Annotated in this window: 68 protein-coding genes (2 of these 68 running past the window's edge); 38 read left to right on the forward strand and 30 right to left on the reverse strand. The window is 39.6% G+C overall.

Translation table 11 applies throughout. The features are described 5' to 3' along the window. A protein-coding gene (locus tag G532_RS0112015) for a hypothetical protein (protein ID WP_156882590.1) crosses the window boundary here: on the forward strand, positions 1–295 show its 3' portion. 179 nt of this gene lie to the left of the window's left edge; 295 of the gene's 474 nt are visible here — the last part of the coding sequence; the start codon falls outside the window, past its left edge; it ends in the stop codon at positions 293–295. A gap of 100 nt (positions 296–395) precedes the next feature. After that, complete coding sequence (locus tag G532_RS0112020) at positions 396–857, forward strand: hypothetical protein (protein WP_027965012.1); 462 nt, start codon at positions 396–398, stop codon at positions 855–857. On the opposite strand, the gene G532_RS0112025 is transcribed toward G532_RS0112020, so the two are convergent. The 3 genes from G532_RS0112025 to G532_RS0112035 are packed head-to-tail and all read right to left on the reverse strand — an operon-like array spanning position 854 to position 1,853. Continuing rightward, the gene (locus G532_RS0112025) at positions 854–1,240 is read right to left on the reverse strand and encodes a hypothetical protein (protein ID WP_027965013.1); all 387 of its coding nucleotides are present in this window, start codon (positions 1,238–1,240) and stop codon (positions 854–856) included. The two genes, G532_RS0112020 and G532_RS0112025, sit on opposite strands and share 4 nt — an antisense overlap. An 18-nt stretch (positions 1,241–1,258) precedes the next feature. Next, the gene (locus G532_RS0112030) at positions 1,259–1,462 is read right to left on the reverse strand and encodes a helix-turn-helix transcriptional regulator (protein WP_027965014.1); all 204 of its coding nucleotides are present in this window, start codon (positions 1,460–1,462) and stop codon (positions 1,259–1,261) included. Positions 1,463–1,475: 13 nt separating this feature from the next. Further along, a complete protein-coding gene (locus G532_RS0112035) occupies positions 1,476–1,853 on the reverse strand; it encodes a DUF2178 domain-containing protein (protein ID WP_027965015.1) in 378 nt (125 codons plus the stop codon). A gap of 218 nt (positions 1,854–2,071) precedes the next feature. Here G532_RS0112035 and adh point away from each other — a divergent pair, with 218 nt between their 5' ends. Next, entirely contained in the window at positions 2,072–3,592 is a 1,521-nt protein-coding gene (gene adh / locus G532_RS0112040; protein ID WP_027965016.1) for an aldehyde dehydrogenase, read from the forward strand. A gap of 33 nt (positions 3,593–3,625) precedes the next feature. Beyond that, positions 3,626–3,988 carry a DUF779 domain-containing protein gene (locus tag G532_RS0112045; RefSeq protein WP_027965017.1) on the forward strand — a complete coding sequence of 121 codons (363 nt, stop codon included), beginning with the start codon at positions 3,626–3,628 and terminating at the stop codon, positions 3,986–3,988. A 44-nt stretch (positions 3,989–4,032) separates the two neighbouring features. On the opposite strand, the gene G532_RS0112050 is transcribed toward G532_RS0112045, so the two are convergent. Next, positions 4,033–4,593, reverse strand: coding sequence for a cysteine hydrolase family protein (locus G532_RS0112050; RefSeq protein ID WP_027965018.1), 561 nt, complete (start codon positions 4,591–4,593; stop codon positions 4,033–4,035). A gap of 6 nt (positions 4,594–4,599) precedes the next feature. Beyond that, positions 4,600–5,340, reverse strand: coding sequence for an NAD(+) synthase (gene nadE, locus G532_RS0112055; protein WP_027965019.1), 741 nt, complete (start codon positions 5,338–5,340; stop codon positions 4,600–4,602). Positions 5,341–5,497: 157 nt separating this feature from the next. Here nadE and G532_RS0112060 point away from each other — a divergent pair, with 157 nt between their 5' ends. Then, positions 5,498–6,211: a DsbA family oxidoreductase gene (locus G532_RS0112060; RefSeq protein WP_027965020.1), complete on the forward strand. Its 714-nt coding sequence runs from the start codon at positions 5,498–5,500 to the stop codon at positions 6,209–6,211. A 466-nt stretch (positions 6,212–6,677) separates the two neighbouring features. Here the strand turns inward: G532_RS0112060 and G532_RS0112065 are convergent, their stop codons facing one another. The 3 genes from G532_RS0112065 to G532_RS15675 form a co-directional block, all read right to left on the reverse strand. Next, positions 6,678–7,160, reverse strand: a complete 483-nt coding sequence (locus tag G532_RS0112065; RefSeq protein WP_027965021.1) for a nucleoside deaminase — start codon at positions 7,158–7,160, stop codon at positions 6,678–6,680. A gap of 522 nt (positions 7,161–7,682) precedes the next feature. Next, positions 7,683–8,303, reverse strand: coding sequence for a GDSL-type esterase/lipase family protein (locus tag G532_RS0112070; protein WP_169513910.1), 621 nt, complete (start codon positions 8,301–8,303; stop codon positions 7,683–7,685). An 84-nt stretch (positions 8,304–8,387) separates the two neighbouring features. Further along, the gene (locus tag G532_RS15675) at positions 8,388–8,948 is read right to left on the reverse strand and encodes a hypothetical protein (RefSeq protein ID WP_051189167.1); all 561 of its coding nucleotides are present in this window, start codon (positions 8,946–8,948) and stop codon (positions 8,388–8,390) included. Positions 8,949–9,077: 129 nt separating this feature from the next. Between G532_RS15675 and G532_RS0112080 the strand changes: the two genes are divergently transcribed. From G532_RS0112080 to G532_RS16200, 7 genes are all read left to right on the forward strand, one after another. Next, a complete protein-coding gene (locus G532_RS0112080) occupies positions 9,078–10,364 on the forward strand; it encodes an MFS transporter (RefSeq protein ID WP_035512998.1) in 1,287 nt (428 codons plus the stop codon). Positions 10,365–10,472: 108 nt separating this feature from the next. Then, positions 10,473–10,829 carry a hypothetical protein gene (locus tag G532_RS15680; RefSeq protein ID WP_027965024.1) on the forward strand — a complete coding sequence of 119 codons (357 nt, stop codon included), beginning with the start codon at positions 10,473–10,475 and terminating at the stop codon, positions 10,827–10,829. A gap of 152 nt (positions 10,830–10,981) precedes the next feature. Further along, complete coding sequence (locus G532_RS0112090; protein WP_035513002.1) at positions 10,982–12,655, forward strand: BCCT family transporter; 1,674 nt, start codon at positions 10,982–10,984, stop codon at positions 12,653–12,655. A 135-nt stretch (positions 12,656–12,790) separates the two neighbouring features. Then, a complete protein-coding gene (locus G532_RS0112095) occupies positions 12,791–13,315 on the forward strand; it encodes a GrpB family protein (RefSeq protein WP_027965026.1) in 525 nt (174 codons plus the stop codon). A gap of 51 nt (positions 13,316–13,366) precedes the next feature. Further along, a complete protein-coding gene (locus G532_RS0112100; protein WP_027965027.1) occupies positions 13,367–13,957 on the forward strand; it encodes a class I SAM-dependent methyltransferase in 591 nt (196 codons plus the stop codon). A gap of 237 nt (positions 13,958–14,194) precedes the next feature. Then, complete coding sequence (locus G532_RS0112110) at positions 14,195–15,142, forward strand: MBL fold metallo-hydrolase (protein ID WP_027965028.1); 948 nt, start codon at positions 14,195–14,197, stop codon at positions 15,140–15,142. Positions 15,143–15,157: 15 nt separating this feature from the next. After that, positions 15,158–15,331 (forward strand): hypothetical protein, encoded by a 174-nt coding sequence (locus tag G532_RS16200; RefSeq protein ID WP_169513911.1) that lies wholly within the window; start codon positions 15,158–15,160, stop codon positions 15,329–15,331. Positions 15,332–15,348: 17 nt separating this feature from the next. Here the strand turns inward: G532_RS16200 and G532_RS0112120 are convergent, their stop codons facing one another. Further along, positions 15,349–15,558, reverse strand: a complete 210-nt coding sequence (locus tag G532_RS0112120) for a hypothetical protein (protein ID WP_027965029.1) — start codon at positions 15,556–15,558, stop codon at positions 15,349–15,351. Positions 15,559–15,700: 142 nt separating this feature from the next. Here G532_RS0112120 and G532_RS0112125 point away from each other — a divergent pair, with 142 nt between their 5' ends. Then, the gene (locus G532_RS0112125) at positions 15,701–16,954 is read left to right on the forward strand and encodes a YeeE/YedE family protein (RefSeq protein ID WP_027965030.1); all 1,254 of its coding nucleotides are present in this window, start codon (positions 15,701–15,703) and stop codon (positions 16,952–16,954) included. A 340-nt stretch (positions 16,955–17,294) separates the two neighbouring features. Here the strand turns inward: G532_RS0112125 and G532_RS0112130 are convergent, their stop codons facing one another. From G532_RS0112130 to G532_RS15285, 5 genes are read right to left on the reverse strand one after another with little or no spacing between them, the layout of a single operon-like run. Beyond that, positions 17,295–18,380: a sensor histidine kinase gene (locus G532_RS0112130; protein WP_027965031.1), complete on the reverse strand. Its 1,086-nt coding sequence runs from the start codon at positions 18,378–18,380 to the stop codon at positions 17,295–17,297. After that, a complete protein-coding gene (locus G532_RS0112135) occupies positions 18,355–19,047 on the reverse strand; it encodes a response regulator transcription factor (RefSeq protein ID WP_027965032.1) in 693 nt (230 codons plus the stop codon). Before G532_RS0112135 ends, G532_RS0112130 begins: the two co-directional genes overlap by 26 nt. 44 nt (positions 19,048–19,091) lie before the next feature. Next, a complete protein-coding gene (locus tag G532_RS0112140) occupies positions 19,092–19,676 on the reverse strand; it encodes a redoxin domain-containing protein (RefSeq protein WP_027965033.1) in 585 nt (194 codons plus the stop codon). A 16-nt stretch (positions 19,677–19,692) separates the two neighbouring features. Further along, entirely contained in the window at positions 19,693–20,436 is a 744-nt protein-coding gene (locus G532_RS0112145) for a cytochrome c biogenesis CcdA family protein (protein ID WP_027965034.1), read from the reverse strand. Continuing rightward, positions 20,429–21,082 carry a hypothetical protein gene (locus tag G532_RS15285; RefSeq protein ID WP_035513006.1) on the reverse strand — a complete coding sequence of 218 codons (654 nt, stop codon included), beginning with the start codon at positions 21,080–21,082 and terminating at the stop codon, positions 20,429–20,431. Before G532_RS15285 ends, G532_RS0112145 begins: the two co-directional genes overlap by 8 nt. Before the next feature lie 359 nt (positions 21,083–21,441). Here G532_RS15285 and G532_RS0112155 point away from each other — a divergent pair, with 359 nt between their 5' ends. From G532_RS0112155 to G532_RS0112175, 5 genes are all read left to right on the forward strand, one after another. Beyond that, positions 21,442–23,019: an ABC transporter substrate-binding protein gene (locus G532_RS0112155; protein ID WP_027965035.1), complete on the forward strand. Its 1,578-nt coding sequence runs from the start codon at positions 21,442–21,444 to the stop codon at positions 23,017–23,019. 69 nt (positions 23,020–23,088) lie between these two features. Then, positions 23,089–24,045: an ABC transporter permease gene (locus G532_RS0112160; protein ID WP_027965036.1), complete on the forward strand. Its 957-nt coding sequence runs from the start codon at positions 23,089–23,091 to the stop codon at positions 24,043–24,045. Then, positions 24,045–24,938 (forward strand): ABC transporter permease, encoded by an 894-nt coding sequence (locus G532_RS0112165; RefSeq protein ID WP_084500752.1) that lies wholly within the window; start codon positions 24,045–24,047, stop codon positions 24,936–24,938. The genes G532_RS0112160 and G532_RS0112165 overlap by 1 nt, the downstream gene beginning before the upstream one ends. Positions 24,939–24,962: 24 nt before the next feature. Beyond that, positions 24,963–26,003, forward strand: coding sequence for an ABC transporter ATP-binding protein (locus G532_RS15290; protein ID WP_035513090.1), 1,041 nt, complete (start codon positions 24,963–24,965; stop codon positions 26,001–26,003). Next, positions 25,963–26,940, forward strand: a complete 978-nt coding sequence (locus tag G532_RS0112175) for an ABC transporter ATP-binding protein (RefSeq protein ID WP_084500755.1) — start codon at positions 25,963–25,965, stop codon at positions 26,938–26,940. Before G532_RS15290 ends, G532_RS0112175 begins: the two co-directional genes overlap by 41 nt. A 1-nt stretch (position 26,941) precedes the next feature. On the opposite strand, the gene G532_RS0112180 is transcribed toward G532_RS0112175, so the two are convergent. Then, positions 26,942–27,253, reverse strand: coding sequence for a TIGR04104 family putative zinc finger protein (locus tag G532_RS0112180; protein ID WP_027965039.1), 312 nt, complete (start codon positions 27,251–27,253; stop codon positions 26,942–26,944). A gap of 169 nt (positions 27,254–27,422) precedes the next feature. Here G532_RS0112180 and G532_RS0112185 point away from each other — a divergent pair, with 169 nt between their 5' ends. Then, the gene (locus G532_RS0112185) at positions 27,423–28,358 is read left to right on the forward strand and encodes an acetamidase/formamidase family protein (RefSeq protein WP_027965040.1); all 936 of its coding nucleotides are present in this window, start codon (positions 27,423–27,425) and stop codon (positions 28,356–28,358) included. A gap of 62 nt (positions 28,359–28,420) precedes the next feature. On the opposite strand, the gene G532_RS0112190 is transcribed toward G532_RS0112185, so the two are convergent. Beyond that, positions 28,421–29,323 carry a diacylglycerol/lipid kinase family protein gene (locus G532_RS0112190; protein WP_027965041.1) on the reverse strand — a complete coding sequence of 301 codons (903 nt, stop codon included), beginning with the start codon at positions 29,321–29,323 and terminating at the stop codon, positions 28,421–28,423. A gap of 121 nt (positions 29,324–29,444) precedes the next feature. On the opposite strand from G532_RS0112190, the gene G532_RS0112195 reads away from it, so the two are divergent. The 3 genes from G532_RS0112195 to ggt all read left to right on the forward strand — a co-directional run bounded on the left by G532_RS0112195 (position 29,445) and on the right by ggt (position 33,477). Then, positions 29,445–29,687: a GlsB/YeaQ/YmgE family stress response membrane protein gene (locus G532_RS0112195; protein WP_027965042.1), complete on the forward strand. Its 243-nt coding sequence runs from the start codon at positions 29,445–29,447 to the stop codon at positions 29,685–29,687. Between the two features lie 188 nt (positions 29,688–29,875). Continuing rightward, on the forward strand, positions 29,876–31,411 hold the full coding sequence (locus G532_RS0112200; protein ID WP_027965043.1) for a BCCT family transporter: 1,536 nt from the start codon (positions 29,876–29,878) through the stop codon (positions 31,409–31,411). Between the two features lie 452 nt (positions 31,412–31,863). Beyond that, the gene (gene ggt / locus G532_RS0112205) at positions 31,864–33,477 is read left to right on the forward strand and encodes a gamma-glutamyltransferase (RefSeq protein WP_027965044.1); all 1,614 of its coding nucleotides are present in this window, start codon (positions 31,864–31,866) and stop codon (positions 33,475–33,477) included. Between the two features lie 61 nt (positions 33,478–33,538). On the opposite strand, the gene G532_RS0112210 is transcribed toward ggt, so the two are convergent. Continuing rightward, complete coding sequence (locus G532_RS0112210) at positions 33,539–33,988, reverse strand: Lrp/AsnC family transcriptional regulator (RefSeq protein ID WP_027965045.1); 450 nt, start codon at positions 33,986–33,988, stop codon at positions 33,539–33,541. Between the two features lie 103 nt (positions 33,989–34,091). On the opposite strand from G532_RS0112210, the gene G532_RS0112215 reads away from it, so the two are divergent. Genes G532_RS0112215 through G532_RS0112225 form a run of 3 tightly spaced genes read left to right on the forward strand, consistent with a single transcriptional unit; the run spans position 34,092 to position 35,780 of the window. Beyond that, on the forward strand, positions 34,092–34,661 hold the full coding sequence (locus G532_RS0112215) for a chromate transporter (protein WP_027965046.1): 570 nt from the start codon (positions 34,092–34,094) through the stop codon (positions 34,659–34,661). Continuing rightward, positions 34,658–35,191, forward strand: coding sequence for a chromate transporter (locus G532_RS0112220; protein ID WP_027965047.1), 534 nt, complete (start codon positions 34,658–34,660; stop codon positions 35,189–35,191). Before G532_RS0112215 ends, G532_RS0112220 begins: the two co-directional genes overlap by 4 nt. Before the next feature lie 25 nt (positions 35,192–35,216). Further along, positions 35,217–35,780: a GNAT family N-acetyltransferase gene (locus tag G532_RS0112225; protein ID WP_027965048.1), complete on the forward strand. Its 564-nt coding sequence runs from the start codon at positions 35,217–35,219 to the stop codon at positions 35,778–35,780. Positions 35,781–36,004: 224 nt separating this feature from the next. Here G532_RS0112225 and G532_RS0112230 read toward each other — a convergent pair whose 3' ends face one another. Together G532_RS0112230 and G532_RS0112235 are read right to left on the reverse strand one after the other, a co-directional pair. After that, positions 36,005–36,610, reverse strand: a complete 606-nt coding sequence (locus tag G532_RS0112230) for a lysozyme inhibitor LprI family protein (protein ID WP_027965049.1) — start codon at positions 36,608–36,610, stop codon at positions 36,005–36,007. 18 nt (positions 36,611–36,628) lie between these two features. After that, positions 36,629–36,949, reverse strand: coding sequence for a hypothetical protein (locus G532_RS0112235; RefSeq protein ID WP_027965050.1), 321 nt, complete (start codon positions 36,947–36,949; stop codon positions 36,629–36,631). Between the two features lie 306 nt (positions 36,950–37,255). Here G532_RS0112235 and G532_RS16125 point away from each other — a divergent pair, with 306 nt between their 5' ends. Continuing rightward, on the forward strand, positions 37,256–37,414 hold the full coding sequence (locus tag G532_RS16125; RefSeq protein ID WP_156882591.1) for a hypothetical protein: 159 nt from the start codon (positions 37,256–37,258) through the stop codon (positions 37,412–37,414). A gap of 67 nt (positions 37,415–37,481) precedes the next feature. Here the strand turns inward: G532_RS16125 and G532_RS0112245 are convergent, their stop codons facing one another. Then, a complete protein-coding gene (locus tag G532_RS0112245; RefSeq protein ID WP_027965051.1) occupies positions 37,482–37,823 on the reverse strand; it encodes a hypothetical protein in 342 nt (113 codons plus the stop codon). A 95-nt stretch (positions 37,824–37,918) separates the two neighbouring features. On the opposite strand from G532_RS0112245, the gene G532_RS0112250 reads away from it, so the two are divergent. Both G532_RS0112250 and G532_RS16130 read left to right on the forward strand, forming a co-directional pair. Then, entirely contained in the window at positions 37,919–38,398 is a 480-nt protein-coding gene (locus G532_RS0112250) for a PaaI family thioesterase (protein ID WP_027965052.1), read from the forward strand. Between the two features lie 6 nt (positions 38,399–38,404). Beyond that, positions 38,405–38,578 (forward strand): hypothetical protein, encoded by a 174-nt coding sequence (locus tag G532_RS16130; protein WP_156882592.1) that lies wholly within the window; start codon positions 38,405–38,407, stop codon positions 38,576–38,578. Positions 38,579–38,628: 50 nt separating this feature from the next. Here the strand turns inward: G532_RS16130 and G532_RS15295 are convergent, their stop codons facing one another. Both G532_RS15295 and G532_RS0112265 read right to left on the reverse strand, forming a co-directional pair. Continuing rightward, positions 38,629–38,865 carry a hypothetical protein gene (locus G532_RS15295; RefSeq protein ID WP_035513008.1) on the reverse strand — a complete coding sequence of 79 codons (237 nt, stop codon included), beginning with the start codon at positions 38,863–38,865 and terminating at the stop codon, positions 38,629–38,631. A 77-nt stretch (positions 38,866–38,942) separates the two neighbouring features. After that, positions 38,943–40,058 (reverse strand): NAD(P)/FAD-dependent oxidoreductase, encoded by a 1,116-nt coding sequence (locus G532_RS0112265; protein ID WP_027965053.1) that lies wholly within the window; start codon positions 40,056–40,058, stop codon positions 38,943–38,945. Positions 40,059–40,150: 92 nt separating this feature from the next. On the opposite strand from G532_RS0112265, the gene G532_RS15300 reads away from it, so the two are divergent. The 4 genes from G532_RS15300 to G532_RS0112285 all read left to right on the forward strand — a co-directional run bounded on the left by G532_RS15300 (position 40,151) and on the right by G532_RS0112285 (position 42,223). Beyond that, positions 40,151–40,516 (forward strand): SLAP domain-containing protein, encoded by a 366-nt coding sequence (locus G532_RS15300; protein ID WP_051189169.1) that lies wholly within the window; start codon positions 40,151–40,153, stop codon positions 40,514–40,516. Between the two features lie 78 nt (positions 40,517–40,594). Next, on the forward strand, positions 40,595–41,011 hold the full coding sequence (locus G532_RS0112275; protein ID WP_027965054.1) for a hypothetical protein: 417 nt from the start codon (positions 40,595–40,597) through the stop codon (positions 41,009–41,011). Between the two features lie 108 nt (positions 41,012–41,119). Then, a complete protein-coding gene (locus G532_RS0112280) occupies positions 41,120–41,686 on the forward strand; it encodes a YusW family protein (RefSeq protein ID WP_027965055.1) in 567 nt (188 codons plus the stop codon). 39 nt (positions 41,687–41,725) lie between these two features. After that, entirely contained in the window at positions 41,726–42,223 is a 498-nt protein-coding gene (locus tag G532_RS0112285) for a YusW family protein (RefSeq protein ID WP_027965056.1), read from the forward strand. A gap of 92 nt (positions 42,224–42,315) precedes the next feature. On the opposite strand, the gene G532_RS0112290 is transcribed toward G532_RS0112285, so the two are convergent. The 5 genes from G532_RS0112290 to G532_RS0112310 all read right to left on the reverse strand — a co-directional run bounded on the left by G532_RS0112290 (position 42,316) and on the right by G532_RS0112310 (position 45,783). Further along, positions 42,316–42,951 (reverse strand): response regulator, encoded by a 636-nt coding sequence (locus G532_RS0112290; protein ID WP_027965057.1) that lies wholly within the window; start codon positions 42,949–42,951, stop codon positions 42,316–42,318. Next, on the reverse strand, positions 42,944–43,987 hold the full coding sequence (locus G532_RS15305; protein ID WP_051189170.1) for a sensor histidine kinase: 1,044 nt from the start codon (positions 43,985–43,987) through the stop codon (positions 42,944–42,946). Before G532_RS15305 ends, G532_RS0112290 begins: the two co-directional genes overlap by 8 nt. Beyond that, positions 43,984–44,727 (reverse strand): cell wall-active antibiotics response protein LiaF, encoded by a 744-nt coding sequence (gene liaF / locus G532_RS0112300; protein WP_027965058.1) that lies wholly within the window; start codon positions 44,725–44,727, stop codon positions 43,984–43,986. The genes G532_RS15305 and liaF overlap by 4 nt, the downstream gene beginning before the upstream one ends. A gap of 72 nt (positions 44,728–44,799) precedes the next feature. Next, a complete protein-coding gene (locus G532_RS0112305) occupies positions 44,800–45,426 on the reverse strand; it encodes a PspA/IM30 family protein (RefSeq protein WP_027965059.1) in 627 nt (208 codons plus the stop codon). A gap of 12 nt (positions 45,427–45,438) precedes the next feature. Beyond that, positions 45,439–45,783, reverse strand: coding sequence for a lmo0954 family membrane protein (locus tag G532_RS0112310; RefSeq protein ID WP_027965060.1), 345 nt, complete (start codon positions 45,781–45,783; stop codon positions 45,439–45,441). 332 nt (positions 45,784–46,115) lie between these two features. Between G532_RS0112310 and G532_RS0112315 the strand changes: the two genes are divergently transcribed. Both G532_RS0112315 and G532_RS0112320 read left to right on the forward strand, forming a co-directional pair. Next, positions 46,116–47,096: an ATP-binding cassette domain-containing protein gene (locus G532_RS0112315; protein WP_035513010.1), complete on the forward strand. Its 981-nt coding sequence runs from the start codon at positions 46,116–46,118 to the stop codon at positions 47,094–47,096. Next, the gene (locus tag G532_RS0112320; RefSeq protein ID WP_035513012.1) at positions 47,086–47,895 is read left to right on the forward strand and encodes an ABC transporter permease; all 810 of its coding nucleotides are present in this window, start codon (positions 47,086–47,088) and stop codon (positions 47,893–47,895) included. Before G532_RS0112315 ends, G532_RS0112320 begins: the two co-directional genes overlap by 11 nt. 55 nt (positions 47,896–47,950) lie before the next feature. Here G532_RS0112320 and G532_RS16205 read toward each other — a convergent pair whose 3' ends face one another. Continuing rightward, positions 47,951–48,103 (reverse strand): hypothetical protein, encoded by a 153-nt coding sequence (locus G532_RS16205; RefSeq protein WP_169513912.1) that lies wholly within the window; start codon positions 48,101–48,103, stop codon positions 47,951–47,953. A gap of 171 nt (positions 48,104–48,274) precedes the next feature. On the opposite strand from G532_RS16205, the gene G532_RS16135 reads away from it, so the two are divergent. From G532_RS16135 to G532_RS0112345, 4 genes are all read left to right on the forward strand, one after another. Next, entirely contained in the window at positions 48,275–48,430 is a 156-nt protein-coding gene (locus tag G532_RS16135; RefSeq protein WP_156882593.1) for a hypothetical protein, read from the forward strand. A gap of 68 nt (positions 48,431–48,498) precedes the next feature. Continuing rightward, positions 48,499–48,984 (forward strand): hypothetical protein, encoded by a 486-nt coding sequence (locus tag G532_RS0112335; protein ID WP_027965063.1) that lies wholly within the window; start codon positions 48,499–48,501, stop codon positions 48,982–48,984. A 544-nt stretch (positions 48,985–49,528) separates the two neighbouring features. Continuing rightward, positions 49,529–51,628 (forward strand): glycoside hydrolase family 3 protein, encoded by a 2,100-nt coding sequence (locus G532_RS0112340; protein ID WP_027965064.1) that lies wholly within the window; start codon positions 49,529–49,531, stop codon positions 51,626–51,628. Positions 51,629–51,728: 100 nt separating this feature from the next. Further along, complete coding sequence (locus tag G532_RS0112345; protein WP_156882609.1) at positions 51,729–52,973, forward strand: exo-beta-N-acetylmuramidase NamZ family protein; 1,245 nt, start codon at positions 51,729–51,731, stop codon at positions 52,971–52,973. Positions 52,974–53,176: 203 nt separating this feature from the next. On the opposite strand, the gene G532_RS0112350 is transcribed toward G532_RS0112345, so the two are convergent. Both G532_RS0112350 and G532_RS0112355 read right to left on the reverse strand, forming a co-directional pair. Next, entirely contained in the window at positions 53,177–54,697 is a 1,521-nt protein-coding gene (locus G532_RS0112350) for an SAP domain-containing protein (protein ID WP_027965066.1), read from the reverse strand. A gap of 166 nt (positions 54,698–54,863) precedes the next feature. Further along, on the reverse strand, positions 54,864–55,866 hold the 3' portion of the coding sequence (locus tag G532_RS0112355) for a GerAB/ArcD/ProY family transporter (RefSeq protein ID WP_027965067.1). It continues 125 nt past the right edge of the window; the window shows 1,003 of its 1,128 coding nt (coding positions 126–1,128); its start codon lies beyond the right edge, outside the window — the gene reads right to left on this strand; the stop codon is at positions 54,864–54,866.

Here is a 55,866-nt window from a genome sequence, read left to right on the forward strand (position 1 = left end):
TACAGGCATCAACTACAATACAAACCTCCATGTGCAAGCGCATGATCATTTTAGTTATGAAGATCAAGAAGACTGGTTATCTGGAAGGATTACATTAGCTTCGATTGTTCTCGGTACTATTTGCATTATGGTAGCGGGGCTCGTTAGTGAAACAATGTTGATGATTAAGAAGCATCGAACGTTTAAGAAATTTGGTTCCTTATTAATAATAAATATCATAAACCTAGTTCTGACAGCTATTCTCTATTATTTACAGCATCTCGGCATTGAGAGAATTGTTTTCAATGGATTTTAAAAATAGAGAGAAGTCGTTTATAGTAAATTCACTATATTTATGCAAAATTGTTTAAAATTATGATACCCTAGCAGGAACTTTTAACAGTGGAGTGGGGAAATTGAAAAATATTAAGGATTGGCTGGATAAACATTTGCGAAATACTGTCTCCCTCTTATTAGTCGGGGCAATCGTATACTTAATATGTTACGCAAATTTCTATCAATATAATATATTCGGTATACACTACATAACAGAAGGTGATGGAGAGACCGCTACTATTCTTACAGGCTTTCAATACAATGAAGAAGTTACAGTAGAAGCGAGTCGGTTTAATGACAAAGAGGAGCAAGTGGAGATCGTCGCTAGGAATGCAGATCGACTTTGGAACTCGTTAAACATTGTTATTATAACTGTAGTTACACTTATCATGGCTGTTTATTCCTATTTCAAGATTGAACGAACTCGAAATGAACTTTTATGGGGAATAGGGTTTAATCTGTTGTTGGTATTTCTTAATATAATTACTTATATACAAGCGATCGAAGCCCTTGAAAGAAATATAAACGGAAAGACTATCTAATCAATCGACTTACTAACAAATATAAACGCAAAACAAACAGTCGCATTCAAAGAAGCGAAAGCGTAATATACTATTTCTGTCGTAGCAAGCCCTAGATCAGGGAATCGGATAATGAACAAAGTTAATATGAAATGGATAACGAAAAGAACAACTGACAAGATACCACCGTTTCTTCTAATTAAGGACGCACGTTCCTCGTCTTGTCGGAATTGTGGATATAAAAAGTAGATTGTCCAGGTCGTAAACGCAAAGCTAAGTAGCATCAAGCCAGTTGGATCAGGGAATTGCCCAATCATGATGTCAATGACGTTAATGGCGATCACCATTACACTCATAATGATGACAATGGTAAGGTAGATCGGTCCTAATGTATGTTTTTTCATCGTAAGTCATCCTTCGTTTTAGTTAGATTTTTCTTCTGGTTCAAATACTTCTTCGATTGTACAGTTAAACACGAAAGCTATGTCAAACGCTAGCTGCAGAGAAGGGTTATACTTTCCTTTTTCCAAAGAAATAACGGTTTGTCTAGAGACACTGAGTTTCTCTGCTAAAGCGTCTTGGGTAAGTCCGGCATGTTTTCGTTTTTCTTTGATTGAATTATTCATTAGATGACCTCACTTAGATTCTCTTTGAAACGATAACTAACGAAATTGCTAGTACTAAAAATAGTAGTGAGACTGTGTAAAATATAAACTCTGATGCTAGTATTTCAAGATTGCCGTAGCTAATAAACATATAAAATATAATCATATACAAAATTAAAACTCCTAATGTATAAAAGGCACTCTTTTCCTTTATTTTAGTTGCTCGTTCATCCCCACTCTCCAAATGAGAATCTAAGTAAATAGATGTAATCCAATAAAATAAAAGACCTAGTATACTTAAAACCTCAAATGGGATATTACCGCTCGTAATTTCAATAATGATTATGGTTAAACCCACTAAACCAAGTATAACCGCACTCGCCAAAATAATCTTTCTCGAAATATTCTTCATTGTTTTCCTCCCCCGAACTTGGAAAAGTCATAATGTTAAGTCTACTTTACATATAAATGTCTGTAAACAGGTTCTTTTATTTTGAAAATTCGATATTTTTTGATAATATAAAAGGTGCGGGGAAAATGGAGCTTGTCTTCATATGCAAATATGAAAGCGCATACATTATGTAGTGACGTTTTTCTTGCTAGATCTATTTATACTAAGGAGGAGAAGGTATGACGTACAAGTTTCCGAACACAGATGGTGCAGTAGTAAATTTTAAAGAGCGTTATGAAAATTATATTGGTGGGGAGTGGAAGGCTCCTGTTAATGGTAATTATTTTGATAATGTAACTCCTGTTACTGGTAAAAAGTTTTGTGACATTCCTGCCTCAACGAAAGAAGATATTGAATTAGCTATAGACGCAGCACATGGTGCAAAAGAAGCGTGGGGGAAAACTTCTCCAGCTGAACGTGCAAATATTTTAAATAAAATTGCTGATCGAATTGAAAATAACTTAGAGATGTTAGCAGTTGCTGAGACTTGGGATAATGGTAAAGCTGTGCGTGAAACATTGAATGCGGATTTACCGCTAGCAGTAGATCACTTCCGTTATTTTGCTGGAGCGATTCGTGCGCAAGAAGGTTCTTTAGGGGAAATTAACAATGACACGGTAGCGTATCATTTTAACGAACCAATTGGTGTGGTTGGCCAAATTATTCCGTGGAACTTCCCAATATTAATGGCGACGTGGAAATTGGCGCCAGCCTTGGCAGCGGGAAATTGTGTGGTATTGAAGCCAGCTGAACAGACTCCAGCATCAATACTTTTATTGATGGAACTAATCGAGGATTTGTTGCCAGCAGGTGTGCTTAACATCGTCAACGGCTTTGGGTTAGAAGCAGGAAAGCCGCTCGCATCGAATCCACGAATCGGTAAGATCGCCTTTACTGGTGAAACGACGACCGGGCGTATGATCATGCAGTATGCTTCTCAAAACATTATTCCAGTGACGTTAGAATTAGGCGGTAAATCGCCGAATATTTTCTTCAAAGACGTCATGGACGAAGATGATGACTTTTTAGATAAGGCGATCGAAGGATTTGTTATGTTTGCATTGAATCAAGGGGAAGTTTGTACATGCCCATCTCGCGCTTTAGTACATGAAGATATTTACGATGAATTTATGGAGCGTGCATTGAAACGAGTTGAAGAAATTGCGACAGGAAATCCGTTAGATCCAAACACAATGATGGGTGCTCAAGCATCAAGTGAGCAGTTGGAAAAGATCCTTTCATATCTGGATGTAGGTAAGCAAGAAGGTGCCGATTGCTTAACTGGTGGTGCACAAAACAAAAAGGACGGCGATTTCGCAGACGGGTATTATGTCCAGCCAACAGTATTCAAAGGTCATAACAAAATGCGCATATTCCAAGAAGAAATCTTCGGTCCCGTATTAGCAGTTACTACTTTCAAGACAGATGAAGAAGCGCTTGAGATTGCTAATGATACACTTTACGGCTTAGGTGCTGGTGTTTGGTCACGTAATATTAATACCGCGTACCGTTTCGGACGTGCGATTGAAGCAGGTCGTGTCTGGACAAACTGCTACCATGACTACCCTGCCCATGCAGCTTTTGGTGGGTACAAAATGTCAGGTATCGGACGTGAAAACCATAAGATGATGCTTGGTCACTACCAACGTACGAAAAACTTATTGGTTAGTTACAGCCCGCAGAAATTAGGATTTTTCTAGAATCAAAATATGTACAGAAAGGTATGATGTGTGATGGTAGAACGCGTCACAGCGACGGATGCAACCTTGGAGTTGATTGAAAAACTAAAAGAAAAGCATGGTCCAGTAATGTTTCATCAGTCAGGTGGTTGCTGTGATGGCAGCTCACCGATGTGTTATCCAGATGGTGATTTAATGATTGGCGACCAAGATATTTATATGGGCGAGATCGGTGGAGCACCATTTTATATGCATACAAACCAATATGAATACTGGAAGCACATGCAACTGATTATAGATGTGGTCGATGGAAGAGGTGGAATGTTTTCTTTAGAAGGAGTAGAAGGAAAACGATTTTTAACACGATCACGTGCGTTTACGGATGAGGAATTTAGAGAGCTTCAGGCGGCAGATTAATAAAAAGGAACTTCGCTAAGTTGATAGGCGAAGTTCCTTTTTAATTAGTAATTACCAAATAAATCAGAGATTGATTTTTCCTTGGTCGTATCAATATGACTATAAGTAGATCGCCTAATAATCTGTAAAGCGGCATCGTTATCGTCCGAATGTTCAGATGCCATACAGTCTTTAGGAACCCACATTTTATAATCTCGCATATAGGCATCATTAGCGGTGAATAAAATGCAAATGTCACCAGCTACCCCTGTTAGAACGAGGTTATCGATGTTTAACTGTCGTAACAAGATGTCTAGTTGTGTTCCAAAAAAACCGGAATGTTTAGGCTTGATAATAAAATAATCATCGCCATCTGGACGAAGTGCTTCTACGGTTTCTTTGCCCCGACCTTCTAAACAGTGCTCAATCAAGTCATCTTTGTCCTCTTGCCATAACCCGAAATTATCATTTACATAAATAATCGGGAGTCCTTGTTCGTTCGCTTGTTTTTTTAAATCTAGAATAGGTTCAACAATCGGTTTCGTGTGGTAAAGAAGATCGTCTCCTCCTTCGAAATCCATCGAATTTAACATGTCGATAATTAATAATGCGGTGTTTTTACTCATATTTTATCACCCTTTAAATCTGTCTGGTCCAGGTGCTATTTCGCGTTTATGCTTCGTGCTATCATATAGTTCTTTTACACGTTTTTCGTCTTTTTCACCAATCGATTCTCCTCGTATATATGCATCGATTTTGTCATAGGAGACTCCTAATTCGTCCTCGTCTGTTTGTCCTTCCCAAAGCTCAGCACTAGGTGGTTTGCTGATAACCTGTTCCGTTACTCCTAAAGCTTCAGCCATGTCTCGGACCTCTTGCTTGCTTAAGTTCAGAAGCGGCATCAAGTCTGCACCACCGTCACCATATTTTGTGAAGTACCCAGTATAGGTCTCAGGTGCATTCCCTGTACCGATTACAAGATACTCATAGTTTTGTGCAACAGCGTACATCGTACTCATGCGAAGTCGCGCCTGGAAATTTGCTTTTACCATGCGGTCGTTATCCTCATTCCATTCATTTGAAACTTTTTCTTGCATAGCTTTCACTGCTGTATGGAAAGTATCTGTTAGTTCAATTCCAACGTAACGGATGCCAGAGTTCTCAGCTACTGCAACTGCATCTGTTTGATCTTCCACACGTTGATTGATTGGTAAAATCACCCCGAAAGAATGATCGGGAAAAGCTCGTTTGATTAAATAAGCAACAACAGCAGAGTCTATGCCTCCACTTATACCTACAAGGGCGCCTTTTGCACCAGCATCATTTACTTGGTCTCTAATCCAATCTACTAAGTACTCTATATGTTTTTCCACAACTACATTCCTCCTGAATTACTTTCTACTTGTATACTTTCCTTCCTTTTTAAGAAAATAAACCTTTCTAGTCAGTTTATTTGATTTTTCAGCGCCAATAATGAATAATGTGAGTGGATAAAAAAGTACGGTTTATTATTACTTTAGGGGGATCATTATGAAAGTAGAAATTTATTCGGATGTAGTTTGTCCATTTTGTTATATTGGAAAGAAACGTTTTGAGCAAGCTTTAGAGAAGTTTGCAGATAAGGAAAGTGTTGAAAGTACTTTTCGTAGTTTTCAATTAGACCCAGATGCTGCTCCAGCGCCCGGGGAGGACATTCATGCGATGTTGGCAAAAAAGTACGATGTCCCTTATGAAAAAGGACAAGAAATGAACCGTCAAATGGCTGAGCAAGGAAAAGAAGTAGGCGTCGAAATGAATTTCGATCAGGTTAAACCTGCAAACACGGAAGATGCACACCGCTTAAGCCAATATGCTGAAAAAGAAGGTAAGATGGATGCTTTGATGGAAAGGTTAATGCAAGCTTACTTTAAAGAAGGTAAGGATGTAGGAGATCATGAAGTTTTAGCAGATTGTGCAGCGGATGTAGGAATGAACCGAGAAGCTGCTTTGGAAGTGTTAAAGCGAGAAGATTATAGGGATGCGGTTGTTCATCAACAACAAACGGCCCGTCAAATTGGAGTAACTGGTGTACCGTTTTTCGTGTTTAATGGTAAATATGCCGTTTCTGGCGCGCAAGCAAGTGAAACTTTTTTAGAGATTTTGGAAAAAGTACACGAGGAAGAAAAAGCTGAAAATCAATTAGAAATGATCAATACAGGAGCGAAAACGGAGTATTGTGAAGGCGATGATTGTGGCGACAAATAAATAATTTATTGAGAATCGGTAGTCACATTGTGGCTGCCGATTTTTTTCGGGGAATAACTACGGTAATGAATTCAATCGCTCGTAAGGAAGTCCAATCAACCGTTAGCAAGCTCCAATCACCTGTCAGGAAGCCCAATCAACCGTTAGCAGGCTCCAATCGCCCGTCAGGAAGCCCAATCGCTCGTTAGCAGGCTCCAATCGCCCGTCAGGAAGCCCAATCGCCCGTCAGCAGGCTCCAATCGCCCGTCAGGAAGCCCAATCGCCCGTCAGCAGGCTCCAATCGCTCGTTAGGAAATCCAATCAGGATCCAAAAGGCCAATCAGTCGTGAGAACGATCAAATCAGGATTCAAAGTGTCCATCTAATTGACCACGTACCCCCAATCTATGGGTTGCTACTGTGACCCTTATGTACGTATGTTTTAAGAAAACAATTCCAATGTTTTTCTTCTTCTCCCTCTAGATAAATTATTTTCTTCTTTCATGTAGCTGCTGGTGGAGTGTGCGAACCTGTTCTGCAAGTTCTGGTACAGGTCCATCTACTACAGCATCACGGATTACTTCTTGGATGGGAAGATTCCGAACACGTGACGGGGGCAATCCCAGGTCACTCATCCATTGTATAAGTTGTTCAGACGAACTAGCATAGACAATCCGACCTAAACCAACCCACCCGTGAGCCGCAGCACACATCGGGCAATGTTCGCCTGAGGTATACACCGTTGCTATACTGCGCTCATCGGGACTCATATTCTTAGCTGCCCACCGCGCAATAGAAAATTCCGGATGTTGAGTATGATCTCCACCTGCCACGTGGTTATGATCCTCGAAAAGCACTTTTCCATCAGCCGCAACAAGGACTGAACCAAACGGATCGTCACCTTTTTCAAGGGCTGTTTTCGCTAGCTCCACACAACGCTCTAACTGCCTTAAATCGAACGTACTTATCATCTTAAATCCCCTCTTTTCCCACAAATGTATAGGCTACTCATATTATTATATATTAACCCACATACCTGATTGCAATCTAAATGAACAAAAAAAATAAACGAAAGAAATAGCTTATTACAAGTGTTGAGCCACCTATTTACATAAGTCCGCAATCAGTATTCAAAGTGTCCAATCAGTCGTCAGCCCGCTCCAATCAGGATTCAAAGTGTCCAATCAGTCGTCAGCCCGCTCCAATCAGTATTCAAAGTGTCCAATCAGTCGTCAGCCCGCTCCAATCAGGATTCAAAGTGTCCAATCAGTCGTCAGCCCGCTCCAATCAGTATTCAAAGTGTCCAATCAGTCGCCAGCCCGCTCCAATCAGTATTCAAAGTGTCCAATCAGTCGTCAGCCCGCTCCAATCAGGATTCAGAGTGTCCAATCAGTCGTCAGCCCGCTCCAATCAGGATTCAAAGTGTCCAATCAGTCGTTAGCACACTCCAATCAGGATTCAATCCAAAAAAGCTCATATATAATTCTCCTATTTTATAATCCTGTTTCTAAAAGCCTCTTTGCAATTACATGATACCCTTGTTTGTTTGGATGTATGCTTTTGAAGGCGAGCAGCTTCCGGTGGTGAGCTCTGAATTCATCATAGACATGGACGTAGCGAACTACTTGGTCTTCAAAGCTGTATAAAGTATGGTTCCAACGGTGAATCCAATAGTCACTATACGTTAATTCTGGGTATGGATTGTAGAGACCAACTAAGCGAATTTGATAAGGTATCGTAGACCCAGCTTTTAATTGATGGATGGTATCGAGAATTCTAAAAATGTTTTCTTCGAATTGAAAGGAAGCGTATTCGAAATACATTGGGTTACCTGTTCGCATAAGCAGGCGATTTGCACGTAGTAAATCGTTGCTTCCGGTCGTGATTGTGAACAGGTTTCCATAGGTAAGCCGTTCTTGGACATAAGGGTCTTGCATCAAATCGACTAAGTCTTCACTTAGCAATCTTTTTCTTGCGAAGACTTCTGTACGAACAGGTATTTTCCATTCGTGAGAGAGATCTGACGCATACTTCTGTACAAATCCCTTCGTGAACTTACTTCCAACACCTACAGTTAATGAATCACCTAGTGCTTTATAGATAATTTCTCTCATAAAAATACCCATCCTTTCTCTCGCCCTCTTTTATAAATATGAAAAAGGGGAGAGATTCGAATGGGTGTATATCTTATTTACTTATTAATAGAAAACTGGGAAGAGAAAACGCCATAAGTTTCCGTATGGGAATCTGTGTCTTCTAAAGCGTCTGAATCTTCTAGGGTATCTTCCGGGGCCGTATCCATAAGAGCCATGACCACCAGGGCCACCCCATCCACCCCATTGCCCCCACTGACGGGAGTCCTCTTGTTCTTGGCGATCGTGATCACCATAAGGGATGAGGATCGTTACTCCATCATCAGAAATCTCATCGATGATTCCTTCGACTAATTGGCCATCATTTAAATGTAGTTGCACAAAATGTAATTGATGTTCACGACACAAATCTTGCATCTGCTTCTTGTGTTTCTTTGGATCCATTTGTTGTGGTGACTCCATGTTTGGATGCTGGTTGTTTGGCATCATGTTCATCGGATGCTGGTTATTCGGCATCATATTCATGGGGTGTTGGTTACTTGGCATCATGTTCATCGGGTGTTGGTTGTTTGGCATCATATTCATCGGATGCTGATTGTTCGGCATCATGTTCGCAGGGTGTTGATTATTTGGCATCATATTTGACGGTTGTTGATTGTTACTCAATGTAATCCACCTTCCTTTCATCCTCATCCTTAAGATATTCACAATTAATGAATTCGTGACAAATGCGTAGAAAGATATGGAGAGAAAATTCGTGATATACTTATCAGCGATATGCTTGGAGGTGTAAGTGTGGAAGCTCAAAAGAATTCAAATGATGTCATAGTGAAACATACTCCGTTTTATTATGGTTGGGTAATTGTTATTATGGCGGCATTAGGGGTCTTTTTCTCGGGACCAGGTCAAACGTATTCGGTTTCTATTTTTATTGATGCATACATCACGGAATTTGGTTGGAGTCAATCGCTTGTTTCATCTATGTACTCTGGGGCAACATTATTATCTGGTTGCTTGATGATTTTACTTGGAAAAATGATTGATCGACGGGGACAAAAGGCGATGTCGATTGTTGCTGGGGTTATGTTAACGATCGCTTGTTTATTTAATAGCTTTATTTTAGGACCGATTATGTTGTTTATTGGTTTCTTTCTTATTCGTATGTTTGGACAAGGATTAATGGAGATGGTTCCAAATACGCTTGTTCCGCAATGGTTTGTTAGAAAAAGAGGGAAGGCGATGGCGTTTATGGAGATCGGAGGATTTCTTAGTGCGGCTGCATTACCTCCGTTAAACGTCTGGCTCATTGCTTCATTTGGTTGGAGCGGGGCATGGCAAGTTTGGGCAGCGATTCTGTGTTTATTTTATATTCCACTCATTATTCTTTTTGTGAAAAATAAACCTGAAGAATATGGTTTGGCACCGGATGGACCGATTGAAAAAAAGTATAAAGAATTCTCTGAGGAAATAAACAGTGAGATCAATAAAGTAAGTTGGCCGCTCCATCAAGCGATTCGAACATGGAGCTTTTGGGGCGTTCTATTTTGTATTGCGGTTCCGGCAATGGTTAATACTGGCCTGACTTTTCATATGGTCTCTATCCTTGGAGAAGAAGGGATATCAAGAGGAGAAGCGTCATTCGTACTCAGTATGATGGCCTTGGTTGCTTTTCCACTCTCGTTCATTGCAGGGTTTGTGTTGGACCGTTTCGCTTTACATAAAGTTTTTGCACTAACGTTAATCATTGAAACAACTGCTTTAATCGTACTTCTCTTTGCTGATTCATTTGCTTCGGCATTAGTATTCGGGTTTTTGCGTGGAGTGGGTGCAGGTTTTGGAACGATTTGTTTAGGGTTAATTATACCGAATTTTTTCGGGACGGGTTATTTAGGAAGTTTAAAAGGAGTAGGGGTAACTTCAACAGTAATTGCTTCTTCATTAGGTCCGTTACCATTCGGTCTTGCCTATGATTGGTTTGGTGGATACACTGAAATTCTTATTGCCATGCTAGTGTTTCCTTTACTTGCGATCTTCGTTGCGTGGTTTAATAAAGGTCCAGATGATACGAAGTTAGTTCGATAAAAATTAGGTATATTTTCTCATTTTGTCGTTTTTGTGACAAAATCCGTTAGTTACTCTATTTGTTTAGGGTAATGTACTTACAAGATATTAAAAAGGAGGATGACAGACATGGTAGACGAAAGAAAAGAAGAAGAAAGAATCGAACGTCGTGAAGAACCAGATCGCACAGGTTCCACGGCAATCAAATCGATTACCGCTATTATTATTGTTGTATTAATTATTTTCTTCTTTATTTACTTTGTATTCCCATTATTTACTGGAGACGGTGATGATGGAAATGGTGAAGATGTAGATATTGAATTAGATGTAGATGATGGCGAAGATGGCGGAGATGGTAACGGCGGTGATGCTAGCGGCGACAACGGTGGAGACACTGGAGGCGACGAAGGTGGAGACGCAGAAGAAGAAACAGATGACAGTGGCGATGAAGGCGACGACGGTGAAGACACCGACGAAGAGTCTTAAAGTCATACAAAAATTATAGAAAATCAGATTAGTTCTGGTAAGAGGGTGATTCTAAATACGTTTTAGGTCACCCTTTTTTATGAAATTTATGACTAAAAAGTATTTTAAGTAACATGCTAGAAACATATGACAAAGACAGGAGAGAGAAAATTGTGCGTAAAACCAATTTAATTGATTGGCCGACGTTTATTGCCTCGTTCATTCTATTGTTGGCGGTAGTAATTCCGCTAGTACTATTTCCAGACGCGGGAGCTGAAATAGTTGGCATTGTTAATGAATTTGTATCTAGTAGGTTTAAGTTTTTATACTTATTAATGGGACTTGGTGTGTTTTTCTTTTTAATTTTTGTAGCATTTAGTCAAAATGGTCATGTGAAGCTTGGTGAAGATGATAAACCTGAATTTAGCACGTTATCTTGGGCCGGAATGCTTTTTAGTGCGGGTATTGGCTCTAGTATCCTGTACTGGGCTACGATCGAGTGGGCCTATTACTACCAGGGTCCTCCATTTGGATTAGACCCAAGTGAGCAGCAGCTAGAAACGATTCAATGGGCTTCCACGTATGGAATTTTTCACTGGGGACCAATAGCGTGGGCGATTTATTGTTTACCTGCGATCCCTATGGCTTATTTCTTTTATGTACGAAAGACGCCGGTAATTAAAGTGTCTGAAACAGTTCGACCAGTAATCGGAGGATGGGCGGATACGTTTGTTGGGAAAATCATAGACGTTCTATTCATCTTCGGCTTATTAGGCGGGGCTGGAACTACATTAGCTTTAGGAACCCCGTTAATCGCAAGTGGTATTTCTGAACTCACAGGTTTAGAGGACACCATGACCATGCGGACGATTATCTTGCTTTTAGTAACAGCAATTTTCGGAATCAGTTCGTATGTTGGATTAAAAGAGGGGATTAAGCGATTAAGCGATATAAATTTAAGTTTGGCGCTATTCTTACTAGCATTCATTTTAATACTCGGACCAACACAATTCATAGTCGATACCACGACGAATAGTATCGGGTTGATTTTAGATAACTTCTTCCGAATGAGCACCTGGACGGAGCCATTTGCGAATTTGGGTGAATTTGAAGCAACAGGTTTTCCGGAAAGTTGGACCGTGTTCTACTGGGCTTGGTGGTTAGTATACGCACCATTTGTAGGTCTGTTTATAGCCAGAATTTCCCGTGGTAGAACTATCCGCCAAATGATATTTGGAACGATGGTATATGGTTCGATTGGTTGTTTGTTGTTCTTTGGAATCATGGGGAACTTTGGATTGTATTTGCAAATGTCAGGTGGCTTTGATGTCATTAATGTATTAAATGAACAGGGTGCACCTGCTGCGATTATTTCCATTATTAATCAGCTACCACTCGCAAAAGTAATGGTTTCTATTTTTGTAATCTTAGCTGTTATTTTCTTAGCAACAACGTTTGACTCCAGTTCCTTTATCTTAGCTTCTGTAACACAGAAAAAGCTAGAAAATGAAGAACCATTGCGTTGGAACCGACTATTCTGGGCATTTACGCTATGTTTAATGCCACTAACGTTAATGTTCTTAGGTGGATTGGACACGTTACAAACCGCGAGTATTGTAGGTGGTTTCCCGCTGATCTTCATTATGTTCCTGCTCGGATGGGCCTTTATGAAAGCCTCAACGGGTGACATTAAAGATGATGACCAGTATAAATCGAAAACAATTGTGGTTGATTATAAAGGTGTAAGAGAGCGTATGCGAGCGAGACGTTTACGGAAGAAACAAGAGCGTGAAGAGAAGAAGCAAAACCGTAGATCACTGAAGGATGACCAGCAGGATAAGGAGTAAAGATAAAAGGAGCTGCCTACAAAGGTAGCTCCTTTTCCTATTCTATTATAGCATAAAAATTCAGATAATTTTAGACTGCATTTTCCTAAAAAACCCATTTATACTTAAGTAGGAAACTACATTGGAGGGATTTATATGTTAGGTGTAAACAAAGGAACGGTTGTTTTAATGGAACAACAGGAAGCGTATCCAGCTTTATTTCAAGCAGAAAAAGAGCTTTTAGGTGAGATATTTGGAAATCAAGTCGTGGCAATCGAACATATTGGTAGTACGGCCATTAAAGGAATTCAAGCTAAGCCGATCATTGATATCATGATTGGGGTGGAGGACTTAGATAATGTAGAGAAATTGGATAAAAGGAAAATGGTGGAGAATGATTATTATTTTTTAAAAGTAAAGCTTGAGGGCAAAGTGGTGGCTGCGAAATTTTCCTCTCTTGAACACCTTACAAAAACATATATTCTTCATATCGTTGAACATGGCGGTGACTGGTGGCAGAAGCATCTTTTATTTAGAGATCGCCTAAACGCAGAACCTGCTTTGGCTTTACAGTATGAACAATTAAAGCTCCGTTTAGCTGAGCAATATCCTACTGACGAGGCTGCTTATACGGATGGAAAAGAGGCGTTTGTGAATCAAGTTGTTCAAAAAAAAATTTAGCGTTTCAAGAACTACAATTTTAGGGAACTGGTTTATAAGAGAGGTGAGGTGATGGGGAGAATATTTTCTAATATGTACGATGTAATGATGCGGCCGGTCGAAAAGTATTCATTTGCGAAAATGCGAAAAGAACTGCTAAAAGGTGCTTGTGGGAAGGTATTAGAAATTGGTTCTGGCACCGGAGTGAATTTTCCTCATTATCCATCTGGCGTTTCCATTACTGCTTTGGAACCAGATAACCAGATGATCAAATACGCATTCAAACGTGCTGAAAAGGTAAAGGCAGAGGTTGTCATGGTACACGGGGAGGCGGAAACCCTACCATTTGCAGAAAATAGCTTTGATACCATTGTTAGCACATTGGTGTTTTGTACCATCCCTCGCCCAGAAGAAGCAATGAAAGAAATAAAGCGGGTGTTGAAACCGGGTGGAACGCTATTATTTTTGGAGCATGTAAGAATGGATCATTCCAAAATTGGGCGTACGCAAGATGTCATCAATCCTATATGGAAGCGACTTGCAGCAGGATGCCATTTAAACAGACAAACTGGTAAGCTTTTGGAGCAGTCAGGTTTAGAAATATTAAGTGAAAAAACGCATTACCGGGGCTTGCTCCTCATTCTGAAAGCAAGACTTCCCTAGCCTTTTTTAAAGAAAATCCAAATTATAATAGCGAAAAAAAGTATCCAAAAAATTAAAAAAGCATTGCTAAATAGGAATTCTTGCATAACAATCTCCTTTCGTCGGTTAGAATATATTTATTATCGTTGATTGAAAACAACGTGGCAACCGATTGGCGTAGAATTTTATTTTACAGGCAGGTATGCAGGAAAGAAATATTGAAACTTACTATGAATTAAAAAGAAAGCAGGGAAATCGATGCAGCAAACAGTAGATTTAGGAAATGATATTTCATTAGTCGATTTATACGATTTGAAAATGCCTCAAAGAACTGGATCTTATATTATAGACGCGGATGAACTTACAATTGTTGAAACAAGTGCAAGTCCGTCTATTCCTTATTTGCTTCAAGGACTAGAAGAATTAAATATCGATCCCAAAGATGTGAAGCATTTAATTGTAACGCATATCCACTTAGATCATGCAGGTGGTGCGGGGCTATTTATGGAGCACTGTCCAAACGCCACGGTTTACGTGCATCCACGTGGGAAACGTCATTTAGCGGATCCAAGTAAGCTAATCAAAGGGGCAAAAGTTGTTTACGGTGATAAATTTGATGAGTTGTTTGATCCGATTGTACCAATTGCGGAAGAACGACTAGTCGAAAAAGCAGACGGCGAACAGTTGAACATAGGGAAAGGACGTACGCTTACTTTCCATGACTCTCCAGGTCACGCCAAGCATCATTTTTCGATTCATGATTCTAAGAGTAATGGTTTTTTCACAGGGGATACGATTGGTGTACTATACCCGCACGTAAAAGAGTATGTAGGCGATTTTGTGTTGCCTTCCACCTCTCCAAATCAATTTGATCCAGTGGCAATGCTTTCTTCTTTAGAAAAGATTGAAGAGATCCGTCCCGATCAGATCTTTTTTGGGCACTTTGGCCAATCTAGTAATCCGTTTTCCGTTTATGATCAAATTAGAAATTGGTTACCTATCTTTTTATCCACTACAGAGAAAGTTCTCAAGGAATTTGATGAGGATGAACAAGCGGCGGAGGCTATATCAACCCAATTGATGACACAGGTGAAAAATTATTTGGTAGAAAACGGCGTGCCCCCGGAATCGGATGTGTTTGACTTGCTGATGTTAGATTTAGATGTATGTGCGATGGGATTAGTTGATTATTTCAAAAAACAATAAAAGAGGAGAATTTGCGTGAGTGGTTGGCTTTATAGCCTGTATTTTGTGTTAGTTGGAGTAATTGCGGTTTTTACAGGCGAAATCGTTACATTTATTATGCTGGCATTTATATTTATCGTGCTTTATAACATAAGTACAACGTTAAATAAGATGTACCAGTTGCAAAAGAATAGTCAAGAAGAGAAATAACCGACTGAATTGGTTGGTTATTTTTTTGGGTTTTTGGAATTTGAATTGGTTTGATTGATTTTTACTAATAGGAAACCAGCGATAGAAAAACCGACCCAAACTAAGAAGTAATTCTGCCAGACACTATCATTTTCTGCATAGCGATCCGCCACATACCGGAGTGCAATGATGACGGTAGGGACGAATACCATCCATAATAAATATTTAGATATCTTGGAATTAATCATTGGTTTCACCCCTCCTAAACTAGTCTATCATTTCCTCACAAAAAAAGTATGCAATTTTATTGACGTTCTTCATAAAAACGAATATGATAGACTACGTTGAAAATAATTCCGACTAAGTTTATCAGAAAAGGGAGTGTTAGCTTTGGCTACAAAAGTTCAACCAGTAAATGAAGTTCGTGATCCGATCGAACGCGAAGATACTGGTTTAAATAAACCACAGAATAAATTAATTATTGGTGCCCTAATTGCATCAGCGATTTTAATGGTGCACTTAATGACCTCATACGATGGCGTTCAAGCGTTACTTTTAGTTATTGGTCTATTATTAGGTTATACCTTATTTCATGCGCGATTTGGTTTCACGTCAGCCTTTCGTCGATTCATGTCAGTTGGAAACGGGCAGGCGCTTCGGTCACACATGGTCATGTTGGCAGTAGCGGTAACCTTATTTGCTCCAATTTTAGCATTTGGAATTTCATTTTTCGGAACAGGAGCTTCCGGATACGTAGCACCAATTGGAATTAGCTTATTAGTTGGTGCCTTCATGTTTGGTGTCGGCATGCAACTCGGCGGTGGGTGTGCTTCTGGTACATTATATGCTGTCGGAGGTGGGCGCACCGTAATGTTTGTGACCTTATTATTCTTTATCATTGGGTCGACGGTTGGAGCGTACCATTTACCATTTTGGACAGAAGACTTACCAGCTTATCAACCAGTTTCTTTAGCTGAAACGACTGGCTTTGGATATGGTGGAGCATGGGTAATTTCCATTGCTTTATTCGCTTTAGTTGCGTGGATTACATTAATTGTTGAGAAGAAGAAAAACGCACCGAAAATGGCTCCAGTACCATCTGGAAAAGGTTTTTCAAGAATCTTCCGTGGTTCATGGCCATTATTCGCTGCCGCAATTGTCTTAGCAGTATTAAATGCTTTAACACTAATGACACGTGGTCAACCGTGGGGCGTAACGTCAGCGTTCGCTTTATGGGGATCTAAAGCTGCAGACTTCTTAGGATTTGATGTAGCAAGCTGGGGTTACTGGCAAGGAGAAAGCGCAGCAGCATTAGAGGCATCCATTTTAACAGACTCCACAACCGTACTTAACTTCGGTGTGATCATCGGTGCATTCATTGCATCAGCAGCAGGTGGATTATTTAAATTCACACGCATTCGAGTCGGAAATGTTGCCGCAGCTGTAATCGGCGGTCTATTGATGGGCTATGGTGCACGCTTAGCATTCGGTTGTAACATCGGAGCATACTTCGGAGGAATCGCATCCTTCAGCTTACACGGATACATCTGGGGAATTTTAGCTCTCGGTGGAACCTTCTTAGCTCTGTACTTGCGGCCACTCTTTGGCTTATCCGTACCAAAATCAAAAGATTCATTCTGTTAACAGAAACTATACAAATACCCACAAGCGGGAATGTCGCTTGTGGGTTTATTTATGTATTGGTGAGTTCCAATCAGTCGTTAGGAATTCCAATCAGTTGTTAGCGAGGTTCAATCAGTCGTTAGGGAGTCCAATCAGTTGTTAGCGAGGTTCAATCAGTCGTTAGGAAGCTCAATCGCCCGTCAGCGAGCTCCAATCGCTCGTCAGGAAGGCCAATCGCCCATTAGCGAGCTTCAATCGCTCGTCAGAAAGTCCAATCGCCCGTCAGCAAGCTTCAATCGCTCGTCAGAAAGTTCAATCAGCCGTCAGCACTATCCCCAATCGTCCTTTATTGAACATGTATTTAAGCTTTATAATTCGGCTTAGGAATAGTAAACCAAAATTCGTTTACATTTTCCGAACTGATTACTCCGATCTCACCGTTATGCTTTTCGACTATCTCTTTTGCAATCGCAAGTCCAAGGCCACTACCACCAGATTCTTTCGTCCGTGATTGGTCCATTCGATAAAACCGCTCAAAGATCGATTTCTGTTCATTAGCAGCAATCTCTTCCCCTTGGCTTATAACAGATATTCGATAGTTTTCACCATGTTCCTCGCCTTTAACTTTTACTGCTGAATCTGTTTGGTGATAATGAAGTGCGTTATCAAGCAAATTACTGATTACTTGCTGAATTCCTTCTATGTTCACTTTCAGATTACAGGATTGAATTGACGATTCTAAAGGGATTTTAGCGCTGTCATAGCTCCATTTAAATGTGTCCAAACAATGTTGTATATGTTCGGTGATTTCAGTCCTTTGTTTATCCATATAGTTTTGTACTGCAAAATAATCGAGTTCTTTTAATTGGTCAATTTGTGTAATTAATCGCTTTAACCTAATCGACTCTTGGTAAAGAGAATCATATATTGCCTTATCAGGATCTATGTCACCCGACTTAATTGCATATAAATAACCACTCAAATTAGATACAGGTGTCCGCAGTTCATGTGATAGATCGGATATCATTTTGTCTCTAGTTTGGGTATTCGACTTCAGTTGAGAGATTAAATCGTTATACTGTGAAATTAACTGACCCACTTCATTATTGGAAGAGTAAGCTACTGGCTCTGGATATCCTCCAGATTTTAATTCTTCCGTTGAAATAATCATCGATCTAATTGGTTTAATTAAATTTTTAGTTAGGTAAAAGTGTAAAAAGCTACCGATAAAGATGCTGATTAAGCAGAAGATTAATAAATATTGAAATAGTAGGCTTTCGAATCGAGATTGAGCACTTTGATCCAAGCTGCCAATTGACTCAACTAACAAACAGGCTGTATGATAAATCGCAAAACTACTTAGAATTATGGCGAGAGAGACCATTGTAATGTTTATAAAGGTTAATCGAAATAATAGTCCTTTAAAAAACGGAGTCTTCTGGAACAAATTTATACCCCATTCCTCGAACAGTTTGGATTTTCTGAGTCTGATCTTTATCTCTTATTTTCTCTCTAAGTTTCTTTATATGTGCATCAATGGTTCTATCATATACTGCCGATTCACTATTGGGGTAAAGCTGCTCTATCAATTGGTCTCTAGAGAAAACCGTATTGGGGTTTTGCATAAAATGATAAAGCAAGTTGAATTCATGCTTTGTTAACTGGATTTGTTCTCCACGTAGAGAGACTTCGCCTTTGCGGACTTTTACACAAAGACCATCATAGGTTATTTTTTGGCAGTATCTACCAGTTCTTCGTAAGACTGCTTCGACATGGGCAAGAAGTTCCTCTGGTTCAAATGGTTTTGTTAAATAGTCATCTGCTCCGAGCCGTAATCCATTCACTTTATCGGTTACTTGTGACTTAGCAGAAAGCATAATAATTGATACATCTTCTTGCTCTTGAGTACGTACCCATCCACAGAAATCCTCACCGCTAACTTTTGGCAACATTAAATCTAAGATAACCAAGCATGGATGATGATTTAAAAATAGATCTTTAGCCTCTAAACCATCTACGGCTTCTATTACTTCGAATCCCGCTTTTTCAAGGTAGACTTTAACTAAATTTCGAATCATATTGTCATCTTCCACTACTAGTATGGTTTGCTTCATTCGTAACACCTCTTTACCCCTTCATTATAATAAAAAGTACCAGGCTAATCCATTTTCTCAAACTCTTGTACCATCATTTCATAATTAAGTGGACCAATCATTTTAAATTGAATGACTCCATTTGTATCAACCAAATAAGAGGTTGGAACTGGAGATATTTCATAGAGGTTAGCTACTTCTTCATATTTATCAAGTAATATGGGGAAAGTTAATCCGAAATCATCAACAAAATTAACGACATCTGATCTTGCAGCTTCTGTGCTAGAGAGGTTTACAGCTAATATTTCTACTTCCTCGTCTTCATACACACTCTGCATATCAGGCATTTCCGCGCGACACGGCGGACACCATGTCGCCCAAAAGTTTATCATCACTTTTTGACCACGGTAGTCAGATAATTGAACAATTTCTCCTTCTAGTGTTTCAAGTTCAAAATCAGGAGCTTCACTTCCAAGGTCCAGTCCAACCTCTATGTCATCCGCGTTCACATCTTCTGGTTCTCCACTTACCATATATTCTTCTTCTTCATTGTGCTCTTCTTGAACTGTATCGTTTTGATCGACTGCGAACTCATAAACTGCCCACGCAAACATACTTACTATTAACGTTAAAATGATATATTTTTTCATTTATTATTACCTCCTATTAACCTAAATTAGAAAACCAAGTATCATCAATTAAATTTAAAAGAAAGATGGATATACGTGACATATAGCCAGTAAAGAGTAGTACTCCCATCATAATCATGATGACACCCCCGACTTTCATAATGATTCCGCTATAACGGACAATCCATCTCGTGGATCCAATGAAAAAGGTAAGCACTAAAAAGGGGATGGCAAATCCGATCACATATAACAAAGTGTAAATTGCTCCTTGAGAAGGATTACTTGCAGCGACAACTAATATGGTTGCAAATATAGGCCCAATGCAAGGAGTCCAACCAGCAGCAAAACCCATACCAACAAATACCGAACCTAAATAGCCAGCTGGTTTTTGGGCGAAACGAAATTTCTTTTCTTTCATAAAAGCAGTGATGTTTAACCACCCAGCAACGAATAATCCCATTACAATAATGAAAATACCAGCGATCCGTTGAATAAATAGCCCCGATTCACCAGCTAAAAAGCCTTGGATCCATTGGCCTAAAAAAGACACTCCAATACCAAGACCAATAAAAATAAGTGATACACCAAATAAAAACAGCACAGAATGCAGTAATAATTTTGTTCTGATTTTTGCATCCTTATTCGTTTCTAGCTCTTTTACGCTAACCCCAGTTATATATGAAAGGTACGCTGGGAATAGAGGTAACGTACAAGGTGAAAGAAAGGATAGGACACCAGCACCTAAAGCTAACCAAATTGTTAAATCTGCAACATCAATCATGTGATACCAACTTTCTCGATTGTTTTAAGATTATGAAAATCCCAATAATTAATATGAAACCAACAAACCAAGGTGAAACCATATAAGAAAACAACGTTATGAAAGGCAAAGTAAAAACTAAGTAAAGTTGACCAACTCCCCAAAATGTAATAGTTAGTGCAGAAACTTGATTTAAGGAAAGTAAATTCGTTGATATGGTGTACCCGACTGCCGACAGAACAAGAACTATCAAATAAGGAAAAGTGAAACTATTTTCGTGCCAGATTAGATCAATAAATGTATAGCTCAACGAAGCGAAAAGAGTTATCCCTACCAGTGTATAAACAAATATATGTAGCTGTAGATCTTTCCTCTTTGAATAATATAAGAGGATTAAGCTAGCAATAAAAACTCCAAAATATAAATCCCGAGAGCCGCTTGGATATGCCAATACCGCAATAGGATCATTAAGAAATAAAGAAAGGTTAAACAGTACTTTCCCAGTCCAAATGAGTAGTGTTGTGTTGATAATAAATGTTATTACTTCTTCTACATATTCCTTATTTACATTCATCTTTAAAGGACTTAATCCAATAAAAAGAAGAGTACTTATAAAAAAACTAACAATTAAAGTAGCAACGGAGAGGATCGTAGTCGTAGCTGCCATATGCTCACTTCCTTTAAATAAAACCTTACATACTGATTGTGAAAATTTGATGAAAGAAAATATGTTCTATTTTTTATAACTGAACACTCATTCATACAATAGTTCTATCTATCTTTACCAATACGTTCCAAAATGGTTGTTTATTTATGCGAAAAATTCATTTTGTTAGCGTTTACATAAAATTTTCTTACAAATTGTTGTTGACTTTCTTTGTCAGGTGAGTAGAATAGACTTTAAATTTAAAATAATCAAACAATTTCATGATTTGATTTTAAGAGAGGTGATGTACATGGAAAGTGATATTAGTGATTTTTTATTAAGCAATGAACAGTACAGAAAAATCAGAGGAGGAATAAAATATGAAAAGTTCCATGTACGCCAAACGAATTGTAGTGATGCTCACCCTTTTGAGCCTAGTGGTATTGGCCGCTTGCGGTGGAGATGATGAGGGAGCGGAGGAATCAGATCCGTCTGATTCAGAAGGAGAAGGTACGGAAACATCAGAAGGGGACGGGGACATGCTTGTTGTAGGGCTTGACGATGACCCGCCACTTCTTGATCCACACTTATCGACTGCTCAGGTGGAAAGTCAGATCTTTTTGAGTGTTTATGAAACGGTAGTAACTGTAGATGAAAATCTGGATATTCAACCTGGACTAGCAGAAGATTGGGAGGTTTCAGATGATGGGACTACATATACGTTCTATTTACAAGAAGACGTTACCTTTCATGATGGAACTGAATTCAATGCAGAGGCTCTTGAGTATAACTTCGAGAGAATCCTAGACGAAGAGTTAGGCTCTCCGGCAAGCTCGGATTTAGCATTAATAGATACGATGACGGTTGAAGGTGAGCATACGTTAGTTGTGGAGTTGGAAGAACCTTTTGCTCCATTCTTAGCTGGTTTAACGCACCGTGCAGGGCAAGTTGTTTCCCCTGAAGCTGCTGAAGACGAAGAGGTGGACTTATCGAACCACCCTGTTGGAACAGGGCCATATCAATTTGAAGAAGCGGTGGCGCAGAGCCATATCTCTTTTGAAGCCTATGAGGATTACTGGGGAGAGGCACCTGGGGTAGATCAATTAGAATATCGAACGTTTACAAACGAAGACACGCGTATTACCAACCTGACTTCAGGTGAGCTGGACATTGTTAATCGTGTTGCTTATAAAGATATTGAACAATTAGAAGAGGATCCAGAAATTGAGATGTCTTATGAGGATGGAATTGGTTTCCAAGGAATGATGTTAAACACAAATCGTGCACCATTTGATAATCAAGAAGTTCGCCAAGCGATGAATTATGCAGTGGACCGTGAAGCGATTGCGGAAGTTGTTTTCCACGGAGGGGTAAATCCATCTGTCAGTCCGTTTGCTCCGTCAAGCTGGGCGAACAATCCAGATCTTGAAGTTCCAGAGCGTGATGCGGAAAGAGCACAGGAACTATTGGAGTCTTCTGCTGTAGATGATTTGTCATTTACGTTATCTATTCGTCCTTCACCTGCAGAGCAACAACTTGGTGAAATGCTTCAGTCTATGCTGAATGAAGTAGGGTTTGAAGTGGAGTTAGAACAAGTAGAATTCGGAACGATGCTAGATAATATGTACGAAGAAGACTATGATGTTGCGAGACTTGGTTGGAGTGGTCGTGTCGATCCTGATGGCAATATCTATAGCTGGTTCCATACGGGTGAAACGTATAATTTCACCGGAAGTAACAACGAAGAACTAGATGAATTATTAGTTGAAGCCCGTACATCCACGGATCAAGGTGAGCGTGAAGAGATGTATCACGAAGCAGCTGAAATTTTATGGGATGATGCTCCTTATATCTTCCTTTATCACGAAAATGATTACAAACCGATGAAAGAAAATGTACAAGGATTCAATCATGTTCCAGACGGTTTGATTCGTACAAGTGAATTATATTTTGAATAAATAATAATGAAGGTGCTGTGGACACGGTCTATAGCACCTTCCTTTTCCATAGATAAAGGAGGGGGCATCGTGATTTCATTTTTACTCCGGAGAACCGGATTGATGATTGTTATCTTGTTTTTGGTTAGTGTGATTGTCTTTGCATTAGTAAATGTGCTGCCGGGAGATCCGGCATTGTTAATTTTGGGTCAGGAGGCAACGGATGAATCGCTACGGGCACTTCGAGCAGAAATGGGACTCGATCAACCATTAGTGGTGCAATATTTCGTATGGGTAGGCGACTTGTTGCAAGGAGATTTTGGGCAGTCCTTTCGAAATAACACAGAAGTGTCTTCCTTATTAATTCAAAAAATCCCTGTAACTCTCCAGTTGACGGTTATGTCGTTTGCAGTAGCGATTTTGATTGCGATTCCAGCAGGTATTATTAGTGCTACTCGAAAAGGGACACTATGGGATTCTTCTGCGACTGTTTTTGCTTTATCTGGGGTGTCATTGCCACCGTTCTGGTTAGGGATTCTATTAATCTTTATTTTCGCAGTAACACTTGGGTGGTTTCCACCTTCGGGTTATGTATCTTTAACTGAAAACGTCGGGCTCAGTCTGTGGTACATGCTTCTTCCGGCAGTGGCACTTGGAGTTCGCTTATCTGCTGAATTAACACGGATGCTCCGGTCTAGTTTACTAGAAGTGCTAGAGTCAGATTTTATTCGAACCGGCTATGCAAAAGGACTCCTTGAAAAGTCTGTTGTATTCGGTCATGCACTTCGTAATTCGATCATTCCCGTCATTACAGTGAGTGGACTACAATTTGCGACATTCCTTGGGGGGACAGTAATTACAGAGGAGATCTTCAACATACCTGGTCTTGGTCAATTACTCGTGCAGTCGATTCTTACGAGAGATTTCCCAGTGGTACAAGGGGCTGTCATGTTCATGGCGTTTGCGGTAATTTTTATTAACTTTACAATCGATATTGTTTATTCGATCTTAGATCCGAGAATTAAGCTGACGGGAGGGTCAAACTAATGGCACAAGTAGAAGAAACACACCTCCCGAAAGAAAAAATAGAAAATCCGAGAGTACGCATGTGGAAAATGATGTTTGGTCGATTATTTCAAAACAAACTTGCTGTGTTTGGTGGAGTCGTTACATTTGGATTAATTTTTACGGCCATTTTTGCAGCATGGTTAGCCCCTCACGACCCGACAGAACAAAATTACAGTGCGGTGTTACAAGGACCAAGTCTTGAGTACTGGTTCGGTACGGATAATTTAGGTAGAGATTTATTTAGCCGTGTTATTTACGGGGCGCAAGTTTCCCTTCAAGCTGGTTTGATTTCGGTTGGAATTGCGCTTGCGATCGGGGTGCCGATTGGTTTGATTTCTGGTTATTATCGAGGGTTTTTAGATGAGTATATAATTATGCGTTTAACGGACGCAATGCTTTCGATTCCAGCTTTGGTACTGGCTTTGGCACTAGCAGCTGTACTCGGTGCGGGGCTGACGAATGCCATGATCGCGATTGGATTAGTGCTGACTCCGAACTTCATCCGCCTCATTCGCGGGGAAGTGTTAGCTCATCGTGAAAAGGAATATGTAGAAGCGGGAAAAGCCTCTGGTATTAGCGATTTTAAACTTATTATCAAACATATTTTGCCGAATACGATGGCGCCGATTATGGTACAAGCCACATTAGCTATCGCAGCCGCAATTATTGTGGAAGCATCCTTAAGCTATCTCGGTTTAGGCACCCAGCCACCGGATCCAAGCTGGGGTTCGATGTTAGCTAATGGTCAGGGGTATTTAGATTCTGCCCCGTGGATTGCTTTATTTCCAGGCTTCTTTATATTCTTAACAGTTATTTCAATTAATTTATTTGGAGATGGAATTCGAGACATGCTTGATCCAAAAATGAAATAAGGTAGCTAGAAAGTGGGTGAGAAAATGGATGCTCAACTGAAGGTAGAGGATCTACATGTTGGTTTTAAACAGAAGAAAAGTTCTGTAAATATATTAAACGGTGTTTCGTTTCAAGTGTATAAAGGAGAGACGTTGTGTATTGTTGGTGAGTCCGGTTGTGGGAAAAGCTTAACTTCTTTATCCATTATGGGCTTACTACCGAAGCAAGGAGAGGTTCAAGGCGGCAAAATCGAATTTGAAGGAGAAAATTTAGTACAGAAAAATATGAAACAGATGAGCCGACTTCGTGGAAATGATCTATCGATGATTTTCCAAGAACCAATGACGTCACTTAATCCTGTGCATACTGTTGGGAAACAAGTAGCAGAAGTAGTGAGGACGCACAGACAAGTAGGCAAGAAAGAAGCTTATTCTCGTGCTTTAGAAATGTTCGAATTAGTAGGGATTCCTTCTCCGGCGGAACGTCTTCATAACTATCCGCATGAATTGAGTGGCGGGATGCGGCAGCGGGTTATGATTGCAATGGCTTTAGCTTGCAATCCCAAATTACTAATTGCAGACGAGCCGACAACTGCGCTGGATGTAACGATACAAGCGCAAATTCTTGAGCTATTAAATGACATTAAAGCAGAAAGACAGATGTCGATTATGATGATCACTCATGATTTAGGGGTGGTATCTGAAGTGGCTGATCGAGTCCTAGTTATGTATGCGGGAGAAGTAATTGAATGTGCAAATAATAGGCAATTATTTAATAATCCACAGCATCCATATACACAAGGGTTAATTGCATCGATTCCTAAGTTGAAAGAAGAGAAGGACGAGCTTCCGATTATCGAGGGGTCTGTTCCAAGTCCTGAAAAGATGCCTAAAGGATGTCGCTTCTCTACTCGGTGCCCATTTGCCAAACAAGAGTGCTTAACGGATTCCCCACCACTTCAGGAAGCGGAAGAACATACCGTTCGTTGCTGGATGCATACCGATCGTTGGGAAGAGATGACACCGTGGAAAGGGGTGGATGAAGATGGACGTGAAGCAACCGAACAAGATCTTATTAGAAGTTAATGGACTGAAAAAATACTTTTCTACTGGTGGTGGAATGTTAAAGAAAAAACAACAGGTGAAAGCAGTAGATGACATGACTTTCACTGTAAAAGAAGGAGAGACCCTCGGAATCGTTGGAGAGTCTGGTTGTGGCAAGTCGACGATGGGACGGACGTTATTAAGGTTGCAACATCCTACTGCTGGAGAAGTAATTTATAACGGGCAAGACATCGCTAAGCTTAAAAATAAAGATTTACGCAAACTTAGAAAGGATATTCAAATCATCTTTCAAGATCCATTTGGGTCATTGAATCCTCGGATGACTGTCGGTGCCATGCTTTCTGAAATTGTTCGTACGCATGATATTGTATCTAAAAAGGAAGAGAAAAAATATTTAGAAGAGCTATTATTAGAGGTTGGGCTAACGCCAGCTGCCTATTGGAAATATCCGCATGAATTTAGCGGTGGGCAACGGCAGAGAGTCAGTATTGCTCGAGCTTTAGCAGTCCAGCCGAAACTGATCATTTGTGATGAGGCCGTCTCAGCCTTGGATGTATCTGTACAAGCCCAGGTACTTAATTTATTGCAACACTTGAAAAAGAAACACGGCTTGACTTACATTTTCATTTCGCACGATTTATCTGTCGTAAAGCATATAAGTGACCGGGTTGGGGTGATGTATTTAGGGAAGTTGGTGGAGCTTTCAGATAAGCACGATTTGTATGAACGCCCAGCTCATCCTTATACACAGGCCTTATTTTCTGCTATTCCTGATATTACAGAAGAGAAGCAAGAAAGAATTGTGCTGAAAGGCGATGTTCCAAGTCCGCTTCATATCCCGAGTGGCTGTAGGTTCCACACGAGGTGTCCGTTAGCAACAGATAAATGTGTGGAAGAGGCACCGGTGTTTGAACAGGTTCGTGATGGCCATTATGCAGCTTGTCATTATGCGGAGTGAACTAATCCTTATCAAATAAAAATTCCTCTTCATTGCTCAAATTTAATAATAATGGGGTAGCACTTAATGTTGCGATGATAAGGAACACAGCAAACGCAATGGTAGCAGTCAGTGATAAATCTATAATTTGCGGAAGGAAAATAACGAAAACAAGCATGATCGGTGTGTAAATCATAAAACGTTTATGTGTTTGTTTTGACGTGTACTGAGCTTGTTGGCAGTGCGGGCAAGTCATACGTGTATCTAGAATCATACTTGCCTTCATTGTTTCTTTCCAACTCCATTCAGTATGGCAATTTTGACAGGTTGGCATGGTAGGAGCTCCTTTTTGTAATGAATTATTTCTATAAAGTTTAGCAAATGTTTCTAAGTTTCACAAAATGAAAAATTTTAAATATTCAGGTAAGATGAAAAGATAGAAAATAGTAAGATCGAGTACGCTCATGGATTTCAACAAAGCTATGTGAAAAGGAGTTGTTTGGATGAATCACGGAAATCATACGATCCACAAGCATTGCCACCACACGGTTTGGGATAAAAACTTGAAGCCAGTGACTTCTGTTGCTCCAGGAGAGAGTGTTCATTTCGAGGTGCATGATGCCTCTGGCGGTCAATTATCGCAGCAGTCGACTGCAGTTGATGTCCCGAACTTAGATTTCTCAAAAGTAAATCCAGTAACTGGCCCTGTCTATGTCGAAGGTGCAGAACCTGGAGATACGTTAGAAGTTGAAATTGAACATTTTGGAACAATGAGTTGGGGGTGGACAGCAATCATTCCTGGATTTGGACTGTTGAACGAACAATTTTCTGATCCTTATTTAAAGGTGTGGGACCTCAACAACCAACAAATCGCAAAGTTCGCAGATGGAATTGAGATCCCGACTAAGCCATTCCCCGGAACAATCGGCGTTGCCCTTCCAGAAGATGGCGAGCATAGTGTCGTACCTCCGCGGAAAAATGGTGGGAACATGGACATTCGTCATCTAACGAAGGGTACGAGATTGCTTCTACCTGTCTGGGTCGATGGTGCTTTATTTTCAGTTGGCGATACCCATGCGGCTCAAGGGGACGGGGAAGTTTGCGGGACAGCTATTGAAGCACCCATGGAAATCCAACTGAAGTTCAAGCTTCATAAAGGAAAGTCGATTAAAGAACCACGCTTTATAACACCCGGTCCATTAACAACGGATCTAGATGAAAAAGGGTATTATGTAACGACAGGTCATAGTGATGATTTAATGACTGCATCTAAAAAAGCAGTCGAGTACATGATTGAACATCTCGGGGAAACATATGGTTTGAGCGATCAAGAAGCATATGCGCTATCCAGTGTTGCAGTCGATTTGAAAATCAGTGAAATTGTAGATGTTCCGAATTATCTTGTTTCTGCTTATTTGCCACAGAAGATATTTAAATAAAACATGAAAAAGCATGAAGCTATTTCACGAGCTTCATGCTTTTTTGTGTTTATTTGACTGAATTAGTCTTGAACAGTAAGCTCCCCATGGATGATTTGAAGCTTGCCAGGCATAACTTTGATATTAATCGGCGTGTTCAAATACACTTCCCCGTCCGTATCCACGTCGTTAGGTGTTTCTGTTTCAATCGTAATTTCTTTTCCTTTTAAAACATCAATTTGTTTGTATTGCTGTGGCTCCTCGTTGTTCATGGAAAACCACTCGCGGATCGCTGCAAGGTTAGAGTCACGAATTGCCAGTACATCTAAATAACCGTCCTGATAAGATATATTTGTATTTGGGAAACGGTGCGTACCGACAGAATAGCCGTTCATGACAAATAAACCAACTGCTTCGGTATCATGTTCTTCTCCGTCGACTTTCAATTTAAATTGAATCGGTTCAAATTCTGAAACGGTTTTGATTGCGCTCCAGAAATAGCTGAGCTTTCCAACTGCACTTTTCTGGTCCGCATCAATGTTTTCAGAAGTATCTGCAATAGCACCGACCCCTGCAAAGTTAAGGAAGTAATCGTCATTGATCTGTGCGACGTCGACTTCATGAAAATTAAGAGTGGCAATCGTCATCGCTGCTTTTCTTAAATTCAATGGCATTCCGAGTGTACGGGCAAAATCATTACAAGTCCCACCTGGTAAAATTGCTACCCGTGGTGGGGTGTCTTGTTTGGCCAGTACATTGATTACTTGGTGAACCGTCCCATCTCCCCCATATACGATAATTAAATCAATGTTTTTGCTGAATTTTTCTACAGATTTCTTTAATTCTTCTACGGAAAAAGTCTGATGAATCGTAATAGTTGGGATTGTTTTCGTTAATATAGGAACAGTTTGTCTAATGACCTTTTCTACTGCTTGAGACTCTTGGTTTCCATTTATTAATAAAACTGCTGATTGTACAGCGCTCATATTCTGCCTCCTAGTATGACTCACAAAATTGTATAGAGTGATTAATGTTTAATGTCACGTATTTTAAGGTATTTAATTAGTATATTACATGAAAAAGGAGCTATAAAAAATGGAAACGATTATTGCTATTCTTTTATATTTATTAGTCGGTGGTTTAATCGGTTGGCTAGCAGGCCTGCTATTAGGTGGTGTTCCTGGTGGAATCATTGGTAACATCATTGCTGGTGTGATCGGTGCATGGATTGGTCACTCCGTTATAGGAACCCAAGGACCAGAATTAATGGGGATCGCAATTTTACCAGCATTAATTGGTGCACTAATTTTTGTAGCAATCTTAAGCTTAATTTTAAAACTCATACGATAGTCACCATAGAATCAGCAGAACCATGTCAGGGGGATATCTCCCTGGCATGGTTTTTCTCTCTGGGTATAGCTAATGGAAATATATTGGCTCGTTATATCTATTTTTGTAATATAAGTAGAAAAATGTTATTTTATGCTATTTCCGGGTAGACAGATAAGTGAATTTTTTTTGACTTTGGAGGCGAAGATATGAATAGTAATAAACTTATTGATTATAAAATATTTATTCCCGCCTTGATTATCGTTGTCGGAATCAGCTTGCAATTTGCTATGTACGAGTCGGAGTCACTCGCGTTGTTAAACCGAGTTTTCGACTATATTGTAGATGTTTTTAGTTGGGGATATTTATGGTACGGAGTGATCTTGGTCATTGCAGGTCTGTATTTATCATTTTCAAAATACGGCCAAGTAGTGCTAGGCGACCCGAATGAGAAACCAAGATTTTCTCTATTCGAATATGCATCGATATTGATCGCGATGGGTGTCGGGTCAACGATCATGCGGACGGGTATGTTGGAATGGACAAATGTAGCCAACGACCCTCCTGCAGGTGTTGAGCCGGGATCTTCAGAAGCTATATTATGGGGTAATGCGTACAGCATGTTCATGTGGAGTTTTCAAGTATTCGCGATCTTTGTCATGATTGCACCAGCTATGGCTTATATTTTACATGTGAAGAAACGACCATTGATGCGGATTTCTGAAGCGAGTCGTGTCGTGTTCGGGGATAAGTTCACAGATGGATTCGGCGGTCGACTGTTGGATGTCTTATTCCTTGTTAGTATTTTGTCAGGTGCAGCTGTAACACTTGGTCTAGGTGCACCGATTATTACGCATAATATATCCGCTTTATTTAATATAGATGTAACTTTCATGCTGACATTAGCAGTAACGGTTGTTTGGGTGGTGCTTTTCTCAATCAGTGCCTATGTCGGTATTGAAAAAGGGATTAAACGTTTAAGTACGTTAAATATGTATTTAGCAGGAATATTCGGCCTGTTTATTTTAATCGCCGGACCTGGTGTGTTTATTTTAAATTACTTCACTGATAGTGTGTCGCACTTAGCATCGAATTATTTAACGATGTCACTCAATACGGATTCCGTTTATGAAGGTGGCGCGTCGCATATTCAAAGTAACACTGTCTTTTGGTTCGCTTACAGTGCAACTTGGGCAATGCTTCACAGTGTGTTTGCGGCGAAAATTTCGCAAGGTCGTACGATTAAAGAGATGATTTTAACTTATTTCATGGCACCAACTGTATTGTCCTGGATTGCAACAGGAGTATTAGGCGGCCTAGGAGTACATCGCTATCTTGAAGGTGATATGGGAATCCTTGACTATGTAGAAAATAACGAGCAAATGTCAGCAATTCCAGAAATCCTAGGAACGCTGCCACTTGGTCAAGTAGCGATTGTTGCGTTCATGATCATAGCCTTGATCTTCTTGACGACAACACTCGACTCAACCACGTATACAATCGCAGCGTATACGAGTACAAAAGACATGAGTAAGAACGAACCATCCGGCTTACTGCGTGTAATCAGTGCGGCAGTCATCGCTGGATTAGCTTTAGTACTCATGCAAATCGGTGGCCTACCACCACTCGAAGTCGTCTCCGGCTTAATGGGACTGCCGATCATCGCGATTCAGTTCATCCTGATCTACGCAGCCATTAAGATGATCGACCAAGACGAAGCATGGAAACACAATGTAAGGAAATAGATTAGAAGTTTGCCTCCTATACGTGGATATAGGAGGCTTTTCTGTTGGTTGAGTATGGAGTGCGATTGGGTAAGCGCTCAAACGGAAGCAGTCACGGATTTCTATAGTCCCGTTATCAGATTCTATACGCTCATTATCGAAATCTACAGTCCCATTATAAAATTCTATACGCCCATTACGGAATACCACCATTTCGAGACAATGTTCTACTCATTATTTAAAAAGTTCTACTGATTATGCGAGAGGTTCTACTCATTATTTAAAATGTTCTACTCATTATCCTAAATGTTCTACTGATTACGAGAAAACTTCTATTCATTAACATGCATTTACATTGTGATCAGTAAAAATAAAATTCTTATTATAAATGTAGCTATTCAAGTCGCATTATTCTACTTTTTGTGGTAGTATAAGTGAAAATAATTGATGAATGTAAAGTGGAGGGGATCTAGATGGTTCAATATGATGCACAGTATTATCCGTATGCTTCTCGACGTAATGTCGTCTATGGTCGTGAAGGGATGGTTGCGACTTCACAACCATTAGCGGCACAAGCGGGGCTTGAAATCCTTAAAAAAGGTGGCAATGCAATTGATGCGGCGATTGCTACAGCAGCGGCACTTACGGTAGTGGAGCCGACGTCAAACGGAATTGGCTCGGATGCGTTTGCACTTGTTTGGGTCGATGGGGAAATGCATGGTTTGAACGCGAGTGGACATGCACCGAAAAATATTTCCGTAGAAAAGTTAAAAGAAGCGGGATACAAAGAAATGCCAACATTCGGGAAAGTTCCGGTAACCGTACCTGGGACGCCTGCTGGTTGGGCAGAACTTTCTAAAAAGTTTGGCAAGCTCCCATTAACTGAGGTAATGGCACCGGCAATTGCTTATGCAGAAGATGGTTATCCAGTATCGCCAACGCTAGGATTTCATTGGCAAGCAGCCTACAAAAAATTCAAAGAAATTTTCCAAGATGACATCTACCAAAGTTGGTTCGACACGTTTGCACCAAAAGGCAAAGCGCCACAGGTAGGGGAAATGTGGAAGTCACCTGGCCATGCGCGTACGTTAAAAGCAATCGCAGAAACCAATGCGGAATCATTTTATAAAGGGGAACTTGCTAAGGAGATCGCTGACTATTTCAGAAAGCACGACGGATATCTAACGAAAGAAGATCTCGAAAGCTATCAACCACAATGGGTAGATCCTATTAAAGTGAATTATCGTGGGTACGATGTGTGGGAAATTCCGCCGAATGGGCAAGGGATGATTGCTCAAATGGCCTTAAATATTTTAAAAGGGTATGAGTTTACGGAAAAAGAAACAGTGGATACGTACCACAAACAAATTGAAGCAATGAAACTAGCATTCTCAGACGGGTTAAAATATATTACCGAACAAAAAGAAATGGACGCTTCTGTAGAAGGAATGCTTTCAGATGAGTATGCAGATGAGCGTAGAGAGTTAATTGGCGAGCACGCACTCACACCAGAAGCGGGAGAACCACCGCGTGGAGGCACTGTTTACCTGTCTACTGCAGATGGGGAAGGGAATATGGTGTCGTTTATCCAAAGTAATTACATGGGCTTCGGATCTGGAGTTGTCATTCCTAATACAGGAATCGCGATGCAAAATCGTGGGCACACCTTCTCGTTTGACCCAGATCACGCAAATAGCTTAGAACCTGGTAAGCAAACGTTCCATACAATTATTCCAGGATTTTTATCAAAAGGTGCGGATCCAGTAGGGCCATTTGGGGTCATGGGTGGATTCATGCAGCCACAGGGCCACGCACAAGTTGTTATGAGCACAGTTGATTTTCACCTGAACCCACAAGCGGCACTCGATGCTCCGAGGTGGCAATGGATGGAAGGGAAAACAGTGAAAGTAGATCCATCCTTCCCTGAACACATTGCGCAAGCCTTACAACGCAAAGGGCACCAGATTCAACGTACGCTTTACCATAGTGAATTCGGACGCGGCCAAATCATTTGGCGAGACCCGGAAACCGGCGTATTAGCAGGAGGAACGGAACCACGAACAGATGGGGACATTGCAGCTTGGTAAGAAGGACCAAATAAAAAAAAGGCTTACTTACAAATAAATGTAAGTAAGCCTAACTTATCCTTTAAAGCTTCAACCCTGTACGACTCTTGAAACGACGTAAAAGTATGTGACTTTCCACACGAGTAATGCCATCTAATGCATACAACTCTTCATTGATAAATTGCTCTAACTTATGAAAATCTTCTACCAGAACATGGGTATGCAACGTGCTTGGTCCAGTCATTTGATAACAACTTGCAACTTTCGGATTCTCTGCAAGCTTTTCTGCTACATAGACAAGTGCATTCGGTTCGCAATCAACATTGAAAAAGGCAGAAACTCCTTTTCCGACCTTTTCAGAATTAATCACGACGCTAAACTTCTCAATGACACCAGCTTCTTGCATTTGGGTAATACGATCGCGAACTGCTACACGAGATAACCCTAGCTCTTTAGCGAGGTCGACATAGGAAATACGCGCCTGATCACTTAAAATATTTAAAATTCTCAAATCTGTATCCGTTAACTTCATTTAGACACCACACTCAATTAGTTTTCGTTAGCTTACATTATAAAAGAAAACTCGCAAAATGTCATATATCGGATATAAAAGTGCAATAGAAAGAGTGGTACAAGTGAACTTTCAACTACAAAAAGATATTTTTATTAGCTTTTTCCGTGCGGGAATGCTCGGCTATGGTGGCGGCCCCGCAACTATTCCACTCGTTCACAAAGAAGTGGTAGATACGTATAAGTGGATGGATGATGAAGAATTTTCCGATGTACTCGCAATCGGCAATACACTCCCGGGTCCGATTATGACAAAAATGGCAGGTTATATCGGTTACCGAGTTGGTGGCTATACTGGCATGACAAATGCTTTAGCAGCAACAATCCTGCCAACTGTCGTCATCATGATTGCGCTGATTAGTTTTTTAGTTAGTTTCCGCGATTCGCCTATAGTCGAAGGGATGACGAATTCGATTGCACCAGTTGTTGGTGTGATGTTATTCATGCTAGCTTTTAACTTTTTGCGTAGTTCAAAAAAAGATCTCGGTTGGGGATTAGCCATTGGACTCGGAGTGGTCAGCTTAATTGCCTTTGAACTTGTCGGACTCCACCCAGCGATCCTAATTGGAGCAATCATTATTTATGCATTAGTTAAAAAAACTCCTTCAAAGCAAACAAAGGAGGGTGAATCATGATCGAATATTGGCATATATTTTTGGCCTTTTTCATACCAGGAATTGTCGGGTACGGTGGTGGTCCAGCTTCTATTCCGTTAGTAGAATATGAAGTCGTCCAACGATACGAATGGATGACGACCTCGGAATTCGGGGAAGTTCTTGCTTTAGGAAATGCCTTACCAGGACCAATCGCTACGAAAATGGCGGGGTATATAGGCTATGATGTCGGCGGAGTCCTCGGTGCAATCGTTGCCGTATCTGCTACAGTTCTTCCATCTTTAATCGCAATGATTATCTTATTAAAGCTATTATTAAAATTTAAAGATTCACCGAAAATAAAACGCATGACGGCCTTAATCAGACCAGCAATCGCAATTTTATTAGCAGTCTTAGCCTACCAATTCTTCGCTACCTCCTATGAAGGAGCTGGCTTAGTTCAGACATTAATCTTAATTGCTGCAAGCTTTTTCTTATTGGAAAGATGGAACATACACCCTGCTTTCGTCATCATTGGTGCACTAACGTATGGAGCCGTTTTCTTATCTTAATTTCATGGTAAAAAGGAGCAATGAAATGAACCCGATCTTAATTGATTTTCCGCATGAATTTGAAACCGATCGACTACTGATTCGAATGCCCAAACCAGGTGATGGCAAGGTAATGTATGAGTCCTTGCAAGCTTCCTTAGAAGAGCTCAAACCTTGGATGGCTTTTGCACATATCGACCAAACATTAGACGATGTAGAGGCAAATATTCGAGAGGCCCATATTAAATTTTTAAAAAGAGAAGACCTCAGATGGTTAGTTTTCCTGAAAGAAACTGGCGAATTAATTTGTTCTTCCGGATTGCATCGTTTTGACTGGAAAGTTCGGAAATTTGAAATCGGTTATTGGACCGATAGTCGTCATACAGGAAAGGGATACACGACAGAGGCAGTGGAAGGCATTACTGCATTCGCTTTTAATGAACTGCAGGCAAATCGAGTGGAAATTCGCTGTGATGATTTAAATGTAAGAAGTAAAGCCATTCCCGAGAGGCTTGGTTTTACATTAGAAGGCACACTTCGAAACGATGACCTTGCCTTAAATGGAGAAGACCTTCGCGACACATGCATCTATGCGAAGGTGAAGAGGTAAGAAGAGTGACGAATGGTGAGTCGGGTTATGCCGGCATAGAGTCCCCGTTCACCCGTAAATCCTTTCCTTTGCCGGCAAGCCACACTTTTTGCCGGCAAATAATTTTTTTCACCTGAAAGCCCTCACCGTATGCCGGCATCCAGATTTTTCTGCCCGAATTCAATCCTTTTCTAATCTAAAAAAAGCTAGAGACTATCAAAATCTCTAGCTTTCTTCATCTATATCTAATCCATATACTCCTCTACCAATTCATAACACCTTTCCTCTGTCACATTGGCAAGCACACTAACGTATTCTAATTGCTCCTGGGTACCGCCTTCATATTCTAGTGATGCTTCTAATGCGCGTTCATCCCTTTTTTCAATCCAATCTCGCTGTTCTTCTCTTAATTGTTCCATTTCTTCAGATGTAAGCTCTTCAGTTAGTACACCGTAAATTTCATTCAACAATTCATCCCACAATTCCCATCTATCATTTTCGACTTTTTTCAACGCATAAGTAGAAGAGTCCGTTGCTTCTAAATTTTCCGTTTTATTTTTTGTTTCCTCTAATTTTTCCAGATACTCTTCTTTAAAATTTCCTTGTGATTGATCGGATGTGTTTTCCTCTTTTGATTCACTATTTGAAGTTTCCTCGGACGAACCGGAATCGCTGTTTGTTGAACTGGTGCTGTCATCTTTATGCTCTGATTCCGTTTCTTCTTGACCGGAATCATCTGAACTTGGAGACCCCTCCTCTTGTGATTGACTGTTGGATGCATCAGAAGCATCTCCACATGCTGCTAAGAATAATGTAATGATTAGTATAAAAAATGTTCTTTTATATGTAATGAATAACCCTCCTTCCTATTAAATGAATAAAATAAACATGGCGACTCCAAGTGTAAAAATGGTCGATACAACCAAAAGTCCAAAATATTTCTTCTTACCGGCAAGGAACATATCGATCACTTCTACGGTGTTCGATAACCCTAACGAAAGTAGCATCCAGAAGAGTAATGATTGCTGTGGATCACCAGATGGATTTGTGTACCCTAATAATGCTGATGTAGACACGTATATTACTCGCAAGGCAAAGTAGATCGTTAATACACTAAATACTGCTTTTAAAAGGAAGAGTACCTTATTGCTGTTATTGAATTTTTCTCGTAACGTACTTACCATGTTCAACTTAACCTCACCCCCTAAAACCTATTATAAAATAAGTGACAATAACATCTAAAAAATCCAAACTAAACCGCTATACTGTGAAACTTTTGTGACAAAAATACGCTGTTACATACACGCGTTATTACATTAAAGCTCTGAAAACCGCACCACAAGCGCAAATCTATAGTATTAAGTAGCATTTAAGAGAAATACACCGTTTATAACAGTATGAACTTTTTATATTGCAATAAGCGTAATATATGATACTATATAGAAGGAATTGATGATATATCAAGATTATTTTTCACTGGAAAGGGGTAGATGTTGATGACAACGTCACTAATTATTGTTTCTACAGCTGTACTATTCTTTTTAGCTACGATGTACTTCGTTGATAGTGTTGTATCTCGTTTCAAAAAGAAGAAGTCAGGTCTACGCCTAGAGCCAGTTCATGCAGAAGCTGAAATGGATCTAGCACACCGCTAAATAGAGAAAAACTGTGCTTCATACTATTTAAAATAGATGAAACATCGCTCAAGCCGTTAGCTTAATCTTAAGCTGATGGCTCTTTTATTTTTCCAATCGGTGTCATAAAATAAACCATTAAACTAGCAAGGTTTAATCCAATAATCCCAACCCCCATATATGATGAAGTGGCGTCTCCACCTAAATTTAATTCATCAACAATAATTCCCGTAAAATAAAGCAATTGCATTGTAATAAGTGCCATAAGAAAAGTTAAGGTAATTACCGAGAACCCGTTTAATAATCTTCTGTTAAACTTAGGAATTATCACCGCGAAAAATAAGATCAAGCTCGCTACTAAAATTGTGATGAAAATAGGACGAAGTAGTGTGAACGAACCTGCTGTCTCAAAACTTTCATGTATAAACATACATATTTCTCCTTTCCAAAAAACGTAAATCTTTTCCCCAAGAAGGATTTGAATACAATCTAATAGAATGATAATAAAAAAAGGGGGTTATCTAATTGACGAACGAAATCACATATGCGATTCAAGATTATTATCCAGCTGATTTAGCACACTGTTATGGATGTGGTAAAAATAATGAACAAGGTCTAAAGCTGCGTACAGGCTGGAGTCAAGAGCAGACATTGACCATTTATACCCCTCGTCCAGAGCACACGGCGATTCCGGGATTTGTATATGGTGGGTTGTTGGCATCTTTAATTGATTGTCATGGAACTGGATCTGCGTCACTTGCGCTTCATCGAAAAAATGGTCATGAACCTGAGGACGGAGCGGAGTCACCTAGATTTGTTACTGCTTCACTCGAGGTAAAATATATAAAACCCACTCCCCAAAACACGCCTCTCAAAGCATTCGGCACAGTAAATGAAGTGCATCCAAAGAAATTCAATGTTAATGTGGAAGTATATGCTAACGAAGAAGTAGTGGCGACTGGATTAGTAGTTGCTGCGAAGATGCCTGACTCATTTGGGGGGTAACACACCATGTTAGTAGTCAACCAGATTGTCATTTTTGCTGCGCTTTTAGGTTTAGCAGCCTTGGTTATATATGTTTTAATCGATGTAATCAAACAGAAGAAGCATGTTTATTCGTATTTTCTTATAGCGATCATCGCGATTATTTTGTTTCTGATCGTTCGAATATTAATAGAATTATAACAAATCCCCCCGTTTATCTGAATTTCTTCAAAAGAAAACGGGGGACTATTTTAAGGATTCGAACGATGTTTCAATTCTTTCATTTCAGCTTCTAATTCCTCTACACGACTCTCGAGCCGGTCTGTCCATGTAAACCGAAATTGAAAAGAGCCCATGAAGGCGCTTAGTAAAAATCCAATACCTAAACCTAGCATAACCCCTGCAGCAACTTGGTCGATCCAAAGTCCAACACCAAGACCAACTAGTAAACCACCAGGAATTAGGTAAGTCATTTGACGATTATACATATTCGTTCCCCCTTAATAAGTTCCTTAATTAACCATTTCGACAAGAAAAAAGGAATTCCTTTCTCGTCCATAGAAATTTATTCAGGGATTGCAGAATTTACATCATAGTCTTTAAAATCTAGTTCCGTTTCTTCTGAAGCGACGAACCTTGCTAGTTCCGCTCCCAAATAAGGGCCACTTGTTAGTCCAGATGCACCTAGTCCATTAGCTACATATACATTTTCATATCCTGGGAGGCGACCAATCACGGGTAAGAAACCAGGTGTGTAAGGTCGAAAGCCGACGCGAGTTTCGATTAGCTGACTATTTTCTAATGATGGAGCCACCTCGATTGCTTTCCCGAGAATTTCGTGGATCGCCCCGGCTGTTGCCCGGTAATCAAATTCTTCCGTATCCGTTCGTGTTGCCCCAACGATAATTTTTCCGTGTGCCAAAGAGAGTACATACGAATTATTCGGTGGCATAATCACTGGCCAACCTTCAGAATTGACTTCATCAGGAAGTTGCAGTTGAAGAAGTTGTGCTCGCTGTGATGATACTTCGAAGTTCACATCAAGTGGTTGGATCAATTGTTTCGACCACGCTCCACTCGTATCGATTACTTTATCAGTAGGATTAAAATCACCCTTCACAGAGACCCCTTGAACAGCTCCATTTTCCACAGAAAATCTTGCATCACCCATTTTAATTATAGCTCCATGGCCCCTTGCCGCTTGCAGAAGGGCATCTCGCATTTTTTTTCCATTCACTCGCGCGCCTCCGCTTACAAAAACACTGCCATATGCCTCGTTCACTAAAGGAAATCGCTCACGTGTTTCTTCACTCGTTAAAATTTCGATTTCACCTATTTCTGGTGCGTCTTCTCGTCGTTTCCTTGCTCGCTCCGCCACTTTTTGTAGTTTGTCTTGGTCGGTATGTAGACTTAGCGTCCCGACTTGCCGGTAGCCAGTATCCGTTTGTCCGTCAGCTTCTAACGCTTTCACAAGTTCAGGATAATATCTCGCTCCACCTTTAACCAAGCGGTACCAAGCCTTATTTCTCCGTTGCGAAAGCCAAGGGCAAACGATCCCAGCTGCAGCTTCGGTTGCTTGACCATCATCTTTTCGATCAATTAAAGTTACTTTTTCGCCTTTTTTTGCTAAATGATAAGCAGTAGATGCTCCTAAGATTCCTCCACCAATAATAACAATCATCCTGACACCTCTTTAAAAATTTCTACCTTCAAGCGTAAACGTTATAACTCTACCCGTCTATATATTATACTTAATTATAGAGGAGTGATCTTATGCAACAATTAATTTTTGAAAAATCATGGGAGAAACAACTCGCAGATCGAGACCGGAAGCAGATTGAATCCGAATTTCAATCGTATGAGAAGGGGTCAGGTCAAGTTCAACTGCAGTATTTATGGCATACGACTAATTATAAAAATGAAATTCTTGTTTTTTCTATCATTCATAACTTTACACAAGAACAAATCACCATTGATAACAAGGAAGTTCATTTAACAACAAAAGATGGGCAAGAACACGCACATACCTTTTATGTGCCAGAGCCAATTGAGCCAAGGACCAGTATGCCATGGACATTTATCTTTCCACCAAAAACGGAAGTAGAAGTAGCGAAAGATATGGAACTTCAGTTTAAGTAAACATCCCGCTAACATATTCATAATCATCTCCGTTTTGAAGTCTTGTTTAGGCTTTTCGAACCCAAAGGAGTGATTCGTATGGGAAAAGGTACGTCGATCACGTGTCAAGATTGTTTGTGGACCAGACATTTTTACTTTGGTGTAGGTTTTTCTGATTGTAGTTTGGAAAGTTATCTAGAAGCTCGTGAATCTCCTTTGCTTCCGGTGGTGAAAGACCTAATCGTGAAGCATGGAAAAGGCAAAGAGGAAGTTTATGATGACGCAGTTGCTACTTGTCGGGAGTGTGCAGCTATTTGGGAAACGGAATTTATTTATGTGATGTGGGAAGATGCATTCCATTATAGCTACCCAGATCAATGTCCAACGTGTGTAAGTAAACAATTAGAAGTGCTAGATGAAAGTTTGTTTGAATCTATGGTGAAAGAGCAGCGGCTTGTTTGTCCATTATGCAAAAGCCATCAATTAAAAATATCATCAAGAATGTTGTGGGATTAGGCGTGCTTAGCCTAATCCTTTTTTCTCATTTTAATCCTTTGATGCATACCAGTGCCATAATGTGGGTATCTGATAGGTACAACATAACATCAAGGGGTGAAAGATTTAATGAAAGCATTATTAACAGTTTTAATTAGTATTATGTTCGTTCTAGCAGCTTGTGGAACAGATGATTCTGACTCACAAGATACATCTGACGATACGAATGGGGAAGGCACAGAAGAGACATCAGGCGATGACCTAGATGGAGAAAATGACGATTCCATGGAAGAGGAGCACGGTTCCGAAGAAGATGAAAGTACTTCAGATGAAAGCTCTTCCTCAGATGAAAATGAAGAAGCAAGCTCCGGCGATTCCCAGCGTATCACAGAATTTGATTTAGATATTGAATTTAGTGACGGTGGCGAATGGCAATATGAATATGAGTACAACGACGGTTCTCCTGAAGCTGAAATCGAAAAAGAGAACGGTGACGAAGAAGAACGCGAAGGACAAGAGGCAGTAGATGAAATAGAAGACATGTTTGCGCAAGCAGAATTTCATACCGACATGTCTCAAGAAGAGGCGTTTGACGCTATTTATAACTATTTAGAAATTGGTGAAGACGAAATTGATGAAATCGAAGTAGAAATAGATTTTGAAGATGGTACGCAATTAGATTTTGAACGTGAATAATTTATTTTATGGATCGATAGAAAGGAATGACCGACACAAATGAAGGCACTTTTAACACTACTAGTAAGTATGATGATCGTCTTAACAGCATGTGCAACCGACTCAGAAGAACAAACAGGCGATGATACCGACACAGAACCAGGCGAAGAAGCTGTAGGCGATGATGTCGATGGTAACGATGAAGATGAAGAAGGCGAAACAGAAGAAGTAGACGCTCCACAAGTGAGTGATTTTGAACTTGAAATTTCATTCAACGAAGGCGGCGAATGGTCATATGAATATGAAAGAGATGGCGATTCTGTAGAAGCGGACATGGATCAAGAAGGCGGACCGGAGCAAGAAGGGGAAGACCTTGATGCAGAAGAAGAAATTGAACGCATCCTAAGTGAGGCCAACTTCACACCGGATATGCCTGAAGAAGAAGCGATGAACGCAGTATACAATGCATTGGACATCTCTGAAGGTGATTTAGACGAATTTGATCTACAGATTGAATTCGATGATGGATCGACCTTAGATGTAGAAGAAAGCTTCTAAATTTTACCCCCTTAAATAAAATATAGAGGCAGGCGCTCAAGCGATAATGCTTGGGCGCTATTTTTAGTTTATTTGGAGGGTATAACTCTCATTTACTTTCTCACAATATCGTGTGTAAACGCATAGATTACTGCCTGGGTACGATCATGAACCTCGAGTTTTGAAAGTACATTACTTACGTGAACCTTGACTGTTTTTATAGCAATGTATAGTTCATCAGCAATTTCTTGATTGGATTTCCCTTCAGCCACTAGCATGAGAACTTCTTTTTCTCGTTGGGTCAATGAGGCGTGAAGCGGTTCTTGTTCAGGGGAACGCATACGGTTCATCAGTTTGCCGGTCACTTCGGGTTCGAGAATCGATTGTCCACTAAACGTGGCGCGAATGGCTTCTGCTATCTCTTTTGCTTTAGATGTTTTCAGTAGATAGCTTGTTGCACCTGCTTCTAGGGCTGGATATAATTTATCATCATCTAGAAAGCTTGTAATAATGACCACTTTTGCTTCTGGCCATGCAGCTAGTATTCTTTTCGTAGCTTCCACCCCGTCTATACCTTCCATGACTAAGTCCATAAGTATGATATCCGGGCGAAGTTCTAGTGCCAAACGTACACCATCCTCACCGTTATCAGCTTCTCCAACAACGTCAATATCTGACTGAGCTGATAAATAGGAAGATACCCCAATTCGCACCATTTCATGATCATCTACAAATACCACTTTAATCATCTAAACCCACTCCTCTTGCTGGGACTTTAATTTCAATCTTAGTTCCATACTCCTCTAAGCTGACCACTCTTGCTTGTCCACCGATTTCGTATGCTCGTTCTTTGATATTTATTAATCCATATGATTTCTCTGCTTCTTCTATGTCGAATCCTATACCATCATCTACCATCCGCAAAATTACATACTCATCTCGTTCAATGAGCAAAATATTAATTGCCCCAGCTTTTGCGTGTCGCAAACTATTCGACACACATTCTTGTAAAATGCGAAACAACTGATCTTCGATGTCTTTATCCATAGACACGTTTTCAAGCTTCCATTTTAAATTAATGGGAACTCTCTGCCTCAAGTCACTCAAGAAAGATTCGACTCCATCTTTCAGTGATTTATCTCGTAAGGCAATTGGACGTAGTTGAAGCAATAACGCTCTCATTTCAAGTTGTGCTTGCTGAATCATTTCTTCGACTTTATTTAACTGTTGATCTAACGCTTCGTTTCCAGCAGCATTTTGCTCGGTGATAGATGAAAGTAGCATAGAGGCCCCGAATAACTGTTGACTAACTGAATCGTGTAGTTCTCGGGCAAGTCGGCTACGCTCTTTCTCCAAAATTTGATCTTCATGAATAGGATCCGTTTCGATAGAAGCTAACTCACTCGCGAGGTAACGAATTCTTTTCATTCGATCTTGTTTTTCAGCTTCAAGTTTCTCCATCCATTCAAAGGAAAGGTCATTCCATTTTGAGCGCTCTCGTTCATTTTTATATAATGGCTGGTTATTAAGTATACGCTCTAGTCCTAAATAGATTTTCCGACGTTTCATATAAAAAGTACCACTCAGTAAGCTTGCTACTAATAATGCGAGAATCAAGGTTCCGATGAGTAAATAAAATGGAATCGGAACTACATAATAAGTTGCATTCATTAAGTCAGAAAATGTTATGGATTCGAATGTTTCGACGATCAGGTAAGACAAGCCACAGATTGCGATAATAGCTACTAACATCACGGAAAAGAAATGATATTTGAACATACTCATGTTCGCACCACCTCCATGCGTCCGAATAATAGAGAGGTCATAATTTTTATCCTCGCAGTCCCGGTGTCGAAGCCATCCGTTTGGTAAAGGATAGTCTCGTTCACAACACGACCTAATCTTTCATTAAAAAGCGTTACTTCTCCAAGTAGAGTAGAATGATGGACGCTCACTTCTATTTCATATGGCACGAGGACTTGAATATTTCCTAGCCCATGACGAATGGAAATAATAGCGTCCCCCTCTGGCAAGAAAGCTTCGGTCAAATCAACGGTTCGTTCACCAAACACCCCTATAATATGTATATCTTTCCAAGGATAAGGTTTATTGGGAGTCTGCTGATGCGAAAAAAGTGATTGACTAAAGAGTGATGAATTTCTTTGAAAAAATTCAGGATTTGATTGGTGTGAATTATTCTCATTATATGAGAAATCAGGTCGTATACTCTGTGGTCGTCTACGAGATTCATAATAGTAATAAATGAAATAACCAATTATTGCGATCAAAATAAATTTAACGACCATCATGTTCAAGATAGATATAGTGGCCATTACCACCCCGACCCAGAACAGAATTTTACCTGACTTACGTTCATAACGTTGGTAACCTAGATAAATCAATATGGCTGAAATTCCAAGGGAAACGACCAGTCCGCCATCAAAAAGGATGATTTCGATTACAACTAAAATAATAGATATGACAATAATAGCTTTGATGATTTCTGAATTAATTTTGTCTAACATTTGGCTGGCCTCCTAAAAGTCTATTCTACCATATAAAAAGGTCGGTCCCCTTGTGAAAGAGGACCGGAAAATTTAAGCTTCATGCTTCATTTCTTTTTCAAGATTTTTTATTTTTTCATCAAATGAATAATGTTCGTACTCTTTATTTACGCGCTGTTCAATAGTCTCCATATAACGATCGATTTCCTCAAATCGTTTCGAAGGTTCTTGATGATCTGAACTCAAAATTTGATTCATACGGTTGTTCATGCGAATCATGTTTTCTTTACCCATCAATTCCATGCGCTTATACTTCATATCTTTCAGTTTGTGTTTCATGTCGCGGTATTTCACTTCTAGTTGATCAAGTGATTCTTTGATTTGAGTAAGGGAAGCTTGAAGTTTATTTGCTTGTTCCTCGTATTGCTTCTCTTCTCGAGTAGCAAAATCATATAAGGACTGCTCGTCCGCTTTTCGAGCAACTGTAGCTTGTTTCTCTCGTTTCTCTTGCATATATGAGGCGTGCTCAAATTCCTTAGTAAATTCATCTCGCAACCGACGTTGACGATCCATCATTTTACGGATCTTTTCTACTTCCTTCTCGCTGTCTCGCAAGTGTTGATTCAGCATAGCTATCGGGTTCTTCTGTTCTTTATCATCCATCCAATCGTGTAAATCCGCAGAAACGGTGTTCTTCATTCGTGTAAAAATATTACTCATGTTTATCTCTCCTTAGTCGTATTTGGTTAACTCTTTCCACTGATTTTCAAAGTTTGTAAAAGGGTCATCATCTAGGTGTTGCTCTTTTAGGTCATCTTTCTTCTGATAAATCACATATAATCCGTAAGCAGCTGCTATTCCAATAATGGCGTAACTGTTAGCGAGTGCAATGAATAGTAATATCGCTCCCACGACCAAAATAAGAACCTTTGTCGGTGTCGAGTCTGTCTGAAGCCACTTTTTTACTAACATATAACCGAACCACAAGGCTAAGCCAAGTAAGATCATCGGACCTAAATTAGCTAAAACAACGATTACTAAAACGACTGTGATTAAAACCCATAACCATTTGGGCATGTCCATGCCTCCTTTCGTTCTGTCCATAATTCAAGGTTAATCGATGGGATTAACATTAGTAATGAACCTGAGATATATTTTGAAATAAGACTTAAGGAGTAGTTCTCTCTGAAAATTGAGGAGGATATTACGGGCGTATAACTTTTCTAATCGGGTGGGTAGGAGGGAGAATTGGGCGGATGAATGGTTTTGCCGGTACATAGTTTCATTTGCTGGTGCATAATCTTATATGCCGGCAAATAGCATCACGAATATTTTCTCAAATCATCCTCTAGTCTAATACCATTACTTCCGGCCTATGATAAAATGAAATGGAAGAAGGAGGTCGACGAATGGAACAATCAAACAAAACATATGCAGTGGAAGCTGATCAATTAGTAAAAGCGTTTGGAAAAGAACGAGCAGTAGATGGGATTAGCTTAAAAGTGCCAAAAGGAATCGTCTATGGCTTCCTAGGTCCTAATGGGGCAGGGAAAACGACGATGATCCGAATGCTTGCGACATTATTAAAACCAACAGAAGGTCACGCAAAAGTCATGGGGTATGACCTCGCAAAAGAGGCTGATGATGTCAGGCAATCCATCAGTTTAACCGGGCAGTTTGCGTCTGTTGATGAAGAATTATCTGGTAGAGAGAATTTAATCTTTATTGGTAGATTAGTTGGCTTCACTCGTAAAGAAGCAAAGAGCCGCGCTGATGAATTATTGGCCGCTTTTAATTTACAAGATGCAGCCAAGCGGCAAGTAAAGAAATACTCTGGCGGGATGAGAAGAAGAATTGATATTGCCGCGAGTATTGTTACCTCTCCAGAACTACTTTTCTTAGACGAACCAACAACGGGGCTTGATCCAAGAAGTAGAAATGAAGTGTGGGATATCGTTAGAGCTCTAGTTAAAAATGGAACAACCGTATTTCTCACGACCCAATACTTAGAAGAAGCGGACCAATTAGCGGACTTAATTGGAGTCATCGATCGAGGTGTCTTAATTGCAGAAGGCACAAGTGCTGAACTTAAGTCGTCGATTGGTGTAAGGAGTCTTATCATCGAATTTGAAGATGAACAGGACTTGAGTAAAGCCGAGTCCATCTTTGAAGGAATGTTCACGCAACCACCAGAAGTCGACCGTGATCACTTGTCTATTTCTGTCACGATGAAAGATCAATCGAAAGCTGCAAAAGCAATTGGTGAATTAGCAAATCAACAAATCGCAGTAAAAGATTTCTCGATGCAACAACCGAGCTTAGATGATGTGTTCTTAACGATTACTGGTAAGCCTGCACAAGAGGAAGGTGGGGAAGCAAATGGAGAATAATTCATTAGAAAAGTCCATTACATTAGAAAAACGCCCATCCAAAGCTTCGCCAATGAATGCTGCTCTTACTTTTGCATGGCGAGCATTGTTACGCATTCGTTATGTTCCAGAGCAATTATTCGATGTGACTGTTTTCCCAATTATTTTCTTACTAATGTTTACTTACCTGTTCGGCGGGGCGATCTCCGGCTCAACGGGAGAGTATTTAGACTTTGTTTTACCAGGTATTTTAGTGATGACTGTCGCTATGATTACGATGTATACAGGACTTGATCTAAATAAAGATATTGAAAAAGGTGTCTTTGACCGATTCCGCTCCCTACCGATATGGCAACCTTCTGTACTAGTGGGAGCGTTGTTAGTAGATGTAGTAAGATATTCGCTGGCAGCAACAATCATGGTGACACTTGGCTATATATTAGGTTTTCGTGCAGAAGCGGGATTCTCGGGTATAGTGCTTGCAGTATTAGTTATTCTATTTTTTGCTTTTAGTTTGTCATGGGTCTGGACGATGCTCGGAATAGTTGTTCGTTCGGAGAAAGCACTGATGGCCATAAGCATGATGCTCTTATTCCCATTAACCTTTTTAAGTAGCGTATTTGTCGACCCAACGACAATGCCAAATTGGTTACAGTACTTTGTAGATATTAACCCAATTACCTTCGTGGTAGATGCCTCAAGAGGATTGATTCATGGTTACGATGTTTCCAGTGAATTAATGATTATTACGTATATCTCCGTAGGCTTAATCGCGGTATTTGGTACGCTTACGATGTACTTTTTTAGAAATAAAAATTAGATGAGAAAAAGCTGGGCGAGTAATCGACCAGCTTTTTTTAACATCTTATTTGAACTTATTTTTCTTTGTAAATAACCATAGCTGCTAAGGAGAATAAAGTAGAAGTGAACTTGATATCAGTAACTTCTATATAAGTAGTACTCAAAAATTTATTTATTTTTTTCTCTAATCCAACTTCAGAAATAGCTGAAAATGTTTTTACTTTCATAAAGATTCCTCCTCTCAACATGAGCCTGTTCTGGTAGCGTTTTTCTATTGATTTGAACTGGTTACTTGGTTTTTTCTACTAAATATATAATATGTTAATCTTAGTTAACACACTATACAAAAACTTTAAGATATTACTTGTATAGAATAACAGATTCTGGAGATGTGCATGATGCAAAAAGCGATCACAGTTAAATATCAATCCGATAAAAATAATAACGTGGATGAGCTAAATCAACTTCTTGAAGAAGGATGGAAGGTTGTTTCTCAAAGTCCTGTGGGGTTGGTACCAGCAGTATCTTCCCTTGTTATTTTGGAGAAAAATTAAGGTAATAACCATCTCCTTGTATAAAGCAAAGAATGTATATTTTTAGCGTAAGGAAAGGAGAATGGCAAATGGGCTGGAAGAATATCTTATCAATCCAAGATACCTTGTTTAATGGAATTTACGCAAATCCTCTCCACATTAACAAAACGGAAAAGGACCTTACTATTTATTCCTACCAACCTATTCTAGAATTCAGAGATGTTAATTCGAATCAATCGCGTTACTGGAGACTGGAATGTATGGAAGATAAAGAGGGGGATGATTTTTTAAATCCCGTTGAACAAGAAACCCCCTATCCACTTCCATATGAAAGTGCAACAGGGCCATATCAAGACCATATAATAGAAGCTTCCAGTTTTCTTGTTCAAAATAATCGCATCAAACACGTTACTGGTTTTGGGATTAAAAAAGATCATTTAGAATATTTATCGGTCATTGTATTAAAGTTAGAGGAATTATATATTATTATAAATCCAGGTGGAGTTATTGAAATAACAGTTACCAATAATGAACCTGAAATAAATGATGAAATATTATTTTCCACTCTAAAATAATATTTGTATGATGTTAGGACTAGATTCATTGGTCTAAAATTTCACATAAATCAAATGTGCTAGAGGAGTGTAAAGGTGGTATAGCTAAGCTGACCGCCTTTTTAATTTGTTTATTTTTAAGCTGACATTAAAATAATCATCGCTTAAAATCACTTCAAAAGAAGCAGAAGCTGAAAATGTAGCAAAATTGGAAAGGTAAAATAAGACAAAGGGACTTCATTTAATCCCAAATCATTTTATAATTTACTTAAATTAGAAATTAAAACCTAGAAATAACCTATTTGTCACTATTTTGACAATAAATTTTCGCAATGTTACTCTTATTCTGAATTTTAAGTTCATTTCTAAATAAAGGTGGTGAAATTTCTTTTCAATAGATTACTTGAAAGCGATTACATTACTCATTTCAAACACTCCTCAGATGCTACTTTAGGATTTCCAACATACTTAATAATTTTCATAAGAAGAGAATAATAAGAACTCGAACAGCTAACAATTAGTTCAATTGCAACACAATACTTTCATCCGAAAAGGCGGTGTGTCTATGCTTCGCAAAATTGGTATATCAGTTATTGCATTTTTATTAGTAGGTTCACAATTTTGGTTTGCCCAATCAACAGAGCGTGTTTCAGCTACAGAGGGTGACCAAGAAGATTTGATTCTCCTTGAAAATGTGCCAGAAGTGGAAACTGATCCAGAAGAGATCCAATTAAATGCACTGAACGTTTACGAAGGTGGTGCATTTACGAGGGAATCAGAAGGTTTACAATGGTCTTCTTCTAATAAGAACGTAGCAGAGGTAAATGAGCAAGGGGAAGTTTCTTTGACAGGTCAAAACGGTCGTACATTTATCCGTGTTTCTGACGGGAAGTATGAAGACCGAATTGCGGTGGATTATAAAGTGGACCCAAGCTCTAAAAACAAAGGGAAGCCTGATTCTAAGGCTAGCCTTGTGAAAGAAAAAGGTGATCGTTATGACCTTATTGGACATGTTATAGATGAGTTTACGATAGAAGAAAAACTAGGCCAAATGCTGATGCCTGATTTCAGAAACTGGGATGGTGAAAATGTCACTGAGATGCTTCCAGAAATTGAAGAACTGGTCGAGGAGTATCATTTAGGTGGCGTTATATTGTTTGCGGAGAATGTGCAAGATACAGCACAAACGGCTGAACTAGTCTCAGACTATCAAGCTGCAGCAGAAAAATTAGGTTTAATGATGACGATTGACCAAGAAGGTGGAATAGTAACGAGACTACAATCTGGAACGGATATGCCGGGTAATATGGCTTTGGGTGCAGCTAATTCTGAAGAGCTTTCTTATAATGTCGGTCAGGCAATTGGTCAGGAGTTAGAATCTCTAGGAATTAATACGAATTTTGCGCCAGTAGTGGATGTGAACAATAACCCAGATAATCCTGTCATTGGTGTTCGCTCGTTTGGAGAGGACCCAGAACTAGTTGCCAATATGGGAGTAGCTTATACAGAAGGGTTACAATCAGCAGGAGTTGCAGCGACTGCAAAACACTTCCCGGGTCATGGAGATACAGATGTGGATTCCCACTTAGGATTACCAGAAGTCCCGCATGACCGTGAGCGACTAGATGAGGTAGAACTTTACCCTTTCCAGCGGGCAATGGAATCTGGGATTGATATGATTATGACTGCTCATGTCACGTTCCCTGAAATTGATGATACGACGGTTACCTCTGAAGCCACGGGTGAAGAGGTTACTCTACCTGCAACTCTTTCACATAAAGTTTTGACGGAATTGATGCGTGAAGATATGGGATATGATGGAGTTATTACAACTGATGCTATGAACATGCAAGCTATTACAGATCACTTTGGTGCGGTGGATGCCGCAATTCGCGCAGTTGAAGCTGGGAGTGATATAGTACTGATGCCAGTAGGACTAGAAGAGGTAGCTGATGGTTTATTAGAAGCAATTGATGAAGGTGATATTTCAGAAGAACGAATTGAAGAATCGGTAGAGCGAATCCTAACACTTAAATTAGAGAGAGGTATTTTGAAAGAAGAGAATCCTCCTTCTATACAAGATAAAATTAATAATGCGGAACAAGTAGTAGGTTCAGATGAGCATAAGCAAGTCGAACAAGAAGCTGCTGAGCAAGCAACGACTTTAGTTAAAAACCAAGAAGGCGCCTTACCTTTGGATGTCGATTCTGACGATGAAGTCGTTGTGGTAGGAAATGCAAACGTGAATGATTTAGCAGATGCAGTTTCTTCCTACCATGAAAATATAACCGTAATCGAAACAACAGGTGAGCTCTCAGAGGAAGAGCGGTCCATTGTTTCAGAAGTGGACGCCGTTATTACCGGCTCCAATACATTCAATGTGAATGGACGCTCGCCAGATAATTCAGATATGCAACTGATTCAATCCCTACCAAATGAAACGGATGCACCAGTCATTGCTGTAGGAATCAGAAATCCATATGATGTAATGGCTTACCCAGAGGTGGACGCGTACATTGCTCAATATGGATTCAACGAAGCGAACTTTGAAGCAACAGCGGCAACCATTTTTGGAGAAAATAATCCAAGTGGAAAATTACCAGTTACCATTCCAACGTTAGAAGATGAAGTCTTGTATGAGTTTGGGCACGGATTAAGTTACTAATGCCTAGTAAAAATCAAAAATAAATACTCAGGTGTAATGGGAGAGAGAATATAATTTTCCGAAAGGGGAGCAACTTGTGAAAAAATTAATTGTTTTGGCGATGGCGTTTGTGTTGATTATGGGCTCCGTAACAGTAGCTTTTGCAGATGGTCCTGGTAATGGAAAAGGCAAAGGAAAGGGCAAGGCGAAAGGGCAGGATCGCTCTTTAGATTTAGGTGTAGAAGTGCTTTTAGAAGAGGAAAAAGAATTGATTGAAGGAAAAAATGTTGGATTAATAACAAACCCAACAGGTGTGGACAAAGATTTGAATAGTATTGTAGATACATTGCATAATGACCCTGACACGAATTTAACCGCTCTTTACGGTCCGGAACACGGGGTACGTGGAGATGCACAAGCTGGAGATTATGTGGAGTATTACATTGATGATCGAACGGATCTACCTGTCTATAGTTTGTATGGGGAAACACGCAAACCGACAGCTGAGATGCTTGAGGATGTAGAAGTACTCTTATTCGATATCCAAGATGTAGGAACTCGTTTTTACACGTACATTTACACTATGGCTTTTGCAGTGGAAGCTGCTGAAGAGAATGATATTCCTTTTGTAGTGCTTGATCGACCTAACCCGATCAACGGAACTGATGTGGAAGGCCCAGTATTGGATGAAGAGTATTCTTCATTTGTAGGAGAATATGAAATACCGCTAAGACATGGGATGACAGTTGGAGAACTAGCGCAACTATTTAATGAAGAATTTGAAATTGGTGCTGATTTATCCGTGGTGGAGATGAATGGATGGGACAGAGATGAATATTATGATGAAACAGGTCTAGAGTTCGTCATGCCATCCCCAAATATGCCAACACAGGACACGGCTTTAGTTTACCCAGGAGCAGCATTGATTGAAGGAACAAATGTATCTGAAGGTAGAGGAACAGCCAAACCGTTTGAATTAATTGGAGCACCATTTATCGATTCAGGTGAATTAGCTACCCATTTAAATGATTTAGAACTTCCGGGTGTGACGTTCCGAGCAGCATCTTTCACACCAATGTTTTCAAAACATGAAGGAAATCTATCACATGGAATTGAAATCCATGTCGACAACGAAGATGCTTATGAACCAGTTGTAGCTGGATTACACATCGTTAAAGCAATTCACGACTTATACCCAGAAGACTTTCAATTCCGAGAAGATAACTTTTTCGATAACTTAATCGGAAACGGATGGGTTCAAGAAGCAATTGAAGAAGGACAATCAGTGGAAGAGATCAGGCTTCAATGGCAGAACGATTTAAAAGAATTTAAGAAAACACGTAAGGATTATTTGTTGTACAAATAGTACTTGGATATAAAGACCTCCCAGTTTCGCCTGTCTGGCGGAACTGGGAGGTTGTTTTGTGAAATGAAATACTGTTCTATGGTAGGTTTTATACAAGTCACTTTTGGTCAAAAAGGATTTCTGGATATGAAGTGGCTATTCTCGATTTAGATCTGCTTTTTTTGAAAATGGGGTCTAGTAATAAGGCTTGTTTTGTAACTATTCTATTCAATCGCCCAATTCATGCGATCAACCAGAATGTTTCTTGTGAGCTCCCCAGTTAAGTTAAATACTTGTAAGCTAAATGTTGGTTCTTTTTTATTGGAATAGTCTTTCCAATTCTCTGCAATAAACTTAAGATTTTCAGCAGAAATCATTGCTATGTCCGTATCGGTTTCGGTGAATGCTTTGAGGCGTTGAGCCTGAGATACGGATTCATGTGAAATTTTTGACGTGACAACTAAGAATAGTGACACCCTGTTGTCGTTAGCTCGAATGTAACCTAAAAATTGGTCGAAGTGGTCATTCGGAAAAGTATAAGGCTCTTCTATACTTTTGTTGTCCCAGAGAAGGGATTCTTTAGAGCTGAACTTAATTTTTCCATCAGAATGTTTGGATCCAGGCATTTCTACTAATGGAAGACCAAGTTTTTCTTCAAATATATACCTAGTGGCTTCTTCGAAGTATTTTTCAGTATCTAGGTCTTTATCAATGACTTTATTCACTCTTAATGGTTTGTAGTTACGAGCAGCCAAATCCTCAATATAATCGTAATAGAGAGATCGGTTATCGGTGGGGTCTGAGATGACTTTAGAAGATAGGTTTTCATAGTAATCTATAATATTACTAATTCTTTCAGCTTTTGTTCCGCTAACCCGCGCACCTTCTAAAGCGCGAAGAATGTCCTTTAAATCGTTATTTCCTAATGTGTCTAATACAGCAGATGGTAATAAATTGTGTTTTAAAATTCTTTGAATTAGTACTTCTTTAGTTCCGCTGGAGTTTAAATTTATAGTAGTTAGAACTTGTTTTAACTGAACTTTTGAGAAATCATTTAACAACTGTTCATATGTTTCATTTCTTAATTCGCCACCAAGCTCATATCGAAGAATCCGCGCTATTTCAGACGGTATAATGTAGTACACTTCATCTGATTTAAAACGCAATATTAATCCCCTTGTCTGTAAGTTCTTTAAAGAATTCTCAATCTGTCTGTGGCTATGTAATTTATTTCCCTTTTGTGGGAATCTACCAACTTGGCTTTCAATTAAATAATGGTCTCTTTTAGTCAGCCCTAACTCTTGCCTCAATACAGTTAGTATATTTACTTCATGTGCATTTAAAGTTTCATCCTTTTTCCATGCAGTAGTTAAAACCGAGCTATAAATTCTGTAAGTATCTTCTGGAATTGCATTCTTAATATAGTCTTCATCTTTGCTTTCAGTAATGATTTGATTCTCTAATTCTTCTACATTACTTAAAAGCTCAGACTCTTTTAGTAAATATCCTTCGTTTTCCATCAAAGACATCAGAATCATCTCGTTTAGAAGCGAAATATCTCTTTTTTCTTCTAAGAAGTCTAAGTTCCGTTTTACTCGTTCTTTATTTTGGAACTCCTCGATATTTTTGATAATGACTTCACGCATTTCTTCTTCATCAGAAAGTTTTACATCTTTCAAAAAACTATCTAATGTCCTGCCTAGGTACAATTTACTCATTTTAGGTAAAATATCTTGAAGATTCATATGACCCACTCCTTTTTTAATAATCTACCTTCATTCATGTAATAATTAAATTAGTTTCAAGTTTCAGAATAGTAAAATAATAAGACTATTCTTCCATGATAATACAATTTAAACGATAATACTATGTATATAGAAGATTTTTGTAAAATCTCCTATATAGATGTTTTTACGAAGATTGAGAATTGGATTTCTTATTATTTTTCTTCCTCTCAATCATTCCTCTTATCATCAACCCAACCCAAACAATTACAGGAAGAATCAACCCGTGAGTAAGGGCGTACGGGAACCACGTTTCACTTACAAAGGTTTCAAAATAGGCAACGTCTGGGTAGGCGATAATAGACAAGACGATCATGCCCATCCCAAGTGGTAAAAGCAAGGGGCGGTGGTCATCCATAGTAAGAAATTGTGCTACTCCAATGCTCACTGAGTAATAAATAATCGCTAATTTAAAGAAGATAGTCAACATCCAAATAATTCCTATAACAACTTCTAAACCTTCTAAGAAGTCTGCGATATTGATTCTTTGGGCGACTTGATAGCTAGGGGACGCATTAAGAGCGGTAAGATCACTTCCTAGCACTAATATGCAGAAAAGCGTAATCATAGTTAAAATTATTCCACCGACGAGTACTCCAATGATCCATGCTCTTTGTTTTGTTTTCGGATCTTTCACATAAGGGGTGATCATTAGAAATATAACTAATTCTAAGAAAGGGGTACCAATTACTACAGTGGAAGCACTAAAAACAGGTGTGAACCCGTCTCCAAGATATGGTTGAAGGTTTTCGATGTTCACTTCAGACAATAATGCAAATATAAAAAGTAGCAAGAAAAGGACAACCCATGGCATGAACATTTCTGCGGACCTTCCTAATACTTCTAGCCCTAAAAAGGCTCCCCAGATTACCACCAATAAAAATAGAATGTGTGTATATTGAAGAGGGGTTTGAGGGATGATTTCGGTGGTCATGAAATCACCAATATTTCTTAGTACCAACGCCCCTAATATAAATAGAAAAGATAAGTAAAAGACTAAAAGAAACCTGCCCACCCAATTTCCAAACGCATAAATTGTTGCTTGAACAAACGTTTTATTTTGCATTTGTTTAGCTACTTGATTATAAAAAAGGGTAAGGAGCAGTCCTGCTAAAACGGAAATCGAGATA

This window comes from Halalkalibacillus halophilus DSM 18494, from assembly GCF_000423105.1.
GTDB lineage: Bacteria > Bacillota > Bacilli > Bacillales > Alkalibacillaceae > Halalkalibacillus > Halalkalibacillus halophilus.

What these genes read in the sequence shown, in the direction of transcription:
- G532_RS0112310 (WP_027965060.1), bottom strand. Translation starts at nt 45,783, where the DNA reads ATGCCCAAATGGTTATGGGTTTTAATCACAGTCGTTTTAGTAATCGTT.
- G532_RS0112245 (WP_027965051.1), bottom strand. Translation starts at nt 37,823, where the DNA reads ATGTTTATACATGAAAGTTTTGAGACAGCAGGTTCGTTCACACTACTT.
- G532_RS0112175 (WP_084500755.1), top strand. Translation starts at nt 25,963, where the DNA reads ATGGACGTGAAGCAACCGAACAAGATCTTATTAGAAGTTAATGGACTG.
- G532_RS16135 (WP_156882593.1), top strand. Translation starts at nt 48,275, where the DNA reads ATGCAAAAAGCGATCACAGTTAAATATCAATCCGATAAAAATAATAAC.
- G532_RS15305 (WP_051189170.1), bottom strand. Translation starts at nt 43,987, where the DNA reads ATGAGTATGTTCAAATATCATTTCTTTTCCGTGATGTTAGTAGCTATT.
- G532_RS0112335 (WP_027965063.1), top strand. Translation starts at nt 48,499, where the DNA reads ATGGGCTGGAAGAATATCTTATCAATCCAAGATACCTTGTTTAATGGA.
- ggt (WP_027965044.1), top strand. Translation starts at nt 31,864, where the DNA reads ATGGTTCAATATGATGCACAGTATTATCCGTATGCTTCTCGACGTAAT.
- G532_RS0112110 (WP_027965028.1), top strand. Translation starts at nt 14,195, where the DNA reads ATGCAGCAAACAGTAGATTTAGGAAATGATATTTCATTAGTCGATTTA.
- G532_RS0112145 (WP_027965034.1), bottom strand. Translation starts at nt 20,436, where the DNA reads ATGATTGATGTTGCAGATTTAACAATTTGGTTAGCTTTAGGTGCTGGT.
- liaF (WP_027965058.1), bottom strand. Translation starts at nt 44,727, where the DNA reads ATGTTAGACAAAATTAATTCAGAAATCATCAAAGCTATTATTGTCATA.
- G532_RS0112340 (WP_027965064.1), top strand. Translation starts at nt 49,529, where the DNA reads ATGCTTCGCAAAATTGGTATATCAGTTATTGCATTTTTATTAGTAGGT.
- G532_RS0112060 (WP_027965020.1), top strand. Translation starts at nt 5,498, where the DNA reads ATGAAAGTAGAAATTTATTCGGATGTAGTTTGTCCATTTTGTTATATT.
- G532_RS0112165 (WP_084500752.1), top strand. Translation starts at nt 24,045, where the DNA reads ATGGCACAAGTAGAAGAAACACACCTCCCGAAAGAAAAAATAGAAAAT.
- G532_RS15290 (WP_035513090.1), top strand. Translation starts at nt 24,963, where the DNA reads ATGGATGCTCAACTGAAGGTAGAGGATCTACATGTTGGTTTTAAACAG.
- G532_RS0112210 (WP_027965045.1), bottom strand. Translation starts at nt 33,988, where the DNA reads ATGAAGTTAACGGATACAGATTTGAGAATTTTAAATATTTTAAGTGAT.
- G532_RS0112190 (WP_027965041.1), bottom strand. Translation starts at nt 29,323, where the DNA reads ATGAGCGCTGTACAATCAGCAGTTTTATTAATAAATGGAAACCAAGAG.
- G532_RS0112065 (WP_027965021.1), bottom strand. Translation starts at nt 7,160, where the DNA reads ATGATAAGTACGTTCGATTTAAGGCAGTTAGAGCGTTGTGTGGAGCTA.
- G532_RS0112350 (WP_027965066.1), bottom strand. Translation starts at nt 54,697, where the DNA reads ATGAATCTTCAAGATATTTTACCTAAAATGAGTAAATTGTACCTAGGC.
- G532_RS0112135 (WP_027965032.1), bottom strand. Translation starts at nt 19,047, where the DNA reads ATGAAGCAAACCATACTAGTAGTGGAAGATGACAATATGATTCGAAAT.
- G532_RS0112280 (WP_027965055.1), top strand. Translation starts at nt 41,120, where the DNA reads ATGAAAGCATTATTAACAGTTTTAATTAGTATTATGTTCGTTCTAGCA.
- G532_RS0112345 (WP_156882609.1), top strand. Translation starts at nt 51,729, where the DNA reads ATGGCGTTTGTGTTGATTATGGGCTCCGTAACAGTAGCTTTTGCAGAT.
- G532_RS15295 (WP_035513008.1), bottom strand. Translation starts at nt 38,865, where the DNA reads ATGTATAATCGTCAAATGACTTACCTAATTCCTGGTGGTTTACTAGTT.
- G532_RS15285 (WP_035513006.1), bottom strand. Translation starts at nt 21,082, where the DNA reads ATGGCAGCTACGACTACGATCCTCTCCGTTGCTACTTTAATTGTTAGT.
- G532_RS0112305 (WP_027965059.1), bottom strand. Translation starts at nt 45,426, where the DNA reads ATGAGTAATATTTTTACACGAATGAAGAACACCGTTTCTGCGGATTTA.
- G532_RS16205 (WP_169513912.1), bottom strand. Translation starts at nt 48,103, where the DNA reads ATGAAAGTAAAAACATTTTCAGCTATTTCTGAAGTTGGATTAGAGAAA.
- G532_RS0112095 (WP_027965026.1), top strand. Translation starts at nt 12,791, where the DNA reads ATGTTAGGTGTAAACAAAGGAACGGTTGTTTTAATGGAACAACAGGAA.
- G532_RS0112035 (WP_027965015.1), bottom strand. Translation starts at nt 1,853, where the DNA reads ATGAAGAATATTTCGAGAAAGATTATTTTGGCGAGTGCGGTTATACTT.
- G532_RS15680 (WP_027965024.1), top strand. Translation starts at nt 10,473, where the DNA reads ATGGTAGACGAAAGAAAAGAAGAAGAAAGAATCGAACGTCGTGAAGAA.
- G532_RS0112265 (WP_027965053.1), bottom strand. Translation starts at nt 40,058, where the DNA reads ATGATTGTTATTATTGGTGGAGGAATCTTAGGAGCATCTACTGCTTAT.
- G532_RS0112275 (WP_027965054.1), top strand. Translation starts at nt 40,595, where the DNA reads ATGGGAAAAGGTACGTCGATCACGTGTCAAGATTGTTTGTGGACCAGA.
- G532_RS0112200 (WP_027965043.1), top strand. Translation starts at nt 29,876, where the DNA reads ATGAATAGTAATAAACTTATTGATTATAAAATATTTATTCCCGCCTTG.
- G532_RS0112045 (WP_027965017.1), top strand. Translation starts at nt 3,626, where the DNA reads ATGGTAGAACGCGTCACAGCGACGGATGCAACCTTGGAGTTGATTGAA.
- G532_RS16125 (WP_156882591.1), top strand. Translation starts at nt 37,256, where the DNA reads ATGACAACGTCACTAATTATTGTTTCTACAGCTGTACTATTCTTTTTA.
- G532_RS16130 (WP_156882592.1), top strand. Translation starts at nt 38,405, where the DNA reads ATGTTAGTAGTCAACCAGATTGTCATTTTTGCTGCGCTTTTAGGTTTA.
- G532_RS0112185 (WP_027965040.1), top strand. Translation starts at nt 27,423, where the DNA reads ATGAATCACGGAAATCATACGATCCACAAGCATTGCCACCACACGGTT.
- G532_RS0112180 (WP_027965039.1), bottom strand. Translation starts at nt 27,253, where the DNA reads ATGCCAACCTGTCAAAATTGCCATACTGAATGGAGTTGGAAAGAAACA.
- G532_RS0112320 (WP_035513012.1), top strand. Translation starts at nt 47,086, where the DNA reads ATGGAGAATAATTCATTAGAAAAGTCCATTACATTAGAAAAACGCCCA.
- G532_RS15300 (WP_051189169.1), top strand. Translation starts at nt 40,151, where the DNA reads ATGCAACAATTAATTTTTGAAAAATCATGGGAGAAACAACTCGCAGAT.
- G532_RS0112140 (WP_027965033.1), bottom strand. Translation starts at nt 19,676, where the DNA reads ATGAAAAAATATATCATTTTAACGTTAATAGTAAGTATGTTTGCGTGG.
- G532_RS0112050 (WP_027965018.1), bottom strand. Translation starts at nt 4,593, where the DNA reads ATGAGTAAAAACACCGCATTATTAATTATCGACATGTTAAATTCGATG.
- G532_RS0112120 (WP_027965029.1), bottom strand. Translation starts at nt 15,558, where the DNA reads ATGATTAATTCCAAGATATCTAAATATTTATTATGGATGGTATTCGTC.
- G532_RS0112225 (WP_027965048.1), top strand. Translation starts at nt 35,217, where the DNA reads ATGAACCCGATCTTAATTGATTTTCCGCATGAATTTGAAACCGATCGA.
- G532_RS0112315 (WP_035513010.1), top strand. Translation starts at nt 46,116, where the DNA reads ATGGAACAATCAAACAAAACATATGCAGTGGAAGCTGATCAATTAGTA.
- G532_RS0112030 (WP_027965014.1), bottom strand. Translation starts at nt 1,462, where the DNA reads ATGAATAATTCAATCAAAGAAAAACGAAAACATGCCGGACTTACCCAA.
- G532_RS0112220 (WP_027965047.1), top strand. Translation starts at nt 34,658, where the DNA reads ATGATCGAATATTGGCATATATTTTTGGCCTTTTTCATACCAGGAATT.
- G532_RS0112070 (WP_169513910.1), bottom strand. Translation starts at nt 8,303, where the DNA reads ATGAGAGAAATTATCTATAAAGCACTAGGTGATTCATTAACTGTAGGT.
- G532_RS0112100 (WP_027965027.1), top strand. Translation starts at nt 13,367, where the DNA reads ATGGGGAGAATATTTTCTAATATGTACGATGTAATGATGCGGCCGGTC.
- G532_RS0112285 (WP_027965056.1), top strand. Translation starts at nt 41,726, where the DNA reads ATGAAGGCACTTTTAACACTACTAGTAAGTATGATGATCGTCTTAACA.
- G532_RS0112290 (WP_027965057.1), bottom strand. Translation starts at nt 42,951, where the DNA reads ATGATTAAAGTGGTATTTGTAGATGATCATGAAATGGTGCGAATTGGG.
- G532_RS0112025 (WP_027965013.1), bottom strand. Translation starts at nt 1,240, where the DNA reads ATGAAAAAACATACATTAGGACCGATCTACCTTACCATTGTCATCATT.
- adh (WP_027965016.1), top strand. Translation starts at nt 2,072, where the DNA reads ATGACGTACAAGTTTCCGAACACAGATGGTGCAGTAGTAAATTTTAAA.
- G532_RS0112155 (WP_027965035.1), top strand. Translation starts at nt 21,442, where the DNA reads ATGAAAAGTTCCATGTACGCCAAACGAATTGTAGTGATGCTCACCCTT.